This is a genomic window from Photobacterium kishitanii, assembly GCF_003026355.1.
Taxonomy (GTDB): domain Bacteria; phylum Pseudomonadota; class Gammaproteobacteria; order Enterobacterales; family Vibrionaceae; genus Photobacterium; species Photobacterium kishitanii.
On record NZ_PYON01000023.1, the window covers coordinates 1 to 57,671 of the forward strand.

Annotated in this window: 53 protein-coding genes and 3 tRNA genes (1 of these 56 running past the window's edge); 38 read left to right on the forward strand and 18 right to left on the reverse strand. The window is 41.5% G+C overall.

Annotation, left to right across the window (positions count from 1 at the left end):
* The first annotated feature begins 50 nt into the window (after positions 1-50).
* The 3 genes from C0W29_RS18750 to C0W29_RS18760 all read left to right on the forward strand — a co-directional run bounded on the left by C0W29_RS18750 (position 51) and on the right by C0W29_RS18760 (position 388).
* Positions 51-126 (forward strand) — tRNA-Gly (locus C0W29_RS18750).
* A 55-nt stretch (positions 127-181) separates the two neighbouring features.
* Positions 182-257 (forward strand) — tRNA-Gly (locus C0W29_RS18755).
* A 55-nt stretch (positions 258-312) separates the two neighbouring features.
* Positions 313-388, forward strand: a tRNA-Gly gene (locus C0W29_RS18760).
* A gap of 849 nt (positions 389-1,237) precedes the next feature.
* Here C0W29_RS18760 and queG read toward each other — a convergent pair.
* Positions 1,238-2,371, reverse strand: coding sequence for a tRNA epoxyqueuosine(34) reductase QueG (gene queG, locus C0W29_RS18765; protein WP_045043770.1), 1,134 nt, complete (start codon positions 2,369-2,371; stop codon positions 1,238-1,240).
* 181 nt (positions 2,372-2,552) lie between these two features.
* Between queG and C0W29_RS18770 the strand changes: the two genes are divergently transcribed.
* From C0W29_RS18770 to motX, 12 genes are all read left to right on the forward strand, one after another.
* Complete coding sequence (locus tag C0W29_RS18770; protein ID WP_045045657.1) at positions 2,553-4,040, forward strand: bifunctional ADP-dependent NAD(P)H-hydrate dehydratase/NAD(P)H-hydrate epimerase; 1,488 nt, start codon at positions 2,553-2,555, stop codon at positions 4,038-4,040.
* Between the two features lie 7 nt (positions 4,041-4,047).
* Positions 4,048-4,512, forward strand: coding sequence for a tRNA (adenosine(37)-N6)-threonylcarbamoyltransferase complex ATPase subunit type 1 TsaE (gene tsaE / locus C0W29_RS18775; protein ID WP_045043768.1), 465 nt, complete (start codon positions 4,048-4,050; stop codon positions 4,510-4,512).
* 5 nt (positions 4,513-4,517) lie between these two features.
* Positions 4,518-6,248: an N-acetylmuramoyl-L-alanine amidase gene (locus tag C0W29_RS18780; protein ID WP_045043767.1), complete on the forward strand. Its 1,731-nt coding sequence runs from the start codon at positions 4,518-4,520 to the stop codon at positions 6,246-6,248.
* Positions 6,249-6,250: 2 nt separating this feature from the next.
* On the forward strand, positions 6,251-8,374 hold the full coding sequence (gene mutL / locus C0W29_RS18785) for a DNA mismatch repair endonuclease MutL (protein WP_045045656.1): 2,124 nt from the start codon (positions 6,251-6,253) through the stop codon (positions 8,372-8,374).
* Between the two features lie 3 nt (positions 8,375-8,377).
* Entirely contained in the window at positions 8,378-9,313 is a 936-nt protein-coding gene (miaA, locus tag C0W29_RS18790) for a tRNA (adenosine(37)-N6)-dimethylallyltransferase MiaA (RefSeq protein ID WP_036788838.1), read from the forward strand.
* Between the two features lie 86 nt (positions 9,314-9,399).
* The gene (hfq, locus tag C0W29_RS18795) at positions 9,400-9,666 is read left to right on the forward strand and encodes an RNA chaperone Hfq (protein ID WP_036788836.1); all 267 of its coding nucleotides are present in this window, start codon (positions 9,400-9,402) and stop codon (positions 9,664-9,666) included.
* A gap of 28 nt (positions 9,667-9,694) precedes the next feature.
* Entirely contained in the window at positions 9,695-10,984 is a 1,290-nt protein-coding gene (gene hflX / locus C0W29_RS18800; RefSeq protein WP_036788834.1) for a ribosome rescue GTPase HflX, read from the forward strand.
* Positions 10,985-11,037: 53 nt separating this feature from the next.
* Positions 11,038-12,201, forward strand: coding sequence for an FtsH protease activity modulator HflK (gene hflK / locus C0W29_RS18805; protein ID WP_045043765.1), 1,164 nt, complete (start codon positions 11,038-11,040; stop codon positions 12,199-12,201).
* A gap of 2 nt (positions 12,202-12,203) precedes the next feature.
* Positions 12,204-13,205, forward strand: coding sequence for a protease modulator HflC (hflC, locus tag C0W29_RS18810; RefSeq protein ID WP_045043764.1), 1,002 nt, complete (start codon positions 12,204-12,206; stop codon positions 13,203-13,205).
* 75 nt (positions 13,206-13,280) lie between these two features.
* Positions 13,281-13,475, forward strand: coding sequence for a DUF2065 domain-containing protein (locus tag C0W29_RS18815; protein ID WP_036788828.1), 195 nt, complete (start codon positions 13,281-13,283; stop codon positions 13,473-13,475).
* A 121-nt stretch (positions 13,476-13,596) separates the two neighbouring features.
* On the forward strand, positions 13,597-14,913 hold the full coding sequence (locus tag C0W29_RS18820; protein ID WP_045043763.1) for an adenylosuccinate synthase: 1,317 nt from the start codon (positions 13,597-13,599) through the stop codon (positions 14,911-14,913).
* A 146-nt stretch (positions 14,914-15,059) separates the two neighbouring features.
* Positions 15,060-15,683, forward strand: coding sequence for a flagellar protein MotX (gene motX, locus C0W29_RS18825; protein WP_045045655.1), 624 nt, complete (start codon positions 15,060-15,062; stop codon positions 15,681-15,683).
* 73 nt (positions 15,684-15,756) lie between these two features.
* Here the strand turns inward: motX and hmpA are convergent, their stop codons facing one another.
* Positions 15,757-16,959, reverse strand: a complete 1,203-nt coding sequence (gene hmpA, locus C0W29_RS18830) for an NO-inducible flavohemoprotein (protein WP_045043761.1) — start codon at positions 16,957-16,959, stop codon at positions 15,757-15,759.
* A gap of 104 nt (positions 16,960-17,063) precedes the next feature.
* On the opposite strand from hmpA, the gene nsrR reads away from it, so the two are divergent.
* From nsrR to rplI, 7 genes are all read left to right on the forward strand, one after another.
* Positions 17,064-17,498, forward strand: coding sequence for a nitric oxide-sensing transcriptional repressor NsrR (gene nsrR / locus C0W29_RS18835; protein WP_036788819.1), 435 nt, complete (start codon positions 17,064-17,066; stop codon positions 17,496-17,498).
* 134 nt (positions 17,499-17,632) lie between these two features.
* Entirely contained in the window at positions 17,633-20,191 is a 2,559-nt protein-coding gene (rnr, locus tag C0W29_RS18840) for a ribonuclease R (protein ID WP_036788817.1), read from the forward strand.
* Between the two features lie 3 nt (positions 20,192-20,194).
* Positions 20,195-20,929: a 23S rRNA (guanosine(2251)-2'-O)-methyltransferase RlmB gene (gene rlmB / locus C0W29_RS18845; protein ID WP_036788815.1), complete on the forward strand. Its 735-nt coding sequence runs from the start codon at positions 20,195-20,197 to the stop codon at positions 20,927-20,929.
* A 309-nt stretch (positions 20,930-21,238) separates the two neighbouring features.
* Positions 21,239-21,625, forward strand: a complete 387-nt coding sequence (rpsF, locus tag C0W29_RS18850; protein WP_036788814.1) for a 30S ribosomal protein S6 — start codon at positions 21,239-21,241, stop codon at positions 21,623-21,625.
* An 8-nt stretch (positions 21,626-21,633) separates the two neighbouring features.
* The gene (gene priB / locus C0W29_RS18855; RefSeq protein ID WP_036788812.1) at positions 21,634-21,936 is read left to right on the forward strand and encodes a primosomal replication protein N; all 303 of its coding nucleotides are present in this window, start codon (positions 21,634-21,636) and stop codon (positions 21,934-21,936) included.
* A gap of 15 nt (positions 21,937-21,951) precedes the next feature.
* Positions 21,952-22,179 carry a 30S ribosomal protein S18 gene (rpsR, locus tag C0W29_RS18860; RefSeq protein ID WP_005421136.1) on the forward strand — a complete coding sequence of 76 codons (228 nt, stop codon included), beginning with the start codon at positions 21,952-21,954 and terminating at the stop codon, positions 22,177-22,179.
* 38 nt (positions 22,180-22,217) lie between these two features.
* Positions 22,218-22,670 carry a 50S ribosomal protein L9 gene (rplI, locus tag C0W29_RS18865; RefSeq protein WP_036788809.1) on the forward strand — a complete coding sequence of 151 codons (453 nt, stop codon included), beginning with the start codon at positions 22,218-22,220 and terminating at the stop codon, positions 22,668-22,670.
* A gap of 75 nt (positions 22,671-22,745) precedes the next feature.
* On the opposite strand, the gene C0W29_RS18870 is transcribed toward rplI, so the two are convergent.
* Complete coding sequence (locus C0W29_RS18870; protein ID WP_045045659.1) at positions 22,746-23,504, reverse strand: DUF481 domain-containing protein; 759 nt, start codon at positions 23,502-23,504, stop codon at positions 22,746-22,748.
* A 230-nt stretch (positions 23,505-23,734) separates the two neighbouring features.
* Between C0W29_RS18870 and C0W29_RS18875 the strand changes: the two genes are divergently transcribed.
* Positions 23,735-25,132, forward strand: a complete 1,398-nt coding sequence (locus C0W29_RS18875; RefSeq protein ID WP_036788807.1) for a replicative DNA helicase — start codon at positions 23,735-23,737, stop codon at positions 25,130-25,132.
* A gap of 26 nt (positions 25,133-25,158) precedes the next feature.
* Positions 25,159-26,238, forward strand: coding sequence for an alanine racemase (gene alr / locus C0W29_RS18880; protein WP_045043758.1), 1,080 nt, complete (start codon positions 25,159-25,161; stop codon positions 26,236-26,238).
* 62 nt (positions 26,239-26,300) lie between these two features.
* Here alr and C0W29_RS18885 read toward each other — a convergent pair whose 3' ends face one another.
* Positions 26,301-26,723, reverse strand: coding sequence for a secondary thiamine-phosphate synthase enzyme YjbQ (locus C0W29_RS18885; RefSeq protein WP_045045658.1), 423 nt, complete (start codon positions 26,721-26,723; stop codon positions 26,301-26,303).
* A 258-nt stretch (positions 26,724-26,981) separates the two neighbouring features.
* Between C0W29_RS18885 and pgi the strand changes: the two genes are divergently transcribed.
* Complete coding sequence (pgi, locus tag C0W29_RS18890; RefSeq protein WP_045045654.1) at positions 26,982-28,634, forward strand: glucose-6-phosphate isomerase; 1,653 nt, start codon at positions 26,982-26,984, stop codon at positions 28,632-28,634.
* A 90-nt stretch (positions 28,635-28,724) separates the two neighbouring features.
* Here pgi and C0W29_RS18895 read toward each other — a convergent pair whose 3' ends face one another.
* The 7 genes from C0W29_RS18895 to hdcC all read right to left on the reverse strand — a co-directional run bounded on the left by C0W29_RS18895 (position 28,725) and on the right by hdcC (position 34,695).
* Positions 28,725-28,931 (reverse strand): cold-shock protein, encoded by a 207-nt coding sequence (locus C0W29_RS18895; protein ID WP_036788802.1) that lies wholly within the window; start codon positions 28,929-28,931, stop codon positions 28,725-28,727.
* Positions 28,932-29,150: 219 nt separating this feature from the next.
* On the reverse strand, positions 29,151-29,603 hold the full coding sequence (gene zur / locus C0W29_RS18900) for a zinc uptake transcriptional repressor Zur (RefSeq protein ID WP_045045653.1): 453 nt from the start codon (positions 29,601-29,603) through the stop codon (positions 29,151-29,153).
* A gap of 183 nt (positions 29,604-29,786) precedes the next feature.
* Positions 29,787-30,164, reverse strand: a complete 378-nt coding sequence (locus C0W29_RS18905) for a helix-turn-helix domain-containing protein (RefSeq protein ID WP_045045652.1) — start codon at positions 30,162-30,164, stop codon at positions 29,787-29,789.
* On the reverse strand, positions 30,143-30,481 hold the full coding sequence (locus tag C0W29_RS18910; protein WP_036788796.1) for a hypothetical protein: 339 nt from the start codon (positions 30,479-30,481) through the stop codon (positions 30,143-30,145). The genes C0W29_RS18905 and C0W29_RS18910 overlap by 22 nt, the downstream gene beginning before the upstream one ends.
* A 189-nt stretch (positions 30,482-30,670) precedes the next feature.
* A complete protein-coding gene (gene hisS / locus C0W29_RS18915) occupies positions 30,671-31,942 on the reverse strand; it encodes a histidine--tRNA ligase (RefSeq protein ID WP_045045651.1) in 1,272 nt (423 codons plus the stop codon).
* A 183-nt stretch (positions 31,943-32,125) separates the two neighbouring features.
* The gene (locus tag C0W29_RS18920) at positions 32,126-33,268 is read right to left on the reverse strand and encodes a histidine decarboxylase (RefSeq protein ID WP_036788792.1); all 1,143 of its coding nucleotides are present in this window, start codon (positions 33,266-33,268) and stop codon (positions 32,126-32,128) included.
* 59 nt (positions 33,269-33,327) lie between these two features.
* A complete protein-coding gene (gene hdcC, locus C0W29_RS18925) occupies positions 33,328-34,695 on the reverse strand; it encodes a histidine-histamine antiporter (protein ID WP_045043753.1) in 1,368 nt (455 codons plus the stop codon).
* A 209-nt stretch (positions 34,696-34,904) separates the two neighbouring features.
* Between hdcC and C0W29_RS18930 the strand changes: the two genes are divergently transcribed.
* Positions 34,905-36,785, forward strand: a complete 1,881-nt coding sequence (locus tag C0W29_RS18930; RefSeq protein WP_045045650.1) for an ATP phosphoribosyltransferase regulatory subunit — start codon at positions 34,905-34,907, stop codon at positions 36,783-36,785.
* A 400-nt stretch (positions 36,786-37,185) separates the two neighbouring features.
* On the opposite strand, the gene C0W29_RS18935 is transcribed toward C0W29_RS18930, so the two are convergent.
* On the reverse strand, positions 37,186-37,959 hold the full coding sequence (locus C0W29_RS18935) for a hypothetical protein (RefSeq protein ID WP_045045649.1): 774 nt from the start codon (positions 37,957-37,959) through the stop codon (positions 37,186-37,188).
* A 516-nt stretch (positions 37,960-38,475) separates the two neighbouring features.
* Here C0W29_RS18935 and dusA point away from each other — a divergent pair.
* From dusA to C0W29_RS18970, 7 genes are all read left to right on the forward strand, one after another.
* Positions 38,476-39,456, forward strand: coding sequence for a tRNA dihydrouridine(20/20a) synthase DusA (dusA, locus tag C0W29_RS18940; protein WP_045045648.1), 981 nt, complete (start codon positions 38,476-38,478; stop codon positions 39,454-39,456).
* 230 nt (positions 39,457-39,686) lie between these two features.
* Positions 39,687-39,929: an envelope stress response protein PspG gene (gene pspG, locus C0W29_RS18945; RefSeq protein ID WP_036788787.1), complete on the forward strand. Its 243-nt coding sequence runs from the start codon at positions 39,687-39,689 to the stop codon at positions 39,927-39,929.
* Between the two features lie 77 nt (positions 39,930-40,006).
* Positions 40,007-40,633: a TIGR04219 family outer membrane beta-barrel protein gene (locus C0W29_RS18950; protein WP_036788786.1), complete on the forward strand. Its 627-nt coding sequence runs from the start codon at positions 40,007-40,009 to the stop codon at positions 40,631-40,633.
* A gap of 155 nt (positions 40,634-40,788) precedes the next feature.
* On the forward strand, positions 40,789-41,019 hold the full coding sequence (locus C0W29_RS18955; RefSeq protein ID WP_036788784.1) for an RNA-binding protein: 231 nt from the start codon (positions 40,789-40,791) through the stop codon (positions 41,017-41,019).
* Between the two features lie 166 nt (positions 41,020-41,185).
* Positions 41,186-43,006, forward strand: a complete 1,821-nt coding sequence (locus C0W29_RS18960) for an assimilatory sulfite reductase (NADPH) flavoprotein subunit (RefSeq protein WP_045045647.1) — start codon at positions 41,186-41,188, stop codon at positions 43,004-43,006.
* On the forward strand, positions 43,006-44,697 hold the full coding sequence (cysI, locus tag C0W29_RS18965; protein WP_107174235.1) for an assimilatory sulfite reductase (NADPH) hemoprotein subunit: 1,692 nt from the start codon (positions 43,006-43,008) through the stop codon (positions 44,695-44,697). Before C0W29_RS18960 ends, cysI begins: the two co-directional genes overlap by 1 nt.
* Entirely contained in the window at positions 44,690-45,454 is a 765-nt protein-coding gene (locus tag C0W29_RS18970) for a phosphoadenylyl-sulfate reductase (RefSeq protein WP_045045646.1), read from the forward strand. The genes cysI and C0W29_RS18970 overlap by 8 nt, the downstream gene beginning before the upstream one ends.
* A 76-nt stretch (positions 45,455-45,530) precedes the next feature.
* On the opposite strand, the gene C0W29_RS18975 is transcribed toward C0W29_RS18970, so the two are convergent.
* Together C0W29_RS18975 and C0W29_RS18980 are read right to left on the reverse strand one after the other, a co-directional pair.
* A complete protein-coding gene (locus C0W29_RS18975; RefSeq protein WP_036788776.1) occupies positions 45,531-46,016 on the reverse strand; it encodes a DUF2780 domain-containing protein in 486 nt (161 codons plus the stop codon).
* A gap of 178 nt (positions 46,017-46,194) precedes the next feature.
* Complete coding sequence (locus C0W29_RS18980; protein ID WP_036788774.1) at positions 46,195-46,815, reverse strand: FKBP-type peptidyl-prolyl cis-trans isomerase; 621 nt, start codon at positions 46,813-46,815, stop codon at positions 46,195-46,197.
* 124 nt (positions 46,816-46,939) lie between these two features.
* Between C0W29_RS18980 and C0W29_RS18985 the strand changes: the two genes are divergently transcribed.
* The gene (locus tag C0W29_RS18985) at positions 46,940-47,800 is read left to right on the forward strand and encodes a LysM-like peptidoglycan-binding domain-containing protein (RefSeq protein ID WP_107174234.1); all 861 of its coding nucleotides are present in this window, start codon (positions 46,940-46,942) and stop codon (positions 47,798-47,800) included.
* 87 nt (positions 47,801-47,887) lie between these two features.
* Here C0W29_RS18985 and C0W29_RS18990 read toward each other — a convergent pair whose 3' ends face one another.
* The 4 genes from C0W29_RS18990 to C0W29_RS19005 form a co-directional block, all read right to left on the reverse strand.
* Complete coding sequence (locus C0W29_RS18990; RefSeq protein ID WP_045045645.1) at positions 47,888-48,754, reverse strand: DMT family transporter; 867 nt, start codon at positions 48,752-48,754, stop codon at positions 47,888-47,890.
* Positions 48,754-49,215, reverse strand: coding sequence for a GNAT family N-acetyltransferase (locus C0W29_RS18995; protein ID WP_036788770.1), 462 nt, complete (start codon positions 49,213-49,215; stop codon positions 48,754-48,756). Before C0W29_RS18995 ends, C0W29_RS18990 begins: the two co-directional genes overlap by 1 nt.
* A 69-nt stretch (positions 49,216-49,284) precedes the next feature.
* Entirely contained in the window at positions 49,285-49,881 is a 597-nt protein-coding gene (locus tag C0W29_RS19000) for a Crp/Fnr family transcriptional regulator (protein WP_107174233.1), read from the reverse strand.
* Between the two features lie 95 nt (positions 49,882-49,976).
* A complete protein-coding gene (locus C0W29_RS19005) occupies positions 49,977-51,944 on the reverse strand; it encodes a bifunctional 2',3'-cyclic-nucleotide 2'-phosphodiesterase/3'-nucleotidase (RefSeq protein WP_045045644.1) in 1,968 nt (655 codons plus the stop codon).
* Positions 51,945-52,359: 415 nt separating this feature from the next.
* Between C0W29_RS19005 and cysG the strand changes: the two genes are divergently transcribed.
* The 4 genes in view from cysG to C0W29_RS19025 are tightly spaced (at most 13 nt apart) and all read left to right on the forward strand, a layout consistent with a single transcriptional unit that may run on beyond the window.
* On the forward strand, positions 52,360-53,775 hold the full coding sequence (cysG, locus tag C0W29_RS19010) for a siroheme synthase CysG (protein ID WP_045043744.1): 1,416 nt from the start codon (positions 52,360-52,362) through the stop codon (positions 53,773-53,775).
* A gap of 13 nt (positions 53,776-53,788) precedes the next feature.
* Entirely contained in the window at positions 53,789-54,697 is a 909-nt protein-coding gene (gene cysD / locus C0W29_RS19015) for a sulfate adenylyltransferase subunit CysD (protein ID WP_036788764.1), read from the forward strand.
* A gap of 10 nt (positions 54,698-54,707) precedes the next feature.
* Complete coding sequence (gene cysN / locus C0W29_RS19020; protein WP_045045643.1) at positions 54,708-56,129, forward strand: sulfate adenylyltransferase subunit CysN; 1,422 nt, start codon at positions 54,708-54,710, stop codon at positions 56,127-56,129.
* A 5-nt stretch (positions 56,130-56,134) separates the two neighbouring features.
* Positions 56,135-57,671 carry the 5' portion of an SLC13 family permease gene (locus C0W29_RS19025; RefSeq protein ID WP_045045642.1) on the forward strand. It continues 194 nt past the right edge of the window, so only the first 1,537 of its 1,731 coding nucleotides appear in the window; the start codon lies at positions 56,135-56,137; its stop codon lies off the right edge, out of view.

Here is a 57,671-nt window from a genome sequence, read left to right on the forward strand (position 1 = left end):
GTTGGTTCAAATCCGGCCCCCGCAACCAATCTCTTTTAAAGAGATGTGATGCGACACTAGCTCAGCTGGTAGAGCGCAACCTTGCCAAGGTTGAGGTCACGAGTTCGAACCTCGTGTGTCGCTCCAATTTGATAATTTATTGCTGATAAAGCGGTAAATGGTAGGTGAAAGACCTAGCTCTGCGACACTAGCTCAGCTGGTAGAGCGCAACCTTGCCAAGGTTGAGGTCACGAGTTCGAACCTCGTGTGTCGCTCCAATTTGATAGTTTATTGCTGATAAAGCGGTAAATGGTAGGTGAAAGACCTAGCTCTGCGACACTAGCTCAGCTGGTAGAGCGCAACCTTGCCAAGGTTGAGGTCACGAGTTCGAACCTCGTGTGTCGCTCCAATTTAAATCTTTGCAATGTACATTGGCTCAGCTGGTTGTACGCAATATTGCCAAGGTTGAGGTCACGCCTAGTTCCTTGAAGATCGGGAACCTCGTGTGTCGCTCCAATTTAATAACTCATAATTATTTTTGTGAGTTTAGTTATCATCGGACTTATCGATGAACTATTACTGTGAAGTATTAGTCTTAATGTGGTATTCCTGAGGTATACGATTACCGATATCATCAGTGTACTGCTTCAAGTGTTTCTAGTTTTGACTACGAAGCCCACTTAGAAGCAATCAGCTTCGATTACATCATCTGCTATTGAACATGCAACCTATTGGTTGTTTTTTTTATCTTAGCTATTTAAAGATGTTTTGTAATATCAATATCGCCGTATATGGCAAACGCTCTTTTCCTAGCATTGATAAATTGTACTTACTACAACAGCACCAGTGTAGTTGTCTTGTATTGATCTTAAATGATAGCAAGACATGATAAGTTGTTATTTTAGTAAGTGTTTTAGATTTATTGCACCGTTAGATCACAGTTAAGTCAACAGAGTTATCCACATAAAATATTCTGTGGGTAAGTCGGTTGATTAGATGTGATAGCTAGGTGTGCATAACTTTAGGATGAGTGTAATACGTGAAATTATTAACCTTATTAAAAACAAATAGCCAACAGGTTAACTATATGTTTTTTATGGATTAATTCTTTATTATCTACAATTTGTACACAGTTCATTTAATCCTTTCTCTATCGGGATAACCATCTTGATTATGTTATCCACTCCCTGTGTTTAATCTTTCTTTTAGCTCCCGTTTTTCGACCAATTAAAAAAGTTTTCCACATATACCCAGAGTGTTACGCATCTCGAGGTAAGCCCTTTTCTATAATCCGTACTAAACGTTTAGTCGAGCTAGGCAAAACATCAATAATCATTTGTTGATATTTTTGTTGTTGCTGTTCCAAAGCCCATTCAATATGTACATCAACTAACGGATGTTCGCCTTGACGATTTGTTAATGCTGCTACTATGTCTGCTTGATAGGGCGCATTACCCAGTGCAATAGTGATATTGCGTAGCCATTGAATATGACCAATACGACGAATAGCAGAGCCTTCGGTATTCTTTAAGAATGTCGCTTCATTCCAGTGATAGAGTGTCAGCAGGTCTTGTTGGAATAATGACTCACGGCAATGGTAGTCGGTTTCTGCGGTGATCTCGCCATGGCGATTAAACGGACAGACTAATTGGCAATCATCACAACCATAAATTCTATTGCCAATTGCCGCCCGATATTGTTCTGGAATGATACCGTCAAACTCAATGGTTAGATAAGAGATACAGCGTCGCGCGTCAACCACTCCAGATTCAATAATTGCTCCGGTTGGGCAACTAGTCATGCAAGCGACACACTTACCACATTGGTTAGTTACTGGTGCGTCAACAGGCAAGGGAAGATCAATTAAGAGTTCACCTAAAAAGAACCATGAGCCTGATTGGTCGTTAAGAATTAGCGAGTGTTTTCCTGTCCAGCCTAATCCAGCTTTTTCAGCTAATGGCCGTTCAAGTACTGGCGCTGAATCAACAAATGGGCGACAGCCAAATTGACCGACAACCGTTTCTATACGTTGCCCCAATTGCTTAAGCCGGTTACGGATTAATTTATGGTAATCTCGCCCGAGTGAGTAACGGCTAATATAGCCTTTAGTCGGTTGCTTTAAGGTTTGAGCAAAGCCGGCTTGTGGCGGTAAATAATTCATTCTGACACTAATCACACGTACCGTTCCTGGCAGTAATTCCTGCGGCCGCGCACGCATCATACCGTGACGAGCCATCCAATCCATATCACCATGGTAACCAGCATCCAACCATCGTTGTAATTGCGTTTCATGCTCTGACAAATCGACATCACTGATCCCTACAGCTTGAAAGCCGAGCTCTTGTCCCCAAATTTTAATTTGAAGTGCGAGTTGTTGATAATCGATAGTCATAGTGTCAGTCTTATCTTCTAGCCAGTAAAAATCAGGGAACGGATTCTAGCACATTCTTATTTTAGAGTAGCAGTTTGGTTGCGATCGAAATAATTGGGAGCGTATCCATATCTGTAATTGTGTTGTCGCCGTATGATAATGGGTTATTTTGATAATATTAATAATCGAATGAGAGGCGGAGATGAGTACAACAACAACCATACCGAACTGTTTATATCGTGCGCAAGATGTTCGCCAAGGTGAGCAGCAACTTGCAGCTATTTATGATATCGATTTATATCAATTAATGGAGCGTGCCGGCAAAGCTGTATTTGAATTAATGCTCAAATCTTATCCTGACGCTAAACAGATTTTGGTGTGTTGTGGCAGCGGTAATAACGGTGGTGATGGCTATGTAGTCGCTCGTCTTGCGCAGCAATATGGTTTATCTGTCATAGTGTGGGAAAAAGAATGCGGTCATCAAACCAGTGATGCGGCGCGCGCGCGGCAGCTATGGTTAGCAACCACAGGGACCACAACATTATTAGCACCACAAAATATTGATGAGATCGATGTGATTGTTGATGGTTTAATTGGTACGGGTTTATCTGTCACCGTTAATGATGAGATCAGTCAGCGTATTTTGTGGATCAATGCCACTCAGTGTCCCGTTATTGCGATTGATGTTCCATCTGGATTATGTGCAGATACCGGAGCAATACTTGGCGTTGCCATTAATGCGGCAATGACGGTCAGTTTTATTGGTTTTAAGCAGGGGTTGGCTACTGGGCAAGCAGCACAGTATTGCGGTCAGCGGTATTTTACCGATCTTGAGGTTGGGGAGTTGTTTTCGCCGTTAGTAACGGCCAGTGCTTGGCATATTGATGCAACAGAGATCACTACCTTATTGCCGCCTCGTTCTCGTGTTGCTCATAAAGGCGATAACGGTCGAGTGGTGTGTCTGGGGGGGGATCACGGTACATTCGGCGCGATAAGGTTATGTGCAGAAGCTTGTTGCCGCACTGGCGCTGGTTTAACAGCCGTAATAACCCAAGCTGACAGTGCACTGTCAATTGTGACGGCAAGGCCTGAGATAATGGCTCTTGGTTGGCACGATGATACTGAATGTTTACAGCAGAAGTTAGCGTGGGCGACGGTGGCCGTGATTGGCCCAGGATTAGGCCAGAGCGAATGGAGTCAGCGTTTATATTTAGCGGCTAGTCAAAATAATTTGCCATGTGTTGTTGATGCCGATGGATTGAATTTATTAGCGACGATGCCAATGGTAAATTCACTGCGAATATTAACGCCACATCCAGGTGAAGCTGCACGGTTGCTGAACATCTCTATTGCAGAAATTGAAGCCGATCGCTTTGCTGCGGTAAAATTATTACAACAATCTTATGGTGGGGTTGTGATTTTAAAAGGTGCAGGCACCATTATTTATGATGGTGAGCATATTTTTGTTTGTACTGCCGGTAATCCAGGTATGGCAACAGGGGGCATGGGCGATGTATTATCTGGCATCATTGCCGCTTTAATTGCTCAAGGATTATCGTTATCTCAAGCCGCCCGTACTGGGGTTTGGATCCACAGTAAAGCAGCGGATTTATGTGCGCAAAGCGGTGAGCGTGGTATGCTTGCGGCAGATCTTTTTCCGTTTATTCGTCAATTAGTCAATCCAAGATAAAAATATAATGCAAACATTTGAAACTTCTCTTGCTGATGAGCAGGCAACGGTAGATTTTGGCCTTAAATTGGCTAAAGCCTGCACGCAACAAACAACAATATATCTCCATGGTGATTTAGGCGCAGGTAAAACCACATTCAGTCGTGGCTTTATTCGTGCTCTTGGTCATCAAGGAAATGTAAAAAGTCCAACTTATACATTAGTTGAACCCTATGATCTTGCGCCTTGGCAAGTTTATCACTTTGATTTATACCGCCTTGCTGATCCTGAAGAATTAGAATTTATGGGGATCCGTGATTACTTTACTAATGATGCTATTTGTTTGGTTGAATGGCCTGAAAAAGGCATTGGTATGCTACCAGAACCTGATCTGGAGTTAGAATTGCGCTATCACGGCGATCAAAGAATGGTATTAGTGACGTCGAATACGGATTATGGTTCAGCGTTGATCAACCACTTACAGTTAGGTTAATTAGAATGGCGTTACGGACGTATGCAAATCTTTTAATTTTGGGAGTGGGGTTAGTTAGTTCTACCGCTTTTGCAAATGAACTAAAAGGAGTTCGGGTATGGCCTGCTCCTGATGAAACTCGTGTCGTGCTAGATATGCAAAGCCAAGCGGATTATTCGCAGTTTATGCTATCGAACCCATCACGGTTAGTGGTTGACTTAAATAAGACTTCACTCAAAACCAAGTTGCCGATAACTGTTGCTAAGAGTGAAATTTTAACCAAAGTGCGTAGTAGTAATGCACCAGAAAAAGGCACTACACGGTTAGTGTTTGAACTTAAGCGAGCTACAACACCTAAAATTTTCTCATTATCACCCACGCCTGATGGGAGTTATGGCTATCGATTAGTGATGGACTTACCTAATGGTTCTGGTGTTGGCGCTGTTGATAAAGAAGAACAAGCAGAAGAAAAAGCCACTGAAAATAACTTAGCCAAATTGCCATCTGGGACTGCTGATATAGTCGTTGCTGTTGATGCTGGTCATGGTGGTGATGATCCTGGTTCTATTGGTCCAACTCATAAATATGAAAAAAATGTCACTTTAGCCGTCGCGCGTAAATTAGCGGCGAAGATCAATGCGACAACGGGTATGCGTGCGGTAATGACTCGTCGTGGTGATTACTATGTACCATTAGGTAAGCGCTCAGAGATTGCTCGTAAAAATAAAGCGATGTTGCTAGTTTCAATTCACGCTGATGGTTTTAGCTCACCGAAGCCTCGCGGCGCATCTGTATGGGTATTAAATACCCGTCGTGCCAATACTGAGATTGGTCGTTGGTTAGAGCAAAGCGAAAAACAATCAGAATTGCTTGGTGGTGGCGATGTACTATCTAGTAATCCTAAAGATAAATATTTAGGCCGTGCGGTACTTGATCTGCAATTTAGTTATTCGCAGAAAGAAGGCTACGATGTGGCTAAACGAGTATTAGCCAACTTGCGTCATATTGCGCGTTTACACAAAACGGTACCGCAATATGCGAGCTTAGCAGTATTAAAATCACCTGATATTCCATCATTATTAGTTGAAACGGGCTTTATTACTAACCCGATTGAAGAGCGTCAATTAACCTCTAATGCGCATCAAAATCAACTTGCGAATGCGGTTTATAAAGGTATTTTGCAATATTTCACTGCCCATCCACCAGAAGGCACATTATTTGCTTCGCGGTTGAAAGCCGGTGGTATGAAGCATAAAGTTACGTCAGGCCAAACATTAAGCGGCATTGCGGCTAAATATGGTTCTTCGATGGCGGCGATTAAAGCGGCCAATAAATTGAAATCAAATTCAGTTAATATTGGTCAAGTATTAGTGATCCCGGGTACCGCAGTTACTACGGCAACAGCCGTAAAAACAACTGCGGCTAAGGCAGTAACTAAATCAGTACCTACAACCCGTATTGTGTGGCATACCGTGACTCGCGGTGAGTATCTTGGCAAAATTGCGGCTAATTATGGGGTAACCATGAGCAGCATTCGTCAAACTAGTCATCTAAAGTCTGATAATGTCATGGTCGGTCAGAAATTAAAAATTGCCGTTTCTGCTGTGAAAACAGTGCGCCATAAAGTACGCCGCGGTGAGTTTTTAAGTAAGATTGCGGCAAAATATGGGGTATCAGTAGCAACTATTCGTGATGCGAATAAGCTACGTTCTGATAAACTAGCAGTAGGACAGACGCTAATCATTCCAAGAAGTTAATTATGCCGATTCAGATTTTACCCGCTCGGCTGGCTAACCAGATTGCAGCGGGTGAAGTTGTTGAACGCCCCGCATCGGTAGTCAAAGAGCTTGTTGAAAATAGTATAGATGCCGGTGCCACTCGAATCGATATTGATATCGAAAAAGGTGGCAGCCGGCTGATTCGTATTCGTGATAATGGTAAAGGGATTGCCAAGGATGAACTTGGCTTGGCCCTTAGCCGTCATGCGACCTCAAAAATAGCATCACTTGATGATCTTGAAGCAATTGTTAGCTTAGGATTTCGAGGTGAAGCGCTCGCCAGTATCAGTTCTGTATCACGTTTAACCTTAACCTCCCGCACTGAAGATCAAGCTGAAGCGTGGTCGGCTTATGCTGAAGGTCGGGATATGGAAGTGCAGTTAAAGCCAGCGGCTCACCCTGTTGGTACTACGCTCGAAGTGTTGGATTTGTTTTTTAATACCCCCGCACGCCGGAAGTTTTTACGCACTGAAAAAACTGAATTTACCCATATTGACGAACTCATTAAACGGATTGCTTTAAGCCGATTTGATGTTGCGATTACGCTTCGCCATAACGGTAAATTGATACGTCAATATCGTATTGCTGATAATCCGTTGCAACAAGAGCGGCGTTTAGCTGCCGCTTGTGGTCCTTCATTCTTACAACATGCGTTAGTGGTCGAATTAGCCCATGGTGATTTGAAATTATCTGGCTGGATTTGTAGCCCGCAAGGGGCACGTAGTCAAAATGATATTCAATATTGCTACGTTAACGGCCGTATGATGAAAGATAAATTGATTAATCATGCAATTCGACAAGCTTATGAAGCGAGCTTACGATCGGAACAATACGCTGCTTATGTATTGTATATTGAGGTTGATCCTCATCAAGTTGATGTTAATGTGCATCCTGCTAAGCATGAAGTACGTTTTCACCAAGCACGATTAGTGCATGATTTTATTTATCAAGCATTACAAAGTGCGCTCCAACAAGGGGCGAGTGTTGATGATGTGCAGCAATACCAAGCACCGGTAAGAGCCAGTGCGCATGCACATCCTGAGGTAACCACGGATCCAATAGATCGGGTATCACACACTATTGCTGCGATGCCTGATTATCCTAATAAAGCACCTTCTGAGAGCTGGCTTGTTACTCGTGACTCTTCTGTACCAACGCCAACCTTAGATACAGAATCTGAACCTGTTGCTAACGATAACAAAAATTTATTAGTAAATTCAGTTAGTAAAGATGGTCAACAAAGCTATAGTCAAAAGAGTAGCCCTAAATTATCACCACAATCAGCGGCGAGAGAGCGTCAGCAATGTTCTGCAACCACTCAGTATGCGAATGCTTCTTCTCGTCATTATGGCGAACCAGGACCAACAGCAGCAGAGTTAAAAGCTTATCAGCAGCTGATTACAACGGATAATTCAGGAACGAAAATTGCTAAAGCACCATTAAATGAACATGCAGCCCAGATAGCAGAGCCTCGACGCGAGTGGCCTTTGGCGAAACAGCCTGCTGCTATTAAGCCAACTAAGCATCGTAGTGGGAATGATGCTGGATTAGGAAAAGCGTTAGTTGTTGTTGATGAGCAGTTTTTATTATTGAGTCAGCAACACGATATGATGCTATTGCATTTACCGATTGCAGAGCAGTTACGTTATGTTGGTCAGCTACAGCTTGCAAAAACGGAAGGGTTAAAGCCTCAACCATTATTGATTCCACTGGCGGTACCGATTGAGGCTGAATTGATTCAGTGTGCTGAGCAACATGGGCAGTTATTAAAGCAGTTAGGGATTCAGCTGAAATCGAAAGGACGAAATAGCCTTATTATTCTGTCGGTTTGTATGCCATTAAGGCAGCAAAACTTACAACAGTTAATCCCAAATTTGTTAATCTATCTTCATTCTGTGAGCGATGATCCTGATGCTCAAGGATGGGATAATCTTTTATTCTGGCTCGCTAAGCAATGTCATGTGCCTGTAACAAGTTACACTTTGGCACAAGCGATTCAGTTAATTACCGAATTAGAGCAGCTATGGGGAGAACAATTAATGACGTTTAAGACGCAACTGGTTCGCCCTGTGGATATGCAAGCAGCGATAGAAGCATTTAAATAATTTATGACTAAGTCACAACCACAAGCTATTTTTTTAATGGGCCCGACAGCGTCAGGCAAAACCGATCTAGCTATTCGTTTACGAGAACAGTTACCCGTTGAGTTGATAAGTGTTGATTCCGCCCTTATCTATAAGGGAATGGATATTGGTACCGCGAAACCAGATGCTCATGAATTGGCACTGGCACCACACCGTTTAATTGATATTCGTGATCCAGCGCAAAGTTATTCTGCTGCAGACTTTCGTTCGGATGCACTAAAAGAAATGGCTGATATAGTGGCAGCAGGGCGGATTCCTTTGTTGGTCGGTGGTACTATGTTGTACTACAAGGCATTATTGGAAGGTTTATCACCATTGCCAGCGGCAGATAATGCTGTTCGTGCTGGGATAGAAAGTGATGCTGCTGCGCGAGGTTGGCAAGCACTGCATGATGAATTAGTGCAAATTGATCCTGTTGCTGGTGCAAGGATCCATCCAAATGATCCACAGCGATTATCTCGAGCATTAGAAGTTTTTCGTATCTCAGGTAAAACATTAACTGAGTTAACAAAGACTCAAGGTGAATCGTTACCTTATAAGGTTCACCAATTTGCAATTACGCCCACGGATAGGGCTGTACTGCATCATCGGATTGAGCTTAGGTTCAAAAAAATGATCGAGGCAGGGTTTGAGCAGGAAGTTAGGGCATTATATGACCGTGGTGATCTTCACCTTGAGCTTCCTTCTATTCGTTGTGTCGGTTATCGACAGATGTGGGAATATTTGGACGGGAAACATGACATAGATGAAGCGGTTTTCCGTGGTATCTGTGCTACCCGTCAATTGGCAAAGCGTCAAATCACTTGGCTTCGTGGCTGGAAAGATTTGACTTGGTTGGATAGTAGTGATGTTGATAGCGCGTTACAAACCGTCACAAACTCAGTTAGATGTGATGTTTAATTAACGTGTATACTCTGAACTGCTTTGCGTATTTTTAGTTTTTGTTCGTTGCTAATACAACTACAAACAAATAAGGAAAAGAAATAATGGCTAAGGGGCAATCTCTGCAAGACCCGTTTTTGAATGCGCTGCGTCGTGAAAGAATCCCGGTCTCTATTTACCTGGTAAACGGTATCAAACTACAAGGTCAGATTGAATCATTTGATCAATTTGTCATTTTACTTAAAAACACCGTAAACCAGATGGTTTATAAGCATGCTATTTCTACTGTTGTACCTGCTCGTCCGGTGAATCATCACCATGCGAGTGATCGTCCAGCAGGAAGTGACCGCCCAGAAAAAACAGAAGAGTAAGATTATTTTCAAATAAGGAGTTGATTACTTGTTTGACCGTTATGAAGCTGGTGAGCAGGCTATTCTTGTTCATATTAACTTCACTCAAGATGAGGAATCAGAAGATCTTAGCGAATTTGAAATGCTAGTATCTTCTGCAGGGGTTAACGCGCTGCACGTGGTTACGGGTAGCCGTAAAACACCACTTCCCAAATATTACGTGGGTGAAGGTAAGGCACAAGAAATAGCTGATGCTGTAAGAACTGTTGATGCAGATATTATTATTTTTAATCACGCATTGTCACCTGCACAAGAACGAAACTTAGAGCAGCTTTGTCAATGTCGAGTGATTGATCGTACTGGGTTAATTCTCGATATATTTGCGCAACGAGCACGTACCCATGAAGGTAAGTTGCAAGTTGAATTAGCACAATTACGTCATATATCAACCCGATTAATTCGAGGTTGGACTCACCTTGAGCGACAAAAAGGTGGTATTGGCCTTCGCGGGCCAGGTGAAACTCAGTTAGAAACCGATCGACGTTTATTACGAGAACGTATTAAAACAATTTTGCGGCGTTTAGATAAAGTCGCTAAACAACGTGATCAAGGACGTCGAGCGCGTAATCGAGCAGAAATCCCAACAGTGTCATTAGTTGGGTATACCAATGCGGGTAAATCAACATTATTCAATCGTATTACCGATGCTGGGGTATATGCAGCCGATCAGCTGTTTGCGACCTTAGATCCAACATTGCGTAAGATTGAAGTTGCAGATGTCGGTGCAGCGATACTTGCAGATACTGTTGGTTTTATTCGACATTTACCCCACGATTTAGTGGCTGCGTTTAAAGCAACATTAAAAGAAACGCAAGAAGCAGATCTATTGCTTCATGTGGTTGATGCCAGTGATGATCGTTTTCGCGAGAACATTGAGGCGGTAGATACCGTACTTGATGAAATCGATGCCGGCGACGTTCCTGTTTTACTTGTTATGAATAAAATTGATAACTTGGATAATGCACAGCCACGAATTGAGCGTGACGAAGAGGGTTTACCTCAACGAGTTTGGGTATCAGCCATGGAAGGGCAAGGCATTGACTTGTTATTCCAAGCCTTAACAGAACGTCTTGCGGGAACAATGATAAAACACAGTTTGCGTTTACCGCCTGAAATGATTGGACGGTTACGCAGTAAGTTTTATCAGATGGGATGTATTGTGCAAGAAGAATATGAATCAGATGGCTGTTTAATGATTGATATTCGCTTACCGATGGCAGAATGGTCGCGGTTACAAAAAAGAGAAAGTACTTCGTTAGATGACTACATCGTTGCTTAATGGATTGCTGAGTAATAAAAACTGTCGTCATATCACATTGATGGAGTTCTATAATGGCGTGGAATGAGCCTGGTAACAACGGCGGCCGTGATGATAAAGACCCTTGGGGTAATAAAAATCATGGTGGACGTGAACAAGGACCACCTGATCTGGATGAGGTTTTCTCAAAACTAAGTCGTAAGGTTGGTGGTGTGTTTGGTAATAAAAAAGGACCAACAGGCAGCGGTAGCGCTGTAGGTTTGGGTGCTGTTGCAGTTTTAGCTGTGGCTGTATGGGGATTTTCAGGCTTTTACACTATAAGTGAAGCAGAGCAAGGTGTTGTGCTGCGCTTTGGTAAGTTTGATCAAATCGTCAAGCCTGGTTTGAACTGGAAGCCGACTTTTATTGATGAAGTCATCCCTGTTAACGTACAAGCAATTCGTTCGCTACGAGCTTCTGGCTTAATGCTAACCAAAGACGAAAATGTATTGAAAGTTGAGATGGATGTTCAGTATCGTGTTGATAATGCTGAGAAATATCTCTTTAGTGTTACCAATGCCGATGATAGTTTGCGTCAAGCAACAGACTCTGCACTGCGTGCGGTTATCGGTGATTCAACTATGGATCAAGCGTTAACAACAGGCCGTCAGACTATTCGTGCGAATACTCAAGCTGCAATTAATAAAATTATCTCAAAATACGACATGGGTATCCGTGTTGTGGACGTTAACTTCCAAAGTGCTCGTCCACCAGAAGCGGTTAAAGATGCCTTTGATGATGCTATTGCAGCACGTGAAGATGAAGAACGTTATGTTCGTGAAGCAGAAGCTTATAGTAATGACATTTTGCCAAAAGCAACCGGTCGTGCTGAGCGTCTGAAGAATGAATCAGAAGGTTATTCTGAGCGTGTTATTAATGGTGCTTTAGGTGATGTTGCACAGTTTGATAAGCTGTTGCCACAATACGAAGCTGCTAAACAAGTAACTCGTGAACGTCTGTATCTTGATACGATGGAACGTGTATACAGCAATACCAGCAAGGTGTTAATTGATACTAAGTCTGGTGGTAATAACGTGATGTATTTACCACTTGAAAAGTTAATGAATCAATCACATAACCAAGCGAAAAAGCCAGTAGATACTGGCCGATTAAGTGGTATTGAATTGGAAAAAGTGGAAACGCCAACGCCAGCTGCTCCAACACCACGTGCTGATACTGGCCGTCAAGGGAGATATTAATTATGCGTAAGTTAATCATCCCAGTAGTTGTGATTTTTATTGCACTATTATTGATGTCTATGTTTGTAGTGAAAGAGGGCGAGCGTGGTATCGTAGTACGTTTTGGTCGTATTCTAAAAGATAACAATACCGAAGTTGCACGTATTTACGAGCCAGGTTTACACTTTAAAGTTCCTGTATTTGACCGTGTGCATGATCTTGATGCGCGTATTCAAACCATGGACGACCAAGCAGATCGTTTCCTAACCGCTGAGAAAAAAGACGTTATCATTGATACTTACGTAAAATGGCGTATCAAAGATTTCGGTAAATATTACTTAGCAACTGGTGGTGGTAATACATCAACAGCGGAATCATTGTTAAAGCGTAAAGTCGTTGATAGCTTACGTGCTGAAATTGGTGCGAAAGAAATCAAGCAAATTGTATCTGGTGAAGACAGCATTTCAACACCAACTACATCGTCTGATATTGCACAAACTAAGGCTGCGAAGGCTGCCCTAGCTGTGATTGAAGGTGTGGTGCCGGTGAAGAAAGTTGAAGGCCAACGTGATCAAATCATGGCTGATGTACTTGAAGAAACGCGTGAAAGTGCGAAAGATTTAGGTATTGAAGTAGTTGATTTCCGTATTAAGAAAATCAACTTACCTGATGAAATCAGTGAGTCTATTTACCGTCGTATGCGTGCTGAACGTGAATCAGTAGCGCGTAGTTACCGTTCTCAAGGCCGTCAACGTGCTGAAGAGCTTCGTGCTCGTTCAGAACTTGAAGTGGCAACAGTTTTGGCTAACGCAAAGCGTAAAGCACAAGTTGTACGCGGTGACGCAGATGCAAAAGCGGCTGAGATTTATGCTAAAGCATACAATCAAGATCCTGAGTTCTACAGTTTCTGGCGTTCTCTGAAGGCGTATGAAACGAGCTTTAATTCGAAAAATGACATTCTTGTTATTGATCCGAATAATGAGTTCTTTAAATACATGAACCATTCAGAGCTACCAGCAAAGTAAGCTCGCTTTAATAACAGCGCAATCGTTATAATAAAGACAAGGCTTCGGCCTTGTCTTTTTTTTTGGATAAAATATATGATGAATACAATCTTATTAGCCATTGGTTTAGTGTTAGTTGTTGAAGGGTTAGGTCCATTATTGGCGCCTCAAGGATGGCGTAATATGGTGAGTCAATTAAGTCAGCAGAACGATAATGTTTTACGTCGTATTGGTGGCTGTTTGGTGGTTGCGGGGAGTGTTATTGCTTATATGATGTATTTAAAAATGTAGAAAAACAGCCATAAATAACCGTTATAAGTAGTTAGGTGTTCAATGCACTGAGCCAAAAATGACTGCAAGCAGGCGGTTAAGGTGCTAGAATCCTTTTTTAACTACTGATAGATGAAGAAAGATGGCAAATAATGTAGTCGTTCTTGGCACCCAATGGGGTGACGAAGGTAAAGGTAAGATCGTTGACCTGCTGACCGAAGATGCAAAATATGTAGTTCGCTACCAAGGCGGACACAACGCCGGTCACACCCTAGTTATTGATGGTGAGAAAACAGTTCTTCACCTGATCCCATCTGGTATCCTACGTGACAATGTTAAATGCATCATCGGTAACGGTGTTGTACTTTCTCCTGATGCACTAATGAATGAGATGGGCCCACTAGAAGCGCGTGGCATTCCTGTTCGTGAGCGTTTGTTCCTGTCAGAAGCTTGTCCACTAATTCTTCCTTACCATATTGCTCTTGACCAAGCACGCGAAGCGGCTCGTGGTAAAAAAGCAATTGGTACTACTGGTCGTGGTATCGGTCCTGCTTACGAAGATAAAGTTGCTCGTCGCGGTCTTCGCGTTGGTGATTTATTCGATAAAGCGGCATTTGCAGAAAAGCTTAAAGAAGTGATGGCTTACCATAACTTCCAACTTGAGCATTACTACAATGCTGAGCCTGTAAGTTACGAAGAAGTACTAGAAAAAGTACTGTCTCAAGCTGATCTATTAACGTCAATGGTTATCGATGTAACAACTGAACTTAATGACGCACGTCTACGTGGCGATAAGATCATGTTTGAAGGTGCTCAAGGTACGTTACTTGATATTGACCATGGTACTTACCCATACGTAACTTCATCTAACACTACTGCTGGTGGTGTTGCTGCAGGTTCTGGTTTTGGCCCTCGTCACTTAGGTTACATCCTTGGTATTGCAAAAGCATACTGTACCCGTGTTGGTGCAGGTCCTTTCCCGACTGAGCTATATGATGGCTTAGACAAGCAAGATCCAATTGGTAAGCACCTAGGTACTGTTGGTAATGAGTTTGGCGCAACGACAGGTCGTCTACGTCGTACTGGTTGGTTCGATGCCGTTGCTATGCGTCGTGCGGTACAAATCAACTCAATTTCTGGTTTCTGTCTAACTAAATTAGACGTACTAGATGGTCTAAAAGAGTTGAAAATCTGTACTGGTTACAAAACCAAATCAGGTGAGCTACTAGACGTTTCACCAATGGCAGCTGATGCATACGAAGATCTAGAGCTAATCTACGAAACAATGCCGGGCTGGAGCGAAACAACATTTGGTGCTAAGACACTAGATGCGCTACCACAAGCAGCACTAGATTACATCGCACGTATCGAAGAGCTAACGGGTGTGCCAATTGATATTATTTCAACTGGTCCAGATCGTAACGAAACGATCATTAAAGTACACCCATACGCTGAGTAATCACTTGCGGTTGCTTTAAGCAAAAAAACCAGCTTTCGAGCTGGTTTTTTTATAGCTCCAGATTATCGTTATGATGCAATCTGTCTGAGTTAAAGTTTGAGCTCAAGCGGCCGATAGGTAACTATTCGTCGTTTGAAGGATTGCTAATGAAATACTTGCTGATGATCTGTGCTGCTTGGTTAGCAACGCCTGTATATGCTATTGCTACAGTAGGGGAGGCAGTGCCAGTTTATACCGAAGATCAGTTAAGTGCATGGTTTGTAATTAATCAGCATTTAACGCAAGTAAAAGCGGATGATTGCCAGTTAGTACAAGATATTCAAGCACGGGCGGAACAAATAGAATCACCCACTTATCAATTTCTTTATGGTGATATGCTTGCGTGGGGAGTCTGTGTTCCTAAAGATGTTGGGCAAGGTATGTATTACATGCGAGCAGCTGCCCAGCAAGGTGTGCCAGTTGCTTTAGAGCAATTGGGGCGTTATTACGCTCAAGGCATTATTCTACAACAAGATAAAGAGCGCGCTATTCCTTACTTTCGTGAAGCCGCAGCTCTTGGTAATATTCGGGCACGAATTCAATTAGCACAATTATTGATAGCTGATAATGGTAGCCCTTTAGATTATGAAGATGCTTATCGGTGGTTATATCAAACGGTGACAACCAACAAAAGCCAACATCAACAAATTCGTCGCTTACGATATCAGTTAGAAAAAAAGATGCCTGCGAATATTATAGCCCGTGCTAAACGGCGCTCATCGTTTTGGTAATCGTCGTCAGTTATTGAACTAACAACAGCACCTAATGAGATGCTGTTGTTGGATCTAGGTTGATTTTAATTCGTTACAATACCTTATGTGGCCCAAAGCATTCATAATGAATACGATCGCTGGTAACGCCTAAGCTAATTAACTGGTTGGCGATAAATTGCATAAAGCCAATAGGGCCGCAGCAATAAAAATGCATCGTTGGGTCAGCAATTTGAGTGGCGATATTATTGAGTTCAATTAACCCTTGGTAGTCATAATCTTCTGCTGGACGATCTGTAGCAGTAGGGGCGTTATACCATGTTAATGCCGTAATATGCTGATGGTGATTAGCAAGGGCTTTAACATGATCTTTATAAGCATGTTGTTGGCCATTTTCAGTGGCATGTAACCAGTTTACTGCTGCTTGATGTTGAGTCAGGGTTTCCAACATTGCTAGCATTGGGGTTAAGCCAACGCCTGCCGAAATTAATGTCACAGGTGTTTGCGGTTTAACATCCAAGAAAAAATCACCAGCGGGTGCTACGAGTTTAACTTTATCACCAACATTGACGTTATTGTGAAGGTAGTTTGAGACCGTGCCTTGAGCCTCGCGTTTAACAGAGATGCGGTAATTGGTGCTATTGGGTGCCGATGATAAGCTGTATTGACGGATCTCTTGGTGCTCTAATTCATCGGCATTAATATAAATTCCTAAATATTGCCCTGGTTTGTAGTCTGCGACCTGTCCACCATCTGCTGGCGTAAAGGTAAAGCTGGTGATTAGCTCACTATCACGTTGTTTCTTCGTTACTATAAATTCACGCATGCCACGCCAACCGCCGACCTTATTATTACTCTCTTGATAGATTTCTTCTTCACGGTTAATAAAAATAGTCGCTAATACCCCGTAGGCTTCAGCCCAAGCATCTAATACTTCTTGTCCTGGTGCTAATAATTCATCAATGGTAGCTAGCAGATGGCTACCGACAATCTGATATTGATCAGCTGTAATTAAAAAGCTGGTATGTTTTTGAGCTATTTTTTCGACCGCGGGTAATAATACTGCTAAATTATCAATATTATTGGCGTAAGCACATACTGCATTAAAGAGTGCTTTTTGCTGGCTTGAAGGCGTATTTTTATCAGGGCCTTGTTGGTGGCTCATGTTAAAAATATCTTTAAGTTCAGGGTTGTGACTAAACATACGCTGATAAAAGTGTTGTGTTACTGCAGGACCTGCTGCGGCAATTACAGGGGCTGTCGATTTTACGATATCAATGGTTTTTTGACTGAGCATTACTTTCTCTTTATAAGTTGTATTTATAATATATGTTATAAGTTGTATCTGATCTGTATCTTTTAGTCAAGAACAAGATTAAAATAGTAGCAGGAGGAGTTAATGTGCAGTTAACCAGTTTTACCGATTATGGCCTACGTGCCTTGATATATCTTGCGAGCTTGCCTGAAGGTGAGTTAACAAGTATCACAAAAGTAACCGACACTTATGCAGTGTCGCGGAACCATATGGTCAAAATTATTAATAAATTGGGCCAATTAGGTTATGTAGAAACCGTGCGCGGGAAAAATGGTGGTATCCGTTTAGGAATGCCTGCGGGAAATATTGTATTGGGGCATGTGGTAAGGGCGATTGAACCGTTACAAATCGTCAATTGTGCACCTGATTTTTGTAATATCACTCCAGCATGTCAGTTAAAGGGGATCCTTGCTGATGCGCGTAATGCTTTTTTAAATGAGCTAGATAAGTACACATTATTGACTTTGGTAGATAATAATCCACCATTGCGTGTCTTATTGGGGTTGCCTGCAGAACACTAGGACCATCTAAAGATTATGGTCTAGCATCACACTACTCCCTATTATTTAGTGGAATTGGTATTTATTGCCAGTTCCCATCTGTTCACCTAAGAGCTGGGTATACTAAAGGTATGGCTGGCCAACAGGAACTGTTTATGTCTAAAGGTACTACCGATTTACCGGTTGATCCTTTTCGCGAACGCGAAGCATCTAATTACGAAAATCCCATTCCAAGCCGTGAGTTACTGTTAGAAGTGATTCGTGGTTTTAGTACACCCGTTAGTCGCGACCAGCTATTTGCTGCGTTAAAACTTGAAGGTGATGATCAATATGAAGGCCTGCGTCGTCGCTTACGTGCGATGGAACGTGATGGTCAATTAATTTTTACTCGCCGTCAGTGCTATGCATTACCTGAGCGTTTAGATTTAATTAAAGGTTACGTAATCGGCCACCGTGATGGTTTTGGCTTTTTACGTCCAGAAGGTACATTCAGTAAAGACACTGATTTATTGTTACCTGCCCATCAAATGCGAAGTGTGATCCATGGTGATTATATTTTAGCGCAAGCTGATGGCGAAGATAAACGTGGCCGTCGTGAAGGACGTGTTGTACGGGTATTAGCAGAATCAACCACTCAAATAGTTGGTCGTTTCTTCCTTGAAGATGGTATGGGCTATGTGGTACCTGATGATTCTCGTATTGCACAAGATATCATTATTCCTCAAGACGCTCGTCAAGGTGCCCGTATGGGGAATGTGGTTGTGGTTGAGATCAATCAACGCGCCACTCGTCAGCACAATGCCGTTGGTCGTGTAGTTGAAGTACTGGGTGAGAATATGGCACCGGGTATGGAAATTGAAATCGCACTCCGTACCCATGATATTCCACACGTATGGCCATCAGAAGTCGACAATCAAATTAAGCATCTGACCGAAGAAGTGCCAGAAGAAGCTAAACTTGGTCGTGTTGATTTACGTCAATTGCCGTTGGTAACCATTGATGGTGAAGATGCCCGTGACTTTGATGATGCGGTTCACTGTCAGCGTAATCCTGATGGTGGCTGGCGTTTATGGGTCGCGATTGCCGATGTAAGTTATTATGTACGCTCTAAATCAGCATTAGATAATGAAGCCCTCAAGCGTGGTAACTCGGTGTACTTCCCTGCCCAAGTTATTCCAATGCTGCCAGAAGTGCTTTCAAATGGTCTATGTTCACTTAACCCACAGGTTGATCGCTTGTGTATGGTGTGTGAGATGACGGTTTCTGATGGCGGTAAACTGACTGGCTATAAGCACTATGAAGCAGTGATGAATTCTCATGCGCGCTTAACTTACACTAAAGTAAGTAAAATGCTCGATGGTGATGAAGAGTTGCGTCAACGTTATCAGCCATTAGTGCCGCATCTTGAAGAACTTTACAGCATGTTTAAAGCGCTGAAAGTTGCTCGTGAAGCGCGTGGCGCCATTGAATTTGAAACGGTTGAAACCAAGTTTGTTTTCAATGCGGATCGTAAGATCGAAAATATTGTGCCGTTAGTACGTAATGAAGCGCATAAAATCATCGAAGAATGTATGATTTTAGCCAATATCGCGTCAGCACAATTTGTTGAAAGTGCTAAAGAACCAGCGTTATACCGTGTCCATGACACCCCTGGTGAAGAGCGTCTCCAAGGTTTCCGTGATTTCTTGGGCGAGCTAAGTTTAGAACTTGGCGGCGGTTTAGAGCCAAGCCCGAAAGATTACGCGGCATTAGCGAACTTAATTCAAGAGCGTAATGATCGTGAATTAATTCAGACCATGTTACTGCGCTCAATGAAGCAAGCGATTTATCAAGCAGATAATATTGGTCACTTTGGTTTAGCCTTGAGTCAGTACGCTCACTTTACCTCACCGATCCGTCGTTACCCTGATTTAACCTTGCACCGTGCAATTAAATATTTAATTGCTAAGCAAGCAGGTAATACTAAGAACGATACGCCAACTGGCGGTCATCATTATTCATTTGATGAAATTGATGTTATCGGTGAGCAGTGTTCAACCACCGAACGTCGTGCTGATGACGCGACTCGTGATGTATCTGACTGGCTCAAATGTGAGTACATGCAGGATCACCTTGGTGATGAGTTTGAAGGTGTAATCGCTAACGTTACTGGTTTTGGTTTCTTTGTGCGTTTAAATGAACTCAACATTGATGGTTTAGTGCATATTTCAAACCTTGCTAATGACTACTACCAATTTGATCCTGTGGGTCAGCGGTTAGTCGGCGAGAGCTCAGGTGTGATTTATCGTTTAGGTGATACCGTTCACGTTAAAGTTGCAGCTATCAACCTTAATGATCGTCAATTAGACTTTGATATCGTTGGCGCTGAGCGTAAACAACGTGGTGCTGGTAAAACAGCGAAAGGGCGTGAGAAAAAACAGCGCATGCGTAAAGCTGAAGGCCTAAAACGTCAGGGAATGCCTGCGTTTAAAGTTGAAGACGGTGAAGCTAAACCTGAATCGCGTAATAAAAGTAAACGTGAGCGTTCATCTGTACGCAAAAAGCTAAAAGAAGGTGCTATTCCTTCAGCTGATGAAAAGAAAAAGCCGAGAGTAAAGAAACCTCGCAAATTGTCAGATGAAAAGCCGCAGACAGATCCTAAAAAGAAGCCCAAAGTTCGCAAGAAGAAAAAGCAACGTGCGGGTAAATCAGAACGTGCAGCAAAGAAGAGTTAATCCATGAGTAATGATATGATTTTTGGCATTCATGCCGTTAAAGCTGTACTTGCATCTGACCCGGTGCGCTTTATTGAAGTATTCGTACTTAAAGGACGTGAAGACGATCGTTTATTGCCGTTAATTACTGAGCTGCAAGGTTTGGGGATTACCATTCAAGAAGCTGGCCGTAAAGCATTAGATGACAAAGTGGATGGTGCTTCTCATCAAGGGATTATTGCGCGTGTGCGTCCTGGCAAGCAATATAACGAAAACAACCTTGATGATTTATTAGCGACTCAAGAAAATCCATTACTGTTAATTCTTGATGGCGTCACCGATCCGCATAATCTTGGTGCGTGTTTACGTAACGCTGATGCTGCTGGTGCCGTAGCTGTGATTGTGCCAAAAGATCGTTCAGCACAACTCAATGCTACCGCAAGTAAAGTCGCCTGCGGTGCCGCTGAAATTATGCCATTAGTACGCGTGACTAACTTGGCGCGTACCATGCGTGCATTACAAGATAAAGGCGTATGGATTGTGGGTACTGCTGGTGAAGCAACGCATGATATTTACCATAGTAAACTAACAGGGCCATTGGCGATTGTTATGGGTGCTGAAGGTGAAGGTATGCGTCGTTTAACCCGTGAAACCTGTGATGATTTGATCAAGATCCCAATGGCGGGTTCAGTATCAAGTTTGAACGTATCTGTAGCGACGGGTATCTGTTTATTTGAAGCGGTACGTCAACGCACATAATGCGTGATTAAGCGTAGATAACTGCATAATTATTTAAACCCACTCAGTGATTTCTGAGTGGGTTTTCTATTATTAGACGGTATAAAAAACCACCAAAGACAAGACTAATTATCGACGAATGAGCAAGATAGGTTGAGGTTAAGATGCATTTGATTGAAAAGCGGCTGGTGGTGATAAAATAAGCTTGCCTAGATTGATCATTCTCTGTACTATCCGTCATCCAAATTCTCGGTTCTTTTTTTTAGTTCCTTGCTTCCCCAGGATAACCGAGCCGACAAGGGAAGCTGAATAATCCGTAAGGAGCAACCTATGCGTCATTACGAAATCGTATTCATGGTGCACCCTGATCAAAGCGAGCAAGTTGCTGGCATGATCGAGCGTTACACTGCTGCTATCAAAGATTCTGGTGGTCAAATTCACCGTCTAGAAGATTGGGGCCGCCGTCAAATGGCTTACCCAATTAACAAACTGCACAAAGCACATTACGTTCTTATGAACGTAGAAGCTGAGCAGGCTGTTGTTGACGAGCTTGAGTCAAACTTCCGCTTCAACGACGCAGTGATCCGTAACATGATCATGCGTACTAAAAACGCTGTTACTGAGCCATCTCCTATGATGAAGGCTAAAGAAGAGCGTTTCACTAAGCGTGAAGATCGTGCTGAAGCACAATCTGAAGGCGAAGCAGCTGCTGAGTAATTTGTTTAATGACTAATCGTCTGGTGTTGACTGGTACTATTGCCAAGCATCCCAAACGAAGCCAATCCCCGGCAGGCATACCTCATTGTCACTTTGTGCTTGAGCATCGTTCTGTGCAGCGGGAAGCTGACTTACCACGCCAAATATATTGTTATATTAACGTGGTAATCAGTGGTAAAGGTCAACAAGTACTCACTCAAGATTTAGTTGTCGGAAGCAATATTAAGGTGGAGGGATTTATCTCTTACCAAACCGGCCGTAACGGTATCGGGAAATTAGTTTTGCATGCCGATCACATTGACTTAATTTAGATCAGGAGATAGCCCATGGCTCGTTTCTTCCGTCGTCGTAAATTCTGCCGTTTTACAGCAGAAGGCGTACAAGAGATTGACTACAAAGACGTAGCAACTCTAAAAAACTACATCACTGAAGCTGGTAAAATCGTACCTAGCCGTATCACTGGTACTCGCGCTAAATACCAGCGTCAGCTAGCTCGCGCTATCAAGCGTTCTCGTTACCTAGCACTTCTACCGTACACAGATAAGCATCTGTAAGCGGCAGTCGTTTTTAGAACTTTATAGAGGACAAGATAATGCAAGTTATTCTACTTGATAAAATCGCTAACCTAGGTGGCCTTGGCGACCAGGTTAACGTTAAAGCGGGCTACGCTCGTAACTTCCTTATCCCACAAGCTAAGGCAGTTATGGCGACTAAAGCGAACGTTGAAATGTTCGATGCACGTCGTGCAGAGCTAGAAGCTAAAGTTGCTGAGCAACACGCTGCTGCTCAAGCACGTGCTGAAGCACTAAACGTACTTGAAGGTGTAGTTATTGCATCTAAAGCTGGTGACGAAGGTAAACTATTCGGCTCAATCGGTACTCGTGACATCGCTGATGCAGTTTCTGCAGCTGGCGTAGCACTAGTTAAGAGTGAAGTACGTCTACCTGAAGGTGCACTACGTACGACTGGCGAATTTGAAGTTAGCGTTCAGCTAAGCTCAGACGTATTCGCAACTGTTAAACTAAACGTTGTTGCTGCTCAGTAATCGCTTTTAGCTTTAATAGTAAAAAACCAGCCTTCGGGCTGGTTTTTTTATGCCTGTTATTTAGGAATTTGTCGACTAAAGCGTATAAATTAGCGATATCGTGGTGGTGGTATCGGAATTTTTCATGCCCTCAGGTACCCAAGAATAATAAGTTTGGGTATAGCCGAGGTTTAAGGCAATATTATCAGTGATGGCATTGGTAGCATTGAATGAGCTTTCAAGTGTAGTGTTACTTTTTCCTGATACAACATTGAATTTAGCGCTTAGTGTCAGGGTTTTAAGCGGCTTCCATTGCATGTCGACCGTACTTTGCAGTACCACTTCATTGACGACTTCTTGTTTAACAATACTGTCGCTTTTTATTTCATCGAGATTAGGATCTTGGTGACGAAAGCCAGGACCAATATCGACTAGAGTTTGAAAAGTTTCATAGCTAAATAAGCGGTAACCGATACCCATTGAAACCAGTGAATCTGCATAATAAGGCCCATAGCGGTCATCAACATAGCTACCATTACCATAAAAGTAATAACCGTCACGGATCATACGCTTTGACTTTAAGCTCATCGACATCTTACGCTTGTCTTCTTGGCCGTCTTTTTTTGCCATAATAAACTTGGCATCGCCGTTAGTTTGATAGCGCCCTTTGGTATATGTAACTGCAATATTGCCATTCAGGGTTTGAGAGTCTGAGTTTCCTGATAAGGATTGGTAGCCTAAGCCAATACTGCTTGTTAAAGGTGATGGTTCATCCGGTGTTGCGGTTGTCGGTTCTTCACTAGCGTTGGCTGCTGTAGTGGCAAGCAAAAGTAATGTGAGTATATATCTTGCCAAAAGTCCTCCGCTGGCAGGGTCGTGTAAAGAGAGAAACATGAGCGCCGCATTCTAGCCTAAATTTGTCAACTTTTGGTTAGGAATTGTCGTCTTACTGTTGGTAAACCAAAAAAGGAGGATAATTGTTATTCTTGCTAGTGAGCAATCGTAATGGTTTATAGCTACTCAGAAGCAGGGGATAGGTTATACTGTCGAGCTCCGTTCTTGGTTTTGGTAAATGCACAATTGCTATGACAGATAATCGTAAATCGAAACAATTAAAAGATAATCAAATGGACGCCATTAAGATGCCACCGCATTCGCTTGAGGCTGAGCAATCAGTACTTGGTGGTTTAATGTTGGATAATGAGCGTTGGGATACTGTTGCTGAGAAAGTGGTTGCTAAAGACTTTTACAGCCGCCCTCATCGGATTATTTTTGAGGCAACCGCAGCCTTATTGGAAGGTGGACAGCCACTTGATTTGATCACTTTGTCTGAGCATCTTGAGCGGTCTGATAAACTGGATGATGTCGGTGGTTTTGCTTACCTTGCTGAATTGGCTAAAAATACGCCGTCAGCTGCCAATATTTTAGCGTATGCTGATATTGTGCGTGAACGAGCCTTGATCCGAGACATGATTGGGGTCGCCAATGAAATTGCGGATGCTGGTTATGATCCTCAAGGCCGCACCAGTGAAGATTTGCTGGATATGGCGGAAAGCAAAGTTTTTGCCATTGCTGAGCAGCGCACCAATGATAAAGAAGGTCCGCAAAACGTAGACACTATTTTAGAGCGTACTCTTGAGCGTATCGAGTTGCTTTATCAATCACCGCAAGACGGCGTTACCGGTGTCTCAACCGGTTTTACTGATCTCAATAAAAAAACCGCGGGCCTACAAGGGTCGGATTTGATTATTGTTGCCGCACGTCCATCGATGGGTAAAACCACCTTTGCGATGAACTTATGTGAAAATGCCGCAATGGATCAAGAAAAACCAGTGTTGATTTTTTCGTTAGAGATGCCCGCCGAACAAATTATGATGCGTATGTTGGCATCATTATCGCGTGTTGATCAAACTAAGATCCGTACCGGGCAGTTGGATGATGAAGATTGGGCGCGGATATCATCAACAATGGGTATTCTGATGCAAAAGAAGAATATGTTCATTGATGATAGTTCAGGCTTAACCCCAACAGAAGTTCGTTCACGAGCGCGTCGTATTGCACGTGATAACGGTGGTCTTAGCATGATCATGATCGACTACTTACAGTTGATGCGTGTGCCGGGTTTACAAGAAAACCGTACTTTAGAGATTGCCGAAATCTCACGCTCGCTAAAAGCATTAGCGAAAGAATTAAATGTACCTGTTGTTGCTCTTTCTCAGCTTAACCGTTCGTTGGAGCAACGAGCAGATAAACGTCCTGTTAACTCTGATTTGCGTGAATCTGGCGCCATCGAGCAGGATGCGGACTTAATCATGTTTATATACCGTGATGAGGTTTATCACGAAGACAGTGCCCTTAAAGGGATTGCTGAAATCATCTTAGGTAAACAACGTAATGGTCCAATTGGTACTGTACGTTTAACCTTCCAAGGCCAGTTCTCTCGCTTTGATAACTATGCTGGTCCTGCTTTTGATGAAGAGTAAGCCTTAAAAATTATTTAGGATATTGGATGAAAGCTGCAACTGCACATATTGATACCCAAGCTTTGGCACATAACCTGAGTCAAATCCGCCTGCAGGCACCAAATAGTAAAATTTTGGCGGTTGTTAAAGCCAATGCATACGGACATGGGTTGTTAGACGTGGCAAAAAGTCTAGCCAATGTTGATGCTTATGGTGTGGCACGAATAGAAGAAGCGTTAACGCTGCGTGCTGGTGGTATTGTGAAGCCAATTTTATTATTAGAAGGCTTTTATGCGTCAACTGATCTGCCTGTATTAGTGACTAATAATATTCATACCGTGGTGCATTCAATTGAACAACTTGAAGCTCTTGAGCAAGCAGAGCTAGATGCGCCTGTACGAGTATGGGTTAAAATAGATACTGGTATGCACCGTCTTGGATTGCGTCCAGAACAAGTTCCACAATTTATGCAACGGTTGCATGACTGCGATAATGTCGCTAAGCCACTGCGTTTTATTAGTCATTTTGGTAATGCTGATGATTTAAGCAGTGATATTACCTTAAAGCAAATTTCCTGCTTCTCAGCACTGACGAAGCCATATCAAGGTGAGCGTTCACTTGCTGCTTCTGCGGGTATTTTAGCGTGGCCTGATAGTCATTTTGAGTGGATTCGCCCCGGTATTATTATGTATGGCGTATCGCCATTTAATGAATTAGATCGCATGGCATCAAGCTATAACTTACAACCAGTAATGACCTTAACCTCAAGCCTAATTGCGGTGCGTGAAGTCAAAAAAGGTGAGCAAGTAGGTTACGGTGGTATTTGGACCAGTGAACGTGATACCAAAGTCGGTGTTATTGCTATCGGTTATGGTGATGGCTATCCACGTTGTGCGCCAAACGGCACTCCAGTGGTTGTTAATGGCCGTATTGTACCAACGGCAGGTCGTGTTTCGATGGATATGCTAACGGTCGATCTTGGACCTGATGCGACTGATAAAGTCGGTGATGAAGCTATATTATGGGGTAAAGGCTTACCTGTCGAAGTGGTGGCGCAATATACCGGTGTGATCGCTTATGAATTAATGACCAAGCTGACTCCTCGAGTGGCTATGACCTATTCATAGTTGAATTAATGACGAATAACTGTAATCGCCGCGATTTAACTCGCGGCTTTTTTATCTGTTATTTATTCTTCACCTTGAATTGTGATCACTATTCGGCGTGTACCACCGTGATTTCGATGCTCGCCCAAATAAATACCCTGCCATATTCCTAAAGCGAGTTGGCCATCAGTAATTGGAATGCTAATACTATTACCGAGCAATGACGCTTTGATATGCGCTGGCATATCATCATCACCTTCATAGGTATGTTGATAAAAAGCAGCTCGTTCAGGAACGGTATGATTAAAATGTGCTTCCATATCATTACGAACGGTTGGATCTGCATTTTCATTAATGGTTAAACTTGCTGATGTATGTTGAATAAAGCAATGTACGATACCAACCTTTAATGATTGAATTATTTCTATATTTTGCTCTATTTCAGTGGTTATTAGATGAAAACCACGGGCTCTCGGAGTAAGATGAATCGTTTTTTGATACCACATAGCCATTTACCTATCGGTGAAACCTTTTAGTTTAATTAGTGATTACCATTATCATCTTAATGATAAATACAGGTATGATGCAGTTATATTTTCGTGATTTGACGCAATGACGATAATGTTATTTTAACGTCATAATTGGTTGTAACAGATAGCATTATTATTAGACACCTAGCATGCTAGGTTAAATGGCATAGATCGAGGATCTTTCGAAGGCGATATGATTCGAGGGATGAACATAACAACATCGGGAACATTATTATGTTAAAGAACATTAATCCAACGCAAACGCAAGCATGGCAAGCATTGACGGCCCATTTTGAGCAAGCTCAAGATTTCGAATTAAGTGAGTTATTTGCTAATGATAGCGAGCGTTTTGCCAAGTTTTCTGCTCAGTTTGGTTCTGATATTTTATTGGACTACTCAAAGAACCTGATCACAGAAGAAACTTTGACTAAGTTGTTTGCATTAGCCAAAGAAACCGAGCTAGATGCTGCTATTGCGGATATGTTCAACGGTGAAAAAATTAACCGTACTGAAGATCGTGCTGTATTACACGTTGCGTTACGTAACCGCAGTAACACGCCAATCATCGTTGATGGCGAAGATGTTATGCCTGCGGTTAATGCCGTATTAGCTAAAATGGAGAGTTTCACTAACCGTATCGTAAGTGGTGAGTGGAAAGGTTATACCGGTAAAGAAATTACTGATGTAGTAAACATCGGTATTGGTGGTTCAGATCTTGGCCCTTACATGGTTTCTGAAGCACTATCAGCTTACAAAACGCGTTTAAACATGCACTTTGTTTCTAACGTTGATGCGACTCATATTGTTGAGACGCTGAAAGATTTGAACCCTGAAACAACATTATTCTTAATCGCATCAAAAACATTTACCACTCAAGAAACAATGACCAACGCTCTGTCTGCTCGCGATTGGTTCTTAGCGATGGCAGAAGATAAAGCTCACGTAGCTAAGCACTTTGCTGCTCTTTCTACCAATGCTGAATCAGTGGCTGAATTTGGTATTGATACTGATAACATGTTTGAGTTCTGGGATTGGGTTGGTGGTCGTTATTCACTATGGTCTGCGATTGGTCTTTCTATTAGCTTAGCGGTTGGTTTTGATAACTTTATTAAGTTACTTGAAGGTGGCCATGCGATGGATAATCATTTTGTTCAAGCACCACTTGAGCAAAAGTTACCTGTAATTTTGGCGCTAATCGGTATTTGGTACAATAACTTCCATGGTGCTGAAACTGAGGCAATCCTTCCTTACGACCAATACATGCACCGTTTCCCTGCTTATTTCCAGCAAGGTAATATGGAGTCAAATGGTAAGTATGTTGATCGTGGCGGTAAGCCTGTAGATTATCAAACAGGTCCAATTATTTGGGGTGAGCCAGGAACAAATGGTCAGCATGCGTTTTACCAACTTATTCACCAAGGTACTAAGTTGATCCCATGTGATTTCATTGCGCCTGCAATTAGTCATAATCCATTAGGTGATCATCATCCTAAACTAATGGCTAACTTCTTTGCTCAAACAGAAGCATTAGCATTTGGTAAGAGCCGCGAGACAGTAGAAGCTGAGTTTGTTGCTGCAGGTAAATCACAACAAGAAATTGATGAGCTAGCTGAATTTAAAGTGTTTGAAGGTAACCGTCCAACTAACTCGATTTTGCTTAAAGAAATCACGCCATATACATTAGGTGCATTAATTGCGTTGTATGAGCACAAAATCTTTACTCAAGGTGTTATTTGGAACATCTTTAGTTTTGACCAGTGGGGCGTAGAACTTGGTAAGCAACTCGCTAACCAAATTTTACCAGAGCTAAACAACGCTGAAAGTGTGGTTAGTCACGATAGTTCAACTAACGGCCTGATTAATGCATTTAAACAATGGCGCGCATAGTGCCTATTATTGGTTAGCGTAGTTAACTGATAAAATAAAACGCCGCAATCATCACGATTGCGGCGTTTTTTATTTTTGACGTTTGCTTAATTATAGCGCGATAACATCGCTAGCTTGAGGGCCTTTCTGACCATCAGTTACGATAAACTCAACGCTTTGGCCTTCACGTAATGTTTTACGTCCTTGCGCCTGAATGGCACTGAAGTGAACAAATACATCTTTACCATCGGCAGCAGAAATAAAGCCAAAACCTTTATCATCGTTGAACCACTTTACGGTTCCAGTCAGTTTACTCATGTACGTCTTTCCCTTATAGACTAATAATAGTAGTCACAGCCAATAGGTAACTAGATGCTTATGACTGATTAAGTCTAGATCGAATTCATGACAATGAGTAGTTTTTTATTGTGCTTTTATGTTCGAGCTAACGTTAATTAATCGCGTGGCTAATTATGTTAATTCAGATTGGAAAGATGAGATGGTGCTATCACTTGCAGTAATAGCACTAGAGCAGATTTATTCGTTAGTCGTTTGTTGGCATTTATGGCAAACACCATGGCTTTCAACCACGTGATGCTTGATCATAAAACTATACTGTTCTGATTTTATACGCAAAAATTTTGCGAGCTCATCATCATGGGTTTCTTCAACAAAACCACACTTATCACAAATTAATAGTTGCGAGCAATGATCAGCATGGCCAAGTACACAACAAGCAATATAGCTGTTAGTTGATTCGACTTTGTGGACAAACCCTTGTGCTAACAGAAAATCCAAGGCGCGGTAAACCGTTGGTGGTTTAGCTTGGGGTTCTGATGCTTTAAGTAAATCAAGTAACTCATAAGCACTGATAGAACTATGATGATTAATAATCAGTGCCAGTACTTTTAATCGCTGGGGAGTCATTCTTACCCCGCGTTGCTCACAGAGCTGTTGTGCTTTGGCTAGCAGTTGAGTTTGAACCGTCATAGAGCCTCAAAAAAACGTCATTAAGTTGTTATTTTATCACAGCTATCTAAAAACATACTCACACTTAGCAAGGAACCGTGGTGAGGAAGGGGATTCCGTGTCAATGATCACGTTATAAAAAGCCATAACCTAAGTTATGGCTTGTCTTTATATTAATGAATCTTAGTGGTATTCATATTGCAGCTAGTTAGGATGATTTATATGAGCACTTAAAAAACTTAGGCTGTCATCTTCAATTAAGAATAGTTTATCTTTCATATCCTTAGGCAAGTTAATGTTTGCCACTAACTTATTTAAATAGATATCTCGACGATAGATATTATCAATTAGCTCTTGCTTAGGAATTGCTCTATTTGGATTCTCAAACAGGTAGCAGAGTAATTGGTAATTTAACGATCGGCCTTTGAGTTTTAACAGCGGTTTATTACCTAAATAAATCGTCCGTTGACGTTTATTCAAATATAGGTGCGCATGGAGCTTTTTTCTTGCATAAAGATAATAAGTGACAAGAATGAGGTAAATTATAACCTCAGCAGCAACTATAATTGCGGTGTTTTGCAACGTTTAATTTCCTTACATTTAGCCATGCTACTGATATCGTTGCTGATGATAGGATCTTGGCAGTATTTTTCAGCAAGATGAAATTGACCATTCCATTTGATTTTCTCACCTAGTGCATTGCTCTTTTTGCACTTTGAGTATACAGCGTCAACTTCTTTAATAAGAATATCTTTCACTTGTGTTGTTAATACGAGTTGCTGTTGTTTAAGGGTATTTAATTCACTGTTATCAACAGGCTTTAAAATTAAAACTAATACTGTTATCCAGCCTAATAACCCAAGTACAAATAAAAACTTAGGAAGTTTTTCATTTAACATATTATGCTCATTATTGCATTAAAAGCGAGATAATAATCGAATGGTTATGGTTGGCTAGTAATGTAACGATGCTTTTTGGCATTAATGGCAAAAATGAATGAGAGATTAAAGTTTTTGGGTTAAATGTTACATGTTTTAGTGCGAGCACTGTGCGGCTACATCAATGTAGCTGCACATTGATTGTTAGTACTACTTTAGTTGGTGAAGATATTCACCGATGGTAATCATCACATTATTAATATCAACGGTCAGTGATTGATTAGTTTTTGGATACCATAGCCCAACTTGGTCATTATCATTGAGGGTTATAATGAGTTTAGCCCCAGTTTTTAAGGCGCGATTATGTTGGCGTTTTATTTTGCTATGACTTAGATCTGTCAGTACTTGAAGTTTTGGTAATTGACGGCGAATGTTGTGGGCAACCGCTAGTGCTTTTTCATTTTGTTGTGGTGATTCAGTGGTGATAGTAATGTCAGGATCATTATTTATGCCTTTATCAAGCCCTAGCGTTTCGACTAATAACAATAGTCGTTCAATCCCGATAGCAAACCCTGAACCAGGTAAGGCATTTTTACTAAACAGTTCGATTAACCCATCATAACGGCCACCACCACAAACGGTAGCTTGTGAACCAAGCTTATCAGTTATCCACTCAAACACTGTTTTTGAATAGTAATCAAGACCACGCACTAAACGTGGATTGATGGTGTAACTTATACCTGCTTGGTCAAGTAGATATTGCAGCTTATTAAAATGAGCTAGAGAATCTTCACCAATAAAATCAATTAGCTGAGGTGCTTCATTGATCATGTCCTGCATGTCGGGGTTTTTACTGTCTAGAATACGTAATGGATTACTGCTGAGGCGGGTAAGACTATCTTGATCTAATAATGACCGATGTTGCTCAAAATAGGTGATTAGGTGTTGGCGATGAACTTGGCGTTCTGCTGTGGTACCCAGTGAATTAATTTCAAGGGCAATGTGTTGGTCGACGCCTAATGCTTTGAAAATATCGTAAGACATACAAATTAATTCAGCATCAATGTCTGCCCCTGCCATACCGAATGTTTCAACACCAAATTGAGTAAATTGGCGTAAACGTCCTTTTTGAGGTCTTTCATAGCGGAACATTGGGCCTTGGTACCACAATCGTTGAGTGCTGTTATAACACATATTGTGTTCAATGACGGCACGCGCACAGCTACTGGTTCCTTCTGGGCGTAAGGTGATATGTTCGCCACTTTTATCAACAAAATTGTACATTTCTTTTGAAACTATATCGGTTGATTCACCGACAGCGCGCTCAAATAAGGCTAGAGGTTCAATAATAGGTAGCCGAATTTGTTGATAACCATAGCTATGGGTCACTTGTTTTATAATCGATTCTAGCCATAACCAAATCGGTGTTTGTTCTGGTAAAATATCAGATACTCCACGGATTGATTGAATGTTATTTTTCATAGGAAACCCTACTTATATTGCATTATCGGCTATTTATTTCCTCTATCGTGAGAAATACATTTATAATAACTACTGTATTTAATGGTATTAGATAATAGCCGTTAGGTGTGATATTGCTGGTAAATAGTGGAATAGGCACCAGCAATATCGATTCATAAAGGCGGTAGTGAACTACCGCTTTTTTTATGCTGCAATCATTTCGCCATTAGCATCTTTAATTACATCATCAATTAACGCATCGACTTTTGATGCATCAAGATGGTGTGCAGTGGTGATAAGGTGTGCTTGACCACCAGATGTTGCGAGGCAGTGTTTTTTCCAAACCGCTTCAGATGGGCAAGGGAATACCACTGTGATTGAGTTTTTATTACACCATGCGTTAATACCAGCAGTTTGTAGGCGTTGTACCGCATGTTGTGCTAAATCAAGACTACGATTAATACGACGTTTAAAGTCTGCATGTGAGTGTGATTTCACCGCACACCACATCATTAATGGTGTGTGGCCATTACGTGAACCAGTGATGGTTTTATCGTGAGCAGAGATGTAATCAATCTCAACTGAAATTGCATCAACATTGCGTTTTTTTGCTACCACGATACCACATGGGATTGGTGAGCCAATCATTTTGTGGCCAGAGACACCAATAGAGTCAATACCATCGGCAAAGTTGAATCCTTGCGGTTCATCAACAAAAGGTAGAATCATGCCACTTAATGCGGCATCGGCATGAATATAGTAATCTTCACGCTTAATACCTAACTCACCAATCATTGCTTGAATCTTACTAATATCATCAATCGCCCCACGTACTGTCGTGCCGATATTGGCAAAGATAATCGGATGCTTTTCGTCATCTTGTTTAATCTTACTAATTAGATCATCGTAATCAATTTCACCATTTGGTAATGAATCAACCAGCTGTGATTTAATACGTAGTAGTTTGACGATTTTAGCTACTGAGTAGTGAGTGTCTTTTGAGTAATACAAGGTGCCATCAGGGAAAAGCTCACGACCAAGGTAGCAACCAAACATATTACTTTCAGTACCACCATTAGTGACATAACCCCAGCTATCTTCAAATGGAATTTTGAAAAGATCGGCAAAGTATTCCATCACTTCTTTTTCAAAATCAAACGAGTTAAGGAGGTAGTTACAGTACTCGGCCCAATCACCACAGTTGTTGATTGAGAAGCGCATAAAGCGTTCTAGAATGGTGTAATCAAAATCTGCTGACTCAGGGTAGCCAATATTAAAGTATTGGTTTTTTACACAGTAAGCCCAAAATTCGTCAAGTTTATTTTGATTTTCAATTGATAATGTCATGATATATATCCTAATAAATTTGTTTAATTGATACTTTCAAATAATTGTCAGTTAACTAATTAATCTTTTAAATAAAGAACTTTCTCGCCGTTTTTATGGCGTTTTGCGGCAATAAAGCTATATAGCGGAATAGTGAGCATCACCATTACTACACCCCAGTACATGGAGTCTGCACCTGAGCCAAGCATGGCGAATAAGCTATAAGCCATACCAATAACGACCAGAATGCTGTAAATCACGAAGTTACCACCTTTGTTTTGTTTCTTGGCAATCATGATGATTGGCAGCGCAATAACGGCGTAGATGTAAGGCAGTAGTGAAGCAAATACTGACATTAGAATGACAACTTGAAATTGATCGGCAAGATCGGGTGATGCTGTCATTAGTAGTACACCACTCATAAGAACACCGGTGAATACTAAACTTTTCATTGGTACGTCATTACGGTTTACAGCAGCAAAGAACTGAGGGAATAAACCTTGCTCTGCACCTGCACGTGGCGCTTCTGATTGCAGAATTAACCAACCTGAGATTGAACCGAAACAAGCAATGATACTTAGGATTGATGCGATGGTACCGGCAGTGTCACCAAACATGTAGCGCGCAGCATCAGCAAATGGTGCCGCTGATTTAACTAACTCTTCATGTGGTACTAGACCCATAATGACACTACAGCTACCGACGTAACATACCGATGCAATCAGCAAACCATATACAGTTGCTTTTGGTACTGTTTTTTCAGGATTTTCAACTTGACCACTAGAAACTACTGCAGACTCAACACCAAGGAAGCCCCATAGTGCAATTGATGCTGCTGATAAAATTGCGTGCGAATTGCTTTCGCCAGTACCGTTATAAACCTGAGTAAACATCTTTGGATCAAACCAGAACCAACCAACGATACCCACGCCTAACACAACAACTAGCATACAAATTGCAGTAAATGATTGAGCGCGACCTGCTGCTTGAGCGCCAAGGCTTGCTAAAGCAATAAAGCCCCACAAAATAACAATGGCAACCACAGAGCCTATACTTGGATCTGTAAGTTGTGGGAAAAAGTAACTTAGGTAGCCAATACCCGCGACGAGTAGTGCAACGTTACCTATCCAGGCACTGATCCAGTAACAAATGGTACTTTGAAAGCCAACAAAAGGACCAAAAGCATCAGCTGCATAGGCAACGATGCCGCCGTTTCTTGGTGTTAAAAGACTGGTTTTGGCAAACACAAGCGCAAGTGCGATAACACCTACAATGGTGATAAGCCAACCCCATAGTGAAATGTAACCAACCCCTGCAAGGTTGGTGGGTAGCATAAATACCCCGGACCCCATCATGTTTGATGCGGTAACTAAGGTTAATGCGACTACGCCCATTTTTTTGGCGGAGCTTGCACTCATGGTGCTTGAATCGGAATTTCCGGCAGCCATCTCTATTTCCTCGTTTGATTTGATGAGGGAATAGTAAAGTTTTACCTCACTAAAAGTGTGACCTGTATCACTATTTTTTTTGCAAAAGTTTTAATTGCAGCCAGTTTTGGTTGATTTTTGTTCAGAATCGATTAATTTGACCCTGTCCCCTTTTATTGTGGGTATCATGTTTTTTCATAAACAATTGTTATAGATTTGGGAAATGAATCATGCCAAGAAAAGAGCGGTTATTTATTCTAGGGTTGCCTCAAATCGTACAATTGCAGGGGCATAATAAGAGTGAACTTTTTATTGACGATGATGACCATGACTATTTTCTGCAGTGTATAGATAATGCAATCACGCGTTATGGTGGTGATTTGCATAGCTATTGTCTATTTGCTGGCAATGCTCTTTTATTAATAACGCCTAATGAAAAAGAAAATATTGGTGCAATTATTCAGCACGTAGGTAGACGCTATGTACCTTATTTTAATAAGAAATATCAGCGTAGTGGCAGCTTATGGGAAGGGCGTTATAAAAGTTGTTTGGTTGAGCCGGAAAATTATTTACTGCCTTGTATGCATTACATTGAATCAGCGGGTATGTTATTGACGGTGGCTGCAGCGGATTACCCTTGGAGTAGTTATCGCCATAATGCTGGATTAACGACATTATCGCGTATTATTCCTCATGCGGAATATAATCTACTCGGTAAAACAGCCTTGCAACGGGGTGGTGCTTATCGACGTTTTAGTCAGAAACCTATAAGTCATTATATTTTGCAGCGTATCAGTGATTGTATTCGACAAAATACTCTTTTGGGGATGGCTAAGTTTTGTCAACAACTCGAAAATCAACTCCAAGGTAATGTTCGCCCAAGGAAACGTGGTCGTCCGCGTAAGAATTATAATATTTCAGAACAACAGCTGAACTTTATTGAAACTAAGATCCGCTTGTTATGCCAACAATACAGTTATATCGAAATTAAATTACCTTTGATTCAAGATGTTTCACTTTCACCTGAATTATTAAATTTTTCGATGCAGCCTCAGCGGTTAGCATCTTATAATCATCAAACGATTTTAAGCAGTGATGGTTCTTTAAGTTGTTTACAATTTGTAAACCAGCATTCTGAATTACTTCATGGCAGTAAAGTTTGGTATCAAGGGCCTATTTTTCGACATACTTCTGAACAACATGACATGCTTGAACAATATGTTCAGGTTGGTGTTGAAGCTTTTGGCTGGGAAGATGATGCAATTGTCGCTGAGCAGTTACAGCTTCAATATGAGTTATTTAAGGTGTTAGAACTCAATAAAGAAGTTGAGTTACGAATTAATTATATTGGTAGTCTAGATGAATTTGCTGCGTTTCGTTATGCGTTGACAACTTATTTTCAACCCTACGCTATTTTATTCGATCAGCAACGACAAGCATGGCTACAGACAACGCCAGAGTATCTATTAGTCGATTATCCTCTCGAACTTGAACCTGTTATCAAATTAGCGCCTAAATTAGGTGATTATTTAACGGTAGCAGCAAAAGGTAGGTTTCAGCAGTTACAGCAACTGTTAGATAATATGGGATTACCTTATGTTGTTACTCCGCATTTATATCCAGCCTCGCATTACTCCGATATTTTATTTGAATGGCATGGAGAACATATTGCTCCAGACAGTTTGTTATGTCGCGGTGGGCGGTACGATGAATTTATGACTCAAGTTATGCAGCAGCCCAGTCATGCCTGTGGCTTTGCTTTTATGTTAGATAATGTGATCAAGTTATTAGTGGCGACGGGTCATCGTCCCGATGAATATAACGATTATAAAATTATTGTTATTCCTGAGCATCATATTGATGGTGCGTTAGGTTTTAATGTCTGTCGACAGTTAAGACAATCTTTTCCTGGTATTGCAGTCGTGCTAGATTGCACCGAGCAATTAGCAATTAAACGCCAGACTAATGCGAATAAAAAAAGAAATAATATTATTGTTATTATTCATAGTGATGAACTAAATAATATTGATCTGTTATGTAAAGAACAGCGTGAAATAGGATTATCATTAGACGCTGTTCGTGCCCGTATATCGCGTTTGATTCAAGCGTAATTAAAGCCGTGTGTTGGTCATGATTAACAATAAATACTCTCTGACCTTGGTATTATAAAAACTAATGCCTAAGTGGTATTTTTTTTCATTTCTCAAGTGATTTAAAATACCTATAATGACGCCCAACGAAACATGACCGACGCCTTAAATATTTACTAATTGGGCAATGGTTATACATAAAAAGCTTAATTCTTAAGGTAAAAAAATGTCTGGTATCATTAATAAAATCGTTGCACTTTACACGCCTGTATTCTCTACAATGTACAAAAGCGGTAACATGACAAAGTAAGTCTAGCGATAAGGTTAATCATTAACCTATAGCTTACAAGAATTCTGAGAAAGGCCTTGAACATGCAAATGTTCAAGGCCTTTTTTGTTATCAAGTATTTATAGCAGCAGATTAATGATTGATTGGTGCACTAATATGTAGCGTTTGATTTAAAGTGTTGGTGTCAGGACCCAATTCAAAATTCCAGTTGCCGGCATTAGTTTGGTAATGACCACCTTCGACAACAAATTCTACTTGGTTAGCCGTTTTACGCCAAATTCTGACAATACCTTGCACATTACTGGTATTCATAATGCTATGAGCAATGGCATCTGAACAGCCCGGTAAAAATGCGCCCTGCGCTAGCGTTACAGTAAATACTTTACCTGAGCCATTTAAAAAGTCGGTGGCATTAACACTATCAACATTCAGTGCGGCAATAGTATTTGCATCTTCATGAGGTTGATCTGGTGGGGTTATATCATGAAATACTGGTAAGGTAATTGATAAGCTTTGTGGTGCAGATAGCACAGCTTGATCTAGGGTTAAGGTGACAAAGTTAATTGCGCGCAGATCATGTTCACCTGAAATACGATAGCTAATAGTATTATTAGTAATACGGTAAGGACGCACAACATTGGGACTTGAAAGGTGAGTGGCGTTTTTGATCGTATTGACATTGGTTGTGTTAAGATTTGCCCCGTTGACGCTAATATTGAGTTGGAATCCATATAACAGATCAGAATAGCGAATACTTTCCATATTAGCCGTTAATGTCGGCATATTAGTATTGGTACGTTGAGCTGAATTTGGATTGTAGACGAATTCATGCGCGGTCACACCATAGGCAGTTGTTAGTGCTGCACCACACAGTAAAGCGGCGATAGCGTAAGATATTTTTTTCATGATTAATCACTCTATAAGATAGTTTCAAGTGCAACTATATGCATATTGATGATAGATGTTTATAATTAAGATAACTGTGATCATCGTTATAAATATGCGAGTGGTATTTTACTCTTGCCGTGTGTGTTTTTGTTAGGTATAGCTGGTGTTCATTATTTTTATCCACTGTTAGCCTGCTCGTAACTATAAATAAGTTGATGTCGTCTAAAAGTGATTAGGTAAGTTGCATGATCACCAGATTCTAAATGCTAAGATTAAAGTCAATAATATTTTTGCGTTCGAGATTCTCTGTTTGAGTTTTGAGCGCTTTTTGCGTTTTAGGCTAGCCATGGTGGCGATAGCTATTTTAAGGTAGAATCCGCGCCTTAAATGAGATTTTAGGGGGGAGTTCATACCTTCTAAACTGCTTATCATCCGTCCCTTCTTGCTAAAAAAAGCCGAAATTGGATGAAGTATATTGCAATACCCTTAAGTGGTATTTGCCGTAACCACTTAATATGTAAGGAATGTTGTAATATGTATCCATCAACTCGTTTTTCTGTCGCACCGATGCTGGATTGGACTGATCGTCATTGTCGTTACTTCCATCGTTTAATGAGTAAAAACGCGTTGTTGTACACTGAAATGGTGACAACAGGCGCGATTATTCATGGCAAAGGTGATTTTCTTGCTTATAACGAAGAAGAACATCCATTGGCACTACAACTCGGTGGTTCAAATCCGGCTGATCTTGCTCGTTGTGCTAAGTTGGCCGCTGAACGTGGTTACGATGAGATTAACTTAAATGTTGGTTGTCCATCAGATCGAGTACAAAACGGTATGTTTGGTGCGTGCCTGATGGGTGAAGCCGAGCTAGTAGCGCAATGTGTGGCAGCAATGCGAGAAGTGGCAGATATCCCCGTTACCGTTAAAACGCGTATTGGTATTGATGAACAAGATTCTTATGAGTTTTTAAGCCACTTTATTGCGACAGTTTCAGAGAAAGGCGGCTGTGATAATTTTATAATTCACGCGCGTAAAGCATGGTTAAAAGGCTTGAGCCCGAAAGAAAACCGTGAAATCCCGCCGTTAGATTACCCGCGCGTATATCAATTAAAGCAAGATTTCCCTCAATTAACGATGGCAATCAATGGTGGCATTAAAACCTTTGAAGAAATGGAACAACACCTGCAACATTTAGATGGCGTAATGGTGGGACGTGAGGCATACCAAAGTCCGTATTTAATGGCTGAAGTCGATCAGCGTTTATTTGGTAGTGATCGTCCAGTCATGAAACGTCGTGAAGTGGTTGAAGCTATGTATCCTTATATTGAGCGTCAATTAGCCAATGGATCATACTTAGGTCATATTACTCGTCATATGTTAGGTTTATTCCAAAGTATGCCTGGTGCACGTCAATGGCGTCGCTATATTAGTGAGAATGCACATAAGCCAGGTGCTGGTATTGAAGTGGTGCAACAAGCGTTAGCCAAAATTCCAGCTGAATTGGATGTGTAACAGTATTATAATTTAATCTATTGATGTGGTGAATTTGACTGAGTGTTAGGTTAAATTAACGAATAAATGGTAAACGCCAATGCTTAATGTGTTGGCGTTTTTTTATGTCCATGAAAAATAGAGTAAAATAATTAACTTAGAGTTGGCGTGAATTGTGCAGTATTGTGGGTAATAATAAATCTAATGCTGTGGCGTCATATGGATGACGCAGTTAAATAAAAGGAATATCTATGTTTGAGTTTCTGTTTTTAGTCGCTTTTACATTGGTGTTGGTATTTACCGGCGTCAGTCTGATTGGATTATTGATCGCAGTTGCAGCGGGGTTTGCAGTAATGGCGGTTGTTGGAATGTTGGGGTTAGTCTTTAAATTATTACCATGGATCATCGTTATTGCATTAGGTATTTGGTTCTTTCGTGAGCGTAATGCTGATAAGCAGCATCAAGAGCGAATGTCACGCCATCGCCGCTATTAACTGCAGTGTTTTTATACAGCATCTGATATAATTTTGTGCGATCAATTACATAAAATGATAAAGAGCGGAGACTCGGCATGAAAAAAGTGGTGCTTTCAGTTGCAGCAGCAATGACGCTAGCGGCAGCGCTTCCAGCCCAAGCTGATACCTTATTAGGTGTTAAAGTGGGTGCGGATGCATGGTTTACAAACGCAAAAGTAGATAGTCACAAAAGTGATGATGTTTCTCAATCTTACTACGCATCATTTGAACATTTTATTCCTCTCGTACCAAACGTAATGGTACGTTATAGCAATGTTGATACGGGTGATGTTGAGTTTGGGCAAAGTGATTTCACAGCTTACTATGAAATTCTTGATAACGATTTAGTGGCACTTGATTTAGGTGTAACTATGACTAAATTTGGCGCTGTTAGTATTCGTCATGGTGACAACTTTAATGATTGGCAACCAACGATTTATGGTAGTGCTGAACTGGGTATTCCAGCAACTCCACTAGCAGTATTTGCTCAAGCGAATGCGGGTAAGTATGACGGTACACGTTTGTTTGATGGCCAAGCTGGTGTGAAATACACCTTAGGCTTAGTTGCAGCGGATCTTAATCTACGTGCGGGTTACCGTATGATGGATTACGATTTCAAAAAATCAACATCAGGTGATGTGAAACTTGATGGTTGGTTTGCCGGTGTGGAAGTTGATTTTTAATTAACAGCTAACCCATATTCTGTGATCCAGTTATAAAACCACGATTATTTCGTGGTTTTTTTATTGGCGTTAATTCAGTTTATGTACCACTTTTAAAGGTAAGCAAACTGATTATGTTAATGATGCATAATATCAGTATTAGGGGGGAGTAAATGATGACATTGACTGAATTGAAACACCTATACGCTCACCAAGATCTTGTTGAAGCATTGGTCGAGCCATCGATTAATAGTGGTTATATTGTTGAATTTCGTCATCGGCGCGGTGGCTTAGTGCCTTTAACTGACATCTGCGGTAGTGAGCAGTGCTACGGTGATGTTGATAGCGCAACTCAGCAAGCATTTGAGGTTGGTTTTCAACAGGTTAGGATTGCTGACGAATATTAAATCCTCCTTATTTCCCCTTATTCAAAAACCAAAGAGCGTTCCAGCTGTTTGGTTTTTTTATGCGATTAACCTTACAAATGGTTATAAAACATTCTTATCTATTCTTTATTGTTATTACCGTAAATGGCTAATCTAACATAACGCAATGAATAGGGATCGTCGTGCTATGTCAATTAATCAACTATCAGCTTTAGCTAGCCCACTTAATGATCAACAAATAGATCAACTCAAGTTAGCTGCGGCAGAATCATCACCACAACAACTGGCTTGGATCAGTGGCTATTTTTGGGGGTTGAGCCAATCTCAATCGCCAACAACGGCATCAGCTCCTGCGTCAAATGTTCTCGCTGCTGCAAAACCTGCGGGTAAATTAACCATTATTTATGCTTCGCAAACTGGCAATGCTAAAGGGGTTGCTGAAGCGTTACAACAGCAAGCTCAAGCTCAAGCTCAAGATATTGCCGTTAAGCTGGTTTCTGCGGGGGATTTTAAAGGTAAAAACCTCACTAAAGAAACCCATGTTGTCATTGTTGCTTCAACACATGGAGAAGGTGAAGCCCCCGATGATGCAATTGAATTACATGAATTTTTACAATCAAAGAAAGCGCCTAAATTACCAGAGCTGCATTATGCCGTTATTGGTTTAGGTGATTCAAGTTATGAGTTTTTCTGCCAAACGGCCAAAGATTTTGATCACTATCTGGCTAAACTGGGTGCTCAACCAATGCTGGAACGGTTAGATTGTGATGTTGATTATGATGCTGCTGCGGCAGAGTGGCAGTTACAAGTATTAGAAAAAACCCAACAAACATTATCAATTGGTGAAGCTGAAGTAGTGCAGCTACCCGTGGGGCAACATCAGCCAGCGACTGCTGTTTATAATAAACAGCATCCCTTTAGTGCTAGCTTATCTGTTAGTCAAAAAATCACTGGTCGCGGTTCCGATAAAGATGTCCGCCATATTGAAATCGACTTAGAGGACTCAGGGTTAAGTTATCAACCCGGTGATGCTCTAGGAGTGTGGTATGACAATGATCCAACGTTAGTTGATGCCATTATTGCTAAGCTCGGACTGGCTGCTGAGAGTGAGGTTGACGTTGATACTGAAACATTAACCTTGCGTGATGCCTTGATCAGTAAATATGAAATTACCGCTGCTAATCCGCAATTTGTAATTCAATATGCAGAGATTTCTCAGAGTAAGAAATTGTTAAAGCTGGTGGCGGATAAAGCTAAATTACGCAGTTATGCGGCTAAGACTCAAATTATTGATGTGTTAGCAGAAAAGAAAGCCACGCTAACTGCTTGCCAATTCGTTGGCCTATTGCGTCGTTCTACACCGCGACTTTATTCTATTGCTTCAAGTCAACAAGAGGTGGGTGACGAAGTACATCTTACTGTGGGTGTGGTCGAATACCAGCATGGTGATATTCAACGTCAAGGTGGCGCTTCAAGCTTTTTAGCCCAGCGCTTAGAACAAGGTGGTGCAGTGAAAGTGTTTGTTGAAGCCAACAATAACTTTAAATTGCCTGCCGATGATAATACGCCAGTAATAATGATTGGTCCTGGGACAGGTATCGCACCTTTTCGAGCTTTTATCCAAGAGCGAGATAATCGCGAAGCAGCAGGTAAAAACTGGTTATTCTTTGGTGATAGAACTTTTACTGAAGATTTTCTTTATCAAGTTGAGTGGCAAAAGTATTTAAAGGCAGGGGTTGTGACGCAAATGGATGTGGCCTTTAGTCGTGATCAAGCTCAAAAAGTCTATGTTCAACAGCGTATTTTAGAACAAGCTTCGCAAGTATGGCAGTGGCTACAACAAGGTGCGCATGTTTATGTTTGTGGGGATGCAACCCACATGGCAAAGGATGTTCATCAAGCACTATTAACTGTCGTTGAGCAGCAAGGAAATCAAACACCACAACAAGCCGAGCAGTATCTCAATGAACTGCGTAAAACTAAGCGCTATCAAAGGGATGTGTACTAATGACCGAGAAAAAATTATCAGATAACGAACGTTTAAAGCGCCAAAGTAATTTTCTTCGCGGCACCATAGAACAAGATCTCAGTGATAGGATCACTGGTGGTTTTACGGCTGATAACTTTCAGTTAATTCGTTTTCATGGCATGTATCAACAAGATGATCGTGATATTCGTGCTGAACGCGCTAAACAAAAATTAGAACCCCTACAAAATGTGATGCTACGTGCACGTATGCCAGGTGGTGTGATCACGCCCAAACAATGGTTGGCGATTGATAAATTTGCTGATGAGCATACTTCATATGGCAGTATTCGTTTAACTACACGGCAAACGTTCCAATTTCATGGGGTACTAAAACCTGACATTAAATTAATGCACCAAACACTCAATAAGATTGGTATCGATTCAATTGCTACCGCGGGTGATGTTAACCGTAATGTGTTGTGTACGACTAATCCAGTTGAATCAGAATTACATCAGCAAGCTTATGAGTGGGCAAAAAAAATTAGTGAGCATCTGTTACCTAAAACCCGCGCTTATGCTGAAATTTGGCTTGATGGCGAAAAGTTAGAAACAACCGATGAAGAGCCAATTTTAGGCAGTAACTATTTACCGCGTAAGTTTAAAACCACAGTGGTTATTCCGCCGCAAAATGATGTTGATGTCCATGCGAATGATCTCAATTTTATTGCGATAGCTGATAATGGCAAATTGGTTGGGTTTAATGTTTTGGTTGGTGGGGGCCTTGCGATGACGCATGGTGATCATACTACTTATCCTCGTCGAGCTGATGATTTTGGGTTTGTAGCATTAGATAAAACCCTCGATGTTGCAGCGGCGGTGGTAACAACGCAACGTGATTGGGGTAACCGTTCAAATCGTAAAAATGCTAAGACTAAATATACCCTTGATCGGGTTGGGGTTGAGGTATTTAAAGCGGAAGTTGAGCAACGCGCAGGTATTAAATTTGCAGATAGCCGTCCGTATGAGTTTACCGATCGTGGTGATCGTATTGGTTGGGTAGAAGGCATTGATGGTAAACATCATTTGGCGTTGTTCATTGAAAATGGCCGTTTGCTTGATTATCCCAATAAACCGCTAAAAACAGGGGTGGCAGAAATTGCGAAGGTTCATGGTGGTGATTTTAGAATGACCGCCAACCAAAACTTGATTGTTGCTGGGGTGTTAGCAAAAGACAAAGCCAAGATCGAGAAGATCGCGCGTGATCATGGTTTGATGGATGATAGTGTTAGTGAACAACGTAAAAATTCAATGGCATGTGTTTCTTTACCAACTTGTCCATTAGCAATGGCAGAGGCAGAGCGTTTCTTACCTGAATTCGTTACTGATGTTGAAGCGGTGTTGGCTAAGCATGGGTTAGCTCAGGATGAGAATATTATTCTGCGGGTAACAGGGTGTCCTAATGGCTGTGGACGGGCAATGCTGGCAGAAATAGGTTTAGTTGGTAAAGCTCCTGGGCGATATAACTTGCATTTAGGCGGTAATCGTAATGGTACTCGAGTACCGAAAATGTATCGTGAGAATATTACCGTTGCCCAGATTATGGCTGAAATTGATAGTTTAGTTGGACGTTGGGCTACAGAGCGTCAACGTAATGAAGACTTTGGTGATTTCACTATTCGTAGTGGCATCATTGATGAAGTAAAAATATCGATGAGGGATTTCTATGCCTAAATTTCAACTGGCTGAGTTACTTGAACTGCCAAAAGTGAGTCAAATTATTCAGCTGGCTGAAATTAATGCCATGCTGGAAACCATGACTGCACAACAACGAGTGCAGTGGGCACTGGATAACCTTGAAGGGGAGTTTGCGTTAGCATCAAGTTTTGGCATTCAATCCGCAGTAATGTTGCATTTAGTGACTGCAGCGAAGGCTGATATTGCCGTCGTGCTCACTGATACGGGGTATTTATTTACCGAGACTTATCAGTTTATTGATCGCTTAACTGAGCAACTTAATTTAAATCTACATATTTATCGTGCTCAACATAGTGCTGCGTGGCAAGAAGCTCGTTATGGCCAATTATGGTTGCAAGGGGTTGAAGGCATTAAGCAATATAATCAGTTAAATAAAGTTGAACCGATGCAACGAGCATTGAATGAGCTTAATGTTGGCACTTGGTTTTCAGGATTGCGCCGCGAGCAGGCTGATTCGCGAGCAACATTACCAGTATTAGCTATTCAAAATGGACGGTTTAAGTTTTTACCCGTGATTGATTGGACCAATGAAGATATTGATGCTTATTTGCAGCTGCATGGCTTACCTTATCACCCATTAAAACAACAAGATTATTTGTCAGTTGGTGATATTCATACCACCGTTAAATGGCAACCTGGGATGACCGAACAAGAAACGCGTTTTTTTGGTCTTAAACGTGAGTGTGGCTTACATGAAGATAATGATACTGAATCACATGGTTCTGGAATTTAAGCTAATTATAAGTTTGGATCTTCAATAAAAAACAAGGCAGCGTGTAGACGCTGCCTTGTTAGTTTTGAGGCTGATATTATTTTGCAGCAGGTGCCCACACTTTATCTAATGCGCCTAAAAGGGCGTTACTAGCACCTTGTTGGCCTAAGAATTGGGTGATAACTGGAATGAATTTATTAATCATACTTGGATCCATACCTAATACTGAGAATACTTTATCAATATTAGCTTGGTTACTGAGTAATTGACCTAAACCCAATGGTAGTGAGTCTGTTAGCTTTTCAGCACCAGGGATCAGTTTTGCAAGTTCATTGCCTTGTGGGCCTGAAAGTTGGCTGGCCGCTAAACCTAATAGTGCACCCGCACCACCGGCAGCTTGTTCTGGCTTAACACCAAGCTCAGAAATAAGTGTTTTTGTCAGTGGGTTTTGTGCCACTTGACTTACTACTTGATCGGCACTTTCGCCACCAAAAATATCAGACAGGCTAAAAGCGTAGCTCATGGTGCTTGATGATAACAATGCAACCGCTGCGAGAGTCGTGACGATACGACGTTTTTTCATTAGGAGACTCCTTAGTAAAGATAAATACCGAAGTCTTTAAAATCAGAAATTGACTCGGGTATGTCAATCCTAGTGAAGATTTGTCTGGTTGCAATGCTTTTTTATTGGTTGGGTAATTTTGCAACTATAAAAAACGGCGCTATTAGCGCCGTTTATCTATTGGTTCAAACTTGATATCTTATAGAATATCTAATAGTTCTACTTCAAATACTAGTGCTGCGTACGGAGGGATTGCAGCACCTGCGCCGCGCTCACCGTAAGCAAGGTCTTGTGGAATAGATAGTTTCCACTTAGAACCTACAGGCATCATCTGAAGAGCTTCAACCCAACCAGCGATAACGCCAGTTACAGGGAATTCTGCAGGTTGACCACGAGATACAGAGCTGTCAAAAACAGTGCCATCTGTTAGCATACCGTGGTAATGAACACGTACTTGCTTGTCAGAAGTAGGGATTTCACCGTTACCTTCAACTAGAACTTCGTATTGAAGACCAGAATCAGTTACTGTAACTTCTGCACGCTTTGCATTTTCAGCTAAGAATGCTTCGCCATCAGCAGCAGCTAGTTTAGCTTGCTCTTGACGTGCAGCGTCTGCTGCTGTGTGAAGTTCACGCAGTGCATTGTTGATTTCGTCAACTTCGATTTCTGGCATCTCGCCAGCAAGAGAAGCTGCAATACCTTTAGCAATTGCTGCTACGTTTAGGCCTTCAAGACCACTTTGTGCTAGTTGTTGGCCCATTTGTAGACCAATACCGTAGCTTGCTTTAGTCTCAACTGTATCTAGTTTAACGTCAGACATTATTGTCATCTCTTAATGTAGAATGAATTAAAGTAAGCAGGATAACAGTTTCGCCCCCATCGGGTAAATGTTTGTAACTAATATTCGCTAATTGCGTGACATATGAAGCTTTGGAGTGCTGTATATGGGAAAGGTAAATCGCCGTTCAAATAAAAAAAACGGCCGCCGTCAACCGCCAGTAAAATTAAACATTGGCGCGATGAAGGCAAAGTGCTGTGAGCGTATATCTGGCGTTGGTCAGGTATGGCAGCGTTTTCCACGCTTTCATCGCTGGGCATTAATCATTTTAATTCCGATATTTATTGGAGTGTTAATGTTGCCATCAGCGAAGGAATTAGAAGGAGGAGCGGATAGCGTGCCGATGCGACGTAATATCTCACTTAACTTAGATAATAGTGATGTTGCTAGCCAATTAACCTCTGGTCCTAATATTCAGGCAGAAAATAATCCTGATGGTAGTAGTAAGCAAGGTGTGGTTAAACGTACCGATGTGGTATTAGATAGCGCTGATATTAAAGAAGACGCAGGAATGAAAGCTGCTGGTGGTATGGAAGATCGTGGTCCGGCACCTGAGCGAAAACCAATGACATCAAAAATCTACCCGATTAATGGTGGTAAGGTCTATACCATTGATACTACGACTCATAAACCGGTAGTGGTATCACAAGCTGCTCAGCCTCAAGTGCAACCTGCATCCGTGGTAGCGACACAACCGGCAGGTATTGCAGGCAAGTGGTACAGTTTGAAAGTACCGGCAGGAGAAACCTTAGCCAATATTTTCCGTGATAAGGATTTACCGTTAGGTGATCTTTATGCAATGGCGAATATTGAAGGGGCAGGTAGGCCAATTAGTCGTATTCAAGCCGGACAAACGTTGCGTTATCGTCAGAATAGCCAAGGTAAAATTGATGGCTTACAAATTCAAGGTAATGGTATTTCTGTTTCTTATGCAAGAAATGCAAATGGACGTTTTTACCGTCAATAAGCTGATTGTGATTGCATGCTAAATAAACGAGCCGCCAGTGATTTATTCTTAGTCGTAATAAGATGAATCTCGGCGGCTTGTTAGTTTTTAATCATGAATCAATCTATCTTTGGTGCGACGACTCTTTGGCCAGGGAGCCATTGGTATAATAATCAGCAGGATCCCTAACCCAGTGAGGAGATCGGGTGTTTCGTTAAACCAGAGGTAACCAAAGATAGCGACGAAGATCAGTCCTGAATATTCTGCAAGACCAATTTTATAGGTCTCACTTTGCCGATAAGCTGCAACACAACACCCCTGATAACCTAAAGTAAATAATGCACTGGCTGCGATCAATAACCATTGTTGAGGCACTAATGGTTGCCAAAATTGATAAGCGAATAGGCTTGATACTGGTAATGATAAAATCCCCGTCCAAAATAATGTACTGATAACTGGTTGCTGCGGGGGAAGTTTACGAACTAAAACATTATAGAGCGCTAATGTCGACGCTGTGCCTAAAGCTGCAAATGCAGCCCAATGAAATTGATCGGGCCGTAACACGATCACAATGCCGATAAACCCAATCGCTGTCGCCAACACTTTCTGTTTATTTGGGCGTTCGCCTAAAATAACCATTGAGAGTGGTAGCATTAATAATGGCGCGGCATAAAACAGTGCATTTGCGGTCGCTAGTGGTAAATAGGTTAGAGCGATCAGTAACATGCCACTCCCCGCTAACACCAGATGGGCACGAATAGCATTGATTTTCCAATGACCAATATCACGCTGGGCAGTGGGTAATCGCAACCATAGCGGTGTAATAAGGAGCACACTTAATAATTGGCGAATAAACATATATTGAAATGCCGATACGCTACCGTTTAATAGTTTTACTGCTACATCAGATAACGATGACGATAAATTACCGCAAATTAAAATAGCAATACCTATTGAAACGGCAGACCAGCGCATTACATGGGCTCTTGTAATCGTTGCATGTCGACGTGAGGAATACCGTCTTCAAGATACATCTCAGAGGTTTGAGTAAAACCATGTGAACGATAGAATTCAATCAAATACTGTTGAGCACCGATTTCAATCAGTTGCTGTGGCCAAATTTCTTCAGCTTGGGCTAATCCTTGACGCAGTAATTGATGGCCTAAACCCGATTTACGTTGGCTTGGGGTAACCACAACTCGGCCAATACTGACATTATCATAAGTCACTCCTGGGGCTAATAAACGTAGGTATGCGACTAATTCATTGTTAACGTAACCGAGTAAGTGAAAAACATTCTCTGCGCGATCATGATCATCAAGATCAGGATAAACACAATTTTGTTCAACCCCAAATACATCAGAACGTAGCTTTAAGAGATCATAAAGCTGATGGGTAGTGAGTTGCTCAAAGGTTAAACATTGCCAAGTCGTCATGGTTAAATTCCTTATTAGATCTGCTGCCAGCAGTGTATCGATATTTGTGCCTAGCGAGGTTAACAATGGTTAATTTTTATCAATAATATCGCCACTTGTGAGGCGTTTTTTTATACGGCTGAGGCTAATTGAAGTAATACCTAAGTAAGACGCTAATTGATAATCGGTAATACGGCCGACTAGCTCTGGAAAATGATCACTAAACAGTTGCAGTCGTTGTTCTGGAGTATGCATTAACATAAAGCGTTCTTTGTGTTCTTTATGCAGTAATTGGCGTTCTAATAATGTTTGATACAATGGATGTTGCTGCTGACGCCATTGTTGAAATAGCGTGATTGGTAACATGATTAATTGGCTGGCGGATAATGTTTCTAATAAAAATGCTGAAGGCTCGTTATTAATTAAACTTTCAAAGCCAATAATCACATCTTGATCCCAGTAGAATTCTTTACTGAACTGTTTACCTTGCTCTGTGAGATAACAAGCATGACAGAGGCCGTCTAATAAAAAGTAGCAATGCGTTTGGGTTTGCCCTTGGTGTAATAAAATATGGCGAGTTGGAAGATCCAGTGGTTCTGCAACGGCAATGACATCGTTAATGGTTGCAGAGTCTGCCCCGAGTTGGGTCAAGAAAGCCGTTAATTCAACATGGTTATTAGGTGACATAGGTGATTTAACTTATAAAAAGATGGTAGCTGCAGTGTATCAAAAAAAATACCGCAACCAAGGTTGCGGTATATTGATATTACGCTGGAGTATTATTATTTGTTGGCTTGAAGATCCAATTGGTAAATAGCAAACCCGCCAGGAGTTGTACTTACTTGTTGCATTGGGTATTGGCCTTTATCTTTAATAAACTGTGCTGCTTTATCACTGTTAGCGGTTTCAAACGTGATCTGTAGTTGTTTGTCACTCTTAAGTGGTGTGAAGTGCCAGTTATTATCAGCACTTGGTACGACTTGACCTTTTTGTTTACTAACACGACTGATGTAATCTGATAACACGGTACGGTTTTCATCCGGTGATGCAAAGGCAACAAAAGCTTCACCTGTCCCCGCAAATTTGCCACTGTATGCACGGTAGTTATTGGTTGCGATTAAGAACGTTTGCTTAAGATCAATTGGCTTACCATTAAAGCTTAAATCTTTAATACGGTTAGCGGTTGGGTTAATCAGCTTACATTCACCGTCGTATTTGGCTGGTTGTGAAATATCAATATTGTATTTTACACCATCAATAACATCGAAGTTATAAGTACGGAAACCATCCCAGTTAATCAGCCCTTGCGGCTTATCACTGTTCACATCAATTTGGTTAAATTGCGCCGCTGAACATTCAAGCCACTCTTGTACTTCTTTTCCAGTAACTTTCATTGCCACGAGAGTATTAGGATATAAGTATAAGTCAGCAGCGTTACGGAAAGTCAGCTGTCCAGCTTCTACTTCAGTGTAGTTACCCGCATCATTACCACGACCGCCAGCTTTAAATGGCGCCGCTGCTGATAATACTGGTAGGCCATCAAGATCTGGATCCCCTTGAATAAAGCGTTCTACGTAATCCTTTTGTGCCAAGTTAACAATTTGTACTGTTGGATCATCTTGAACCAAGGCTAAATAGCTGTACATCACATCACTGGCTTTACCAATGGGCTGGTTCACAAAATCACGGGTAGCGTTATGATCAATTTTTACCGCTGCCACTAATTTAGGATCAGCGTTTACTAATGATTTTTGGTTAGCCTTATCAAAGATTGGTCGAGCTTCAGTTTGGGCCGAAGTTACTTTCCAACTATTGCCTTCTTTGTCTAAGACTAAATCCATGATACCGACGTGATCACCCCAGCGCCCAGGCATCACTGCTGGAATACCATTGATGGTGCCTTTTTCAATATCAGTACCTGGTAGATTCACAAAATCTTTACTTGGGAATACGGCGTGCGAATGACCAAATGCGATTGCATCGATACCTTCAACTTGACTTAGGAAATACACCGAGTTTTCTGCGCCAACTTTATATGGGTCAGCTGATACACCTGAGTGTGGAATCGCGATAATAATATCGGCGCCTTCCGCTTTCATTTGAGGAATGAATTTCTCAGCGGTTTGTTTAATATCTTTAGCTTCTACTTTTCCTTCAAGATTATTTTTATCCCACACCATAATTTGTGGTGGTACGAAGCCAATGTAACCAATCTTCAGTTTTTGGTTATTGCCGTCGTTATCTTTAAAGGTGTAATCCTTGATAAGGTAAGGCGTAAATAAGTTTTTGCCTGTTTTTAGATCATAAACATTAGCATTGATGTAAGGGAAGTTAGCACCTTCAATACTTGCATCAAGGAAATCAAGACCATAGTTAAATTCGTGGTTACCAATATTGCCCACGGCATAGCCCAATTGATTCATGACTTTATAAACAGGGTGTACTTCGCCTTTTTTAAGGCCTTTTGCTGCCATGTAGTCACCCATAGGGCTACCTTGCAGCAAATCACCATTATCAACCAACACACTGTTAATGACTTCAGCGCGTGCCTTTTCAACCAACGTAGCGGTACGTACTAACCCCGTTTTATCGGTTGGCTTATCCTTGTAATAATCGTAATCCATCACATTAGTATGAATATCTGTTGTTTCAAGAATACGTAATTTAATTGTTTCTGCATTTGCAGGACCAGCAAGTAGCAGTAATCCGCCCAATACCGCGATTGATAAAGGCTTAACAGATAATTTCATGTGTATCTCCAAAGGATAGGCAAGGAAAGCGTGCATAAAATAGCAAACCTTGTGCGGTTACTATTATAACCAATCACGTAATTGTGCTTTAACTCTCATTTTTTATATGCATAACCATTATTAAGCCGTTAAATAACAGCAATAACAGCTCTAAACGCAAATATTATTGATTAAATTAAGAAAGAAAAAGCATAACTTAGGTTCGAAGTGTTATTTGAAAATCCTCTATTCTCCTCGTTGTTAGCTGTTTATGTCTGGTTTGTATTTATTCACGGTTGATCATTCTATTTGACGACAAAAACATGACTGTTGAATTAATAACCAAACTTTTTGGTATAAAAAATGAAACTTTAGAATTTCAAGTAATATCGCTAGCTCTCTATAGTGGTAACAGAGCAACAACGGAGAGTGCACAATGGATTATTTGCCAATATTTGCTGATTTAAAGCGTCGACCATGTTTGGTTGTCGGTGGCGGTAGTAGCGCATGGCGCAAAACAAGGATGTTATTAAAAGCAGGAGCTGATGTTGGTGTGATTGCATCTAAGCTCAATGACGATTTTACCGCTGCTATTGCCGCGAACCAAGTTCGTCATGTTGGCGAAGAGTTTGCACCTAGCGATCTCGATGGTATTTTTTTAGCGATTGCAGCCACGCCGCATAAAGCACTTAATGCATTGGTATATCAAGCTGCGAATCAACGCCAAGTGTTAGTGAATGTGGTTGATGATACTCAACGTTGCAGCTTTATTGTGCCGTCAATTGTTGATCGCTCACCAATCATTGTTGCTATTTCATCCTCAGGTAAAGCGCCTGTTTTAGCGCGTTTACTCCGTCAAAAGCTCGAAGCTATGCTGCCACAGCACTTAGGTAAAATGGCAACTATTGCTGGTGATTTTCGTCATTATCTTGCTACAAAAATCGCCACTTTTTCCAGCCGTCGTGCTTTTTGGGAACAAGCATTTAATGGTCGTTTTGCTGATCTCATTGCGGTGGGTCGCGACAGTGAAGCGCAGCAAGCATTACATCAACAGTTACAACAACACACCGCTCCCTCTGGTCAAGTCGCTTTAATTGGTGCTGGCCCCGGTGATGCAGGGTTATTAACGTTACGTGGTTTGCAATTAATGCAGCAGGCGGATGTGGTGTTATATGACTATCTTGTTTCTGATGAAGTGATGGCGTTAGTGCGTCGTGATGCAGAATTAGTCTGTGTTGGCAAAAAAGCGGGTTTTCATAGCGTTCCTCAAGAACAAACCAACCGTTTAATTGTTGAATATGCACAGCAAGGTAAGCGAGTGGTACGACTTAAAGGCGGTGATCCATTTGTGTTTGGTCGCGGCGCCGAAGAATTAGAAGTGCTGGTGGATGCTGGGATCGATTTTCAAGTTGTTCCCGGTATTACCGCCGCCGCTGGTGCAACAGCTTATGCAGGCATTCCATTAACTCACCGTGATTATGCTCAAACAGCAATGTTTATTACTGGCCACTTAAAACCTGATGGTAAGCAGCTCGATTGGTCAACATTAGCCCGTGGTAATCAAACACTAGTGATTTATATGGGGTTAATGAAATCAAGTCATATTCAACAGCAGTTGTTACAGCATGGTCGCGCCCCCGAAACACCAATTGCCATTATTGAACGCGGTACACAAGCCACCCAAAAAGTATTAACCGGACAATTAGATGAACTTGCCGATTTAGCACAGCATGCTGCTTCGCCATCATTAATTGTTGTCGGTGAAGTCGTCAAGTTGTCACATAAATTAGCTTGGTTCACAACAAAGGAACAGTTATTACCGCAACCTGAAGCGGTAGTGAAGCTGGCATAGCATGGAGAGAGTGATGGACCCGAAACGTTTAACCCACCTCAAGCAGCTCGAAGCAGAAAGTATTCATATTTTGCGTGAAGTAGCCGCTGAGTTTGATAACCCAGTAATGATGTACTCCATTGGAAAAGATTCATCAGTGATGTTGCATTTAGCCCGTAAGGCTTTCTATCCCGGAAAAATTCCGTTTCCGTTATTGCACGTTGATACCAATTGGAAATTTCGTGAAATGATTGAGTTCCGTGATCGTACTGCTAAGAAATACGGTTTTGATTTATTAGTTCATAAAAACCCAGAAGGGTTGGCAATGGGGGTGGGACCGTTTACTCATGGCTCGTCCAAGCACACTGATATCATGAAAACCCAAGGGCTTAAACAAGCATTGGATAAATACGGTTTTGATGCTGCATTTGGTGGCGCCCGTCGTGATGAAGAAAAGTCGCGTGCTAAAGAACGGGTATATTCATTCCGTGATAAAAATCACAGTTGGGATCCTAAGAATCAACGTCCTGAATTATGGAAAACTTATAACGGCCAGATAAATAAAGGCGAGAGTATTCGAGTATTCCCATTATCAAATTGGACTGAACTCGATATTTGGCAATATATCTTCTTAGAGCAAATTGAAATTGTACCGTTGTACTTATCTCAAGTACGGCCGGTTGTTGAACGTGACGGAATGCTAATTATGGTTGATGACGAGCGGTTAGAGTTGCAACCAGGAGAAACCATTCAACAAAAAAGTGTCCGTTTTAGAACGTTAGGTTGTTATCCATTAACGGGAGCGGTGGAGTCAACAGCTGATACTTTACCGGGAATCATTGAAGAAATGCTAGTGGCAACCTCAAGTGAGCGCCAAGGACGAGCTATCGATCATGATCAATCTGGCTCCATGGAATTGAAAAAACGCCAGGGTTATTTCTAAGGAGAGAATAATGAACAGTGTCATAGAACAACAGGTAGCAGAGCTTGGTATCGAAGCTTACCTCGATCAACACCATAATAAATCTCTGCTGCGATTTTTAACCTGCGGCTCAGTTGATGATGGTAAAAGTACCTTAATTGGTCGCTTGTTACATGATTCTCATCAGATTTATGAAGATCAACTTGCGGCAATCCATACCGATAGTCAAAAAGTCGGTACCACGGGGGATAAACCTGATCTCGCATTATTGGTTGATGGGTTGCAGGCAGAGCGTGAGCAAGGGATCACCATTGATGTTGCTTACCGTTATTTTTCGACTAAAGCGCGTAAGTTTATTATTGCTGATACACCAGGACATGAGCAATACACCCGTAATATGGCGACGGGTGCATCGACCTGTGATGTGGCCGTTATTTTGATTGATGCTCGTAAAGGCGTGTTAGACCAAACCCGTCGTCATTCTTATATCGCCAGTTTACTTGGTATTCGTCAGTTTATTGTGGCGATTAATAAAATGGATTTGGTTGACTTTGATCAAGCACGTTTTGACGATATTAGTCAGCAATATCTCCAATTTTCAAAAAAACTAAACCCTAATATCAATATTCAATTGCTGCCACTGTCAGCATTAGAAGGCGATAACGTTGTTAGTCAAAGTGCCAAGATGGCGTGGTATCAAGGCGAGCCGTTATTAACTTTATTAGAACACGTTGATTTATCAACCGGCGATAATTCATCAGCCCTACGCTTTCCAATCCAATACGTTAATCGTCCAAATCTTGATTTTCGTGGTTTTGCTGGCACGTTAGCATCTGGTGAGTTACGTGTAGGACAACGAGTGACGGCATTGCCTTCAGGCAAAACATCCACAATAGAGCGAATTGTCACTTTTGATGGTGATTTAGCATCAGCGCATAAAGGCCAAGCTATTACCGTTACCTTAGCGGATGAAATTGATATTAGCCGCGGCGATACACTGATAGCTGCTGAAGACGAAGTACCCTTAAGTAATAATGTTTTGGCCGATATTGTGTGGATGGGCGAGACCGCATTAGCAGCTGGACGTCAGTATGATATTAAAGTTGCAGGTAAAAAAACGCTAGGCAGTGTGAGTGCAATACGTCATCAAGTTGATATTAATCGTCTTGATACCTTTGCCACTGAGACGTTACCGCTTAATGGGATTGGTTTATGTGAAGTTAATCTCCACGATGCGATAGCTGTAGATAGTTATCAAACTTGTAAAGATACTGGCGGGTTTATCATTATAGATCGTTTAACGAATGTAACTGTGGGGGCTGGTTTAGTGCGTGAAGCATTAGTTGCTAAGCAAAGTGGTCGTTATTCAGCGTTTGAGTTGGAATTCAATGCACTGGTTCGTAAGCATTTCCCTCACTGGGATGCCAAAGATATTGGTCAATTGCTGGAGTGATGTAAATGAGCTGGGAACAAGCTACTGTGCTGGCAATGCTAGTAGTGATTATTCTCTGCTTGCTTACTACAAAGATTAAACCTGCGTATTTATTTGCTGGTAGTGCGTTTATTGGTTTTCAAGCCAACTTAATTGAATTACCTGCAATTGGCGCAAATTTTACCAACTCATCATTATTAACGTTAGTGCTATTGATTTTGGTTTCAATTGCACTAGAGAAAACGCGTTTGATTAGCTGGGTCGGGCGTCAGATTTCACAAGGGGGCCATAGCTCAGTAGTGGCTAAGCTTGGAATATCGACAGCGTTATTATCATCATTTACTAATAATACCGCGGTAGTCGTGTCATTAATCGGGGCGATAAAACGTAATCAGCGTCATGCTCCATCTAAATTATTACTACCTTTATCTTATGCCGCTATTTTAGGGGGCACATTAACCCTAATTGGTACATCGACTAACCTCATTATTAATAGTTTTGTTGAAGATGTTGGCTTACCAAGTCTTGGATTTTTTGCGCCAACCCTAATTGGCTTAGCGGTATTAGTTATCGGTTTAATTATTTTAATCCCGCTGAGTTATTTTCTACCGAATAACGATGATGACAATGAAGAACAGCTGCCCTACTTTTTAGAAGCGCGAGTGAAAACGCATTCATCTCTTATCGGAAAGACAGTAGCAGAAAATGGGCTGAGAGCATTACGCCGGTTATTTTTAGCAGAGCTGATCCGTGATGGTAAGACGATAGCACCTGTTTGTCCTAATACCCAATTACAAGCAGGTGATCGGTTATTGTTCTGTGGTGATATTGGAAGTGTCACCACCTTGCAAGAAATTGAAGGGCTACATTTATTTGGTCAGCACCACCTTAATGGTCAATCAATGATGGAGGTAGTGGTTAGTCATTCTGCAGCCATTTGTGGTAGTACATTAAAAAGCACTAAATTTCGTGAAAACTTTGACGCCGTTGTCGTTGCAATTCGTCGTGGCCATGAACGATTAGCTGGGGGCTTAGGTAATATTGAATTACGAGCAGGCGATACGTTAGTCATTGTGCCGGGGAAATTGTTTAATCAAAAACAAACCATGCTAGAACGTGAGTTTGTATTAGTTAATGGTCTTGATTCAAGTGCCCGTTTAGATAGCTACCGCAGTACAACGGTACTGGTTGGCTTTTTAAGTGTGATTGTATTGGCTTTAGCTGAGTGGCTGCCATTGATTAAAGGATTAGCCATTTACCTCGTGGTGCTGGTGGGATTGGGGATTATTTCTTTCAATGAACTTCGTCGTCGATTCCCGGTTGATATTGTAGTGATTGTTGGCTCAGCATTAACACTGGCACAATTGATGATCACCAGTGGTTTATCACACCATATGGGACAAGCACTCATTGTCGCTTTTAATGGTTGGGGTGTATATGGCGGCTTAATTGCAGTTTATCTACTAACATTAATTCTGACTGAATTGATCACCAATAATGCAGCTGCGGCATTAGCTTTTCCAATTAGTTATAGTTTGGCGCTTGGCTACGGTGTTGATCCTA

Bases quoted from the DNA above. Each gene is read 5' to 3' on its own strand.
- queG (WP_045043770.1), bottom strand. From the start codon at position 2,371: ATGACTATCGATTATCAACAACTCGCACTTCAAATTAAAATTTGGGGA.
- C0W29_RS18770 (WP_045045657.1), top strand. From the start codon at position 2,553: ATGAGTACAACAACAACCATACCGAACTGTTTATATCGTGCGCAAGAT.
- tsaE (WP_045043768.1), top strand. From the start codon at position 4,048: ATGCAAACATTTGAAACTTCTCTTGCTGATGAGCAGGCAACGGTAGAT.
- C0W29_RS18780 (WP_045043767.1), top strand. From the start codon at position 4,518: ATGGCGTTACGGACGTATGCAAATCTTTTAATTTTGGGAGTGGGGTTA.
- mutL (WP_045045656.1), top strand. From the start codon at position 6,251: ATGCCGATTCAGATTTTACCCGCTCGGCTGGCTAACCAGATTGCAGCG.
- miaA (WP_036788838.1), top strand. From the start codon at position 8,378: ATGACTAAGTCACAACCACAAGCTATTTTTTTAATGGGCCCGACAGCG.
- hfq (WP_036788836.1), top strand. From the start codon at position 9,400: ATGGCTAAGGGGCAATCTCTGCAAGACCCGTTTTTGAATGCGCTGCGT.
- hflK (WP_045043765.1), top strand. From the start codon at position 11,038: ATGGCGTGGAATGAGCCTGGTAACAACGGCGGCCGTGATGATAAAGAC.
- hflC (WP_045043764.1), top strand. From the start codon at position 12,204: ATGCGTAAGTTAATCATCCCAGTAGTTGTGATTTTTATTGCACTATTA.
- C0W29_RS18815 (WP_036788828.1), top strand. From the start codon at position 13,281: ATGATGAATACAATCTTATTAGCCATTGGTTTAGTGTTAGTTGTTGAA.
- C0W29_RS18820 (WP_045043763.1), top strand. From the start codon at position 13,597: ATGGCAAATAATGTAGTCGTTCTTGGCACCCAATGGGGTGACGAAGGT.
- motX (WP_045045655.1), top strand. From the start codon at position 15,060: ATGAAATACTTGCTGATGATCTGTGCTGCTTGGTTAGCAACGCCTGTA.
- hmpA (WP_045043761.1), bottom strand. From the start codon at position 16,959: ATGCTCAGTCAAAAAACCATTGATATCGTAAAATCGACAGCCCCTGTA.
- rnr (WP_036788817.1), top strand. From the start codon at position 17,633: ATGTCTAAAGGTACTACCGATTTACCGGTTGATCCTTTTCGCGAACGC.
- rlmB (WP_036788815.1), top strand. From the start codon at position 20,195: ATGAGTAATGATATGATTTTTGGCATTCATGCCGTTAAAGCTGTACTT.
- rpsF (WP_036788814.1), top strand. From the start codon at position 21,239: ATGCGTCATTACGAAATCGTATTCATGGTGCACCCTGATCAAAGCGAG.
- priB (WP_036788812.1), top strand. From the start codon at position 21,634: ATGACTAATCGTCTGGTGTTGACTGGTACTATTGCCAAGCATCCCAAA.
- rpsR (WP_005421136.1), top strand. From the start codon at position 21,952: ATGGCTCGTTTCTTCCGTCGTCGTAAATTCTGCCGTTTTACAGCAGAA.
- rplI (WP_036788809.1), top strand. From the start codon at position 22,218: ATGCAAGTTATTCTACTTGATAAAATCGCTAACCTAGGTGGCCTTGGC.
- C0W29_RS18875 (WP_036788807.1), top strand. From the start codon at position 23,735: ATGACAGATAATCGTAAATCGAAACAATTAAAAGATAATCAAATGGAC.
- alr (WP_045043758.1), top strand. From the start codon at position 25,159: ATGAAAGCTGCAACTGCACATATTGATACCCAAGCTTTGGCACATAAC.
- C0W29_RS18885 (WP_045045658.1), bottom strand. From the start codon at position 26,723: ATGTGGTATCAAAAAACGATTCATCTTACTCCGAGAGCCCGTGGTTTT.
- pgi (WP_045045654.1), top strand. From the start codon at position 26,982: ATGTTAAAGAACATTAATCCAACGCAAACGCAAGCATGGCAAGCATTG.
- C0W29_RS18895 (WP_036788802.1), bottom strand. From the start codon at position 28,931: ATGAGTAAACTGACTGGAACCGTAAAGTGGTTCAACGATGATAAAGGT.
- zur (WP_045045653.1), bottom strand. From the start codon at position 29,603: ATGACGGTTCAAACTCAACTGCTAGCCAAAGCACAACAGCTCTGTGAG.
- C0W29_RS18910 (WP_036788796.1), bottom strand. From the start codon at position 30,481: ATGTTAAATGAAAAACTTCCTAAGTTTTTATTTGTACTTGGGTTATTA.
- hisS (WP_045045651.1), bottom strand. From the start codon at position 31,942: ATGAAAAATAACATTCAATCAATCCGTGGAGTATCTGATATTTTACCA.
- C0W29_RS18920 (WP_036788792.1), bottom strand. From the start codon at position 33,268: ATGACATTATCAATTGAAAATCAAAATAAACTTGACGAATTTTGGGCT.
- hdcC (WP_045043753.1), bottom strand. From the start codon at position 34,695: ATGGCTGCCGGAAATTCCGATTCAAGCACCATGAGTGCAAGCTCCGCC.
- C0W29_RS18930 (WP_045045650.1), top strand. From the start codon at position 34,905: ATGCCAAGAAAAGAGCGGTTATTTATTCTAGGGTTGCCTCAAATCGTA.
- C0W29_RS18935 (WP_045045649.1), bottom strand. From the start codon at position 37,959: ATGAAAAAAATATCTTACGCTATCGCCGCTTTACTGTGTGGTGCAGCA.
- dusA (WP_045045648.1), top strand. From the start codon at position 38,476: ATGTATCCATCAACTCGTTTTTCTGTCGCACCGATGCTGGATTGGACT.
- pspG (WP_036788787.1), top strand. From the start codon at position 39,687: ATGTTTGAGTTTCTGTTTTTAGTCGCTTTTACATTGGTGTTGGTATTT.
- C0W29_RS18950 (WP_036788786.1), top strand. From the start codon at position 40,007: ATGAAAAAAGTGGTGCTTTCAGTTGCAGCAGCAATGACGCTAGCGGCA.
- C0W29_RS18955 (WP_036788784.1), top strand. From the start codon at position 40,789: ATGACATTGACTGAATTGAAACACCTATACGCTCACCAAGATCTTGTT.
- C0W29_RS18960 (WP_045045647.1), top strand. From the start codon at position 41,186: ATGTCAATTAATCAACTATCAGCTTTAGCTAGCCCACTTAATGATCAA.
- cysI (WP_107174235.1), top strand. From the start codon at position 43,006: ATGACCGAGAAAAAATTATCAGATAACGAACGTTTAAAGCGCCAAAGT.
- C0W29_RS18970 (WP_045045646.1), top strand. From the start codon at position 44,690: ATGCCTAAATTTCAACTGGCTGAGTTACTTGAACTGCCAAAAGTGAGT.
- C0W29_RS18975 (WP_036788776.1), bottom strand. From the start codon at position 46,016: ATGAAAAAACGTCGTATCGTCACGACTCTCGCAGCGGTTGCATTGTTA.
- C0W29_RS18980 (WP_036788774.1), bottom strand. From the start codon at position 46,815: ATGTCTGACGTTAAACTAGATACAGTTGAGACTAAAGCAAGCTACGGT.
- C0W29_RS18985 (WP_107174234.1), top strand. From the start codon at position 46,940: ATGGGAAAGGTAAATCGCCGTTCAAATAAAAAAAACGGCCGCCGTCAA.
- C0W29_RS18990 (WP_045045645.1), bottom strand. From the start codon at position 48,754: ATGCGCTGGTCTGCCGTTTCAATAGGTATTGCTATTTTAATTTGCGGT.
- C0W29_RS18995 (WP_036788770.1), bottom strand. From the start codon at position 49,215: ATGACGACTTGGCAATGTTTAACCTTTGAGCAACTCACTACCCATCAG.
- C0W29_RS19000 (WP_107174233.1), bottom strand. From the start codon at position 49,881: ATGTCACCTAATAACCATGTTGAATTAACGGCTTTCTTGACCCAACTC.
- C0W29_RS19005 (WP_045045644.1), bottom strand. From the start codon at position 51,944: ATGAAATTATCTGTTAAGCCTTTATCAATCGCGGTATTGGGCGGATTA.
- cysG (WP_045043744.1), top strand. From the start codon at position 52,360: ATGGATTATTTGCCAATATTTGCTGATTTAAAGCGTCGACCATGTTTG.
- cysD (WP_036788764.1), top strand. From the start codon at position 53,789: ATGGACCCGAAACGTTTAACCCACCTCAAGCAGCTCGAAGCAGAAAGT.
- cysN (WP_045045643.1), top strand. From the start codon at position 54,708: ATGAACAGTGTCATAGAACAACAGGTAGCAGAGCTTGGTATCGAAGCT.